Here is a 56,334-nt window from a genome sequence, read left to right on the forward strand (position 1 = left end):
TCGACCTCGTCGACGCCGTAGGCGTCACCGATCACGCCGACCTGCGGTTCGTACTCGAAAAACCGCTCGACGTATCGATCGAGGTCGGGATTTCGAAAGTCGTTATCGAGCATCCCGACCGGTAGGTCCAGGTCTGTGTACTGCTTTTGTTGGTAGGTACAGTCCTCGCGAAAGCCCGTGAGAAAGCCGAGACGGAATGCGTCAAGTGCGAAGGGAACGCGGTGAAGAAACGCTACGTGGTCGGCCTGCCGAGCGGCTGTAATTTCGGTGGCGATGCTGCTGGTCGGAGGTGTTGAAAGCGCCATCTCGAATCACCCAGAAGACGCGGGAATGATCGCCCGCGCCCGCTCTCGGGGCGAGAAAAAACCCAGCAGCGGACGCCACTATTAACCAACAACAGCAGGTAGGCGCTCCTGTTGTTGGTTAATTCATCGGTGGTACCGAGCCTCTCGTGGCTCGATCTCTCCGGCGTGGACGAGACTCGTCTGTGAATGTGCCTCCTCGTGAAGTAGATCGACGAGTGCGAACTGCGCGCAGGCAGTGAATGAGCACGCCTCGTCGAGACACCACACATCGGCGTAGGCGATGTCGGTCTGCTCGCCCGCATAGACAGGTTTCCCGATACCAAGCTGCGAGTCGCAGTCGTCGCGAGGGCAGATCGGTTCGATACGCGTGAACGTGGGGGTATCTTCCATTGAATTCATCAGTACGGGTCGTAGCTCGGCGTTATCTCGCCGGTCAGGACGCTGCTCTCGATGGCGTTGCTCTCGCCGCCTTCGAGGTCGATGATGCGATAGACGGCGTCACCGCTCCACTCGCAGTTCTCGTCGGGACATTTCGCGCTCGCGTATGCACCGTTCTCGTTGTCCAGGTGGACGCTCAAGAGGTCGAGTCGCTCGCCGCAGAGCGGACACTCCGCCGGGACCTGCACGTAGCGGTAGCCCGTCGCGACGGTGACGTCGTCCTGGTTCACCTCGACACCGTGGTTCTCCACGAGCAGGTCACGGAGCTCTGTGCGGAGATCTTTGAGGAATGTATGGCGTACGTCCTCGTTGACGGGGAGGTCGATGCTGTCGACGGTGATTGTGAGCCGATGCGCTGCCGTTTCTTCTGTATTTTCCATCGTGGTCACCTCTAGGGGGCACGTTCGTTCGCGCCCGCGCCCCTCTCGGGCGCTCAAAAAACGACCGTCGCTCGACGGCTCTCGAATCACGCTGTTACGCGTCACCCCCAACGACTTATCTGGCCGCTCGGACCAGCCTACAGATGTGACTGACACGAACGTCGACGGCTTCGACCATGACTCACATCTGCGCAGAACCTTCGAACTCGCTCGTGAGGCCGCCGATCGCGGCGACAAGCCGTTCGGCAGCGTGCTCGTCCGCGGCGATACGGTCGTCATGACCGACTCGAACCGTGAGGTCACGGAGAACGACATCCGCCGGCATCCCGAACTGCATCTCGCCTACCGTGCGTGTCGAGAACTTGACCCGGGCGAACGTGCCGAGACGGTGATGTACACGAGCACGGAGCCGTGCCCGATGTGTGCCGGGGGAATGGCCAAGGCCGGATTCGATCGGGTCGTCTACAGCGTCGGCAGCGACGAGATCGCGGAATTCACGGGTAACGAGCCGTCGGTTCAATCGGCAGAAATCCTCGACGGCATCAGCGACGTCGTCGGGCCTGTTCTGAACGACGAGGGGCGGCAGATCCACGAGGAATTCGACTGGTGACCCAGCGACGACCTGAGCCGCTATGGGGGAACATCTCTAGTTCATCACCAGTGCGGTCGAAGACGAGTTAGCAGGTGTCGTCAGCCTCACCGTCCTCGAAGAGACACTGTCCAGTAGCCTGCTCGCCCGCGAGCGTCTGTTGATCCTCGTCAGTATCGGCGAAGAGGTTAGATTGATCACTCTCGGCCGATTGCTCTACTTCGGGCCGGTCGTCGATGCCGAACTCACTCGCCGCTGGCCGATCGAGCCGTGAATCGTGGTCGTGGTGATCCACGTCCGCGCCGAAGTCCTCGAGGGAGGTTTCGACGCTCGTTTCGGTTACTTCTAGCTGGCCATCCTCGCCGAACGCGGTCTGCTGTTGAATCTCGATCTCCGGTCGGTCGCTCATGTGAATCGAGCCTCCACCCATTGGAGGCTCCGAAAAACTGCCCTACGAGTGTCGTCTCAATCCTCCTCAGCGCGGATTTCGTTGGCCCGGTGTTCGAGCCGCCGAAGGATCTGGACTCGCTCCTGATTCGCGTTCTCGTAGGCAACGCAAGCCCGTAGTGTCTCCATGTCGTTGATCGTCACGATACCGGCGTTGAGAAGCCCCGTATTTGGTGGCTCAAGCCGCTGCTCTGGTGATAGGCCACTCGATACCGGGGATTGCTCTGACGAGTTACTCACTGAGTGTCGCCTCCGCTCCTGCTGAGGCGACGAAAAACAGCGCCGAGTTACTCGTCTTCTTCCTCGGGTTGAATTTGGCGGGCGTCCTTGGCGAGGTCGTGGATGTACGCTCGAAGCGTCTCCATGTCCTCGCGGGCATCTTCTAGCGTTTTCGCCTTCACCTTGGCCTTGATCTGGTCTTCATCCCGTGTCCCGGTTCCACGTTTGAGCTTTACGGTCAGCGAGACACCGACGTCAGTGCGTTCGACGTACTCCGTTGGCGACGATCGCTCATCGTTCGCTGTCGATTCGACATCCGCACGAGACGGCTGCTTGTGTTCCGACATGTGTGGCTCTCGGTGATCGTTGTTCAGATAGACGGTGCGACTGCTTCGTCGGACGTCTCGCGAAGGACCGCGTCGATGTCACTGCCGGTGAGTCGCCAGCGCCCGTCGCGACCAGTGCAGTCCAGTTTGCTCACAACCTCGTTTTTGAACTCAGTGTATTGCGCTAGCGCAACCTCCTCATCGTCGGTGAAATCGAGCAGGAGTGCGAGCGCGAGTTGCGCCGGGCCACTCCCACCATATCCCCACTCGAACCCCGAGGGACTGTGGTTCGCCACCTCGAGACTCCGCTCCGGAGTGAGCTGTTCTTGTCCAGGTAGCTTCTCCACGATGGCATGTCCTCGCTGTCGGTAGCCGACGTAGACGATGTCGCGGTCATTCCTCGGGCGTGTCTGTTCGACTGATTGTGAGTTGATGGTTCCACTCATGGGTCTGTTCGAAGGTACTCGTTTGAGTACCCCCGCAACCCTCAGGGGGCGATAAACTCACTGCGGTCGTCGAGGTACAGAGAGGATGTTGCACGCGTTAACCAACGCGGATACGACACCGACGACTATTGTTGGCTAATAGAAGGGCGACTACTCAGTTAGTCGGTTCACGGCTTAGTAGTGGGCATCTGCCGGTAGGATACACAACTACTCGTCGGATTCGAAGACGTAGTTGAGGTGTTCGCGATGCCAAAGATACCACTGAACCCGGTATATAGAGAGGACCGGCCTACGATACATGTCGGGATTGATACTGGTTACTACGAGTCCTCGTCGATTGACGGTACTCGCCAGATGGATGCAAGCCGTTCCGCTAGGTCCTGATTCCGTTCTCGAATTGTCTCCTCGATCCACTCATCAAGATCTTCGAAGTATCCATTTAGCTCGACGTGACTTTCCATCAAGAGTTCTTGCTTTTCATCAAACGGTCGGTTCGAGAGCTCCGGATTGTAGCCACTGAGCGTTAGATTACCGAGAGAGTGGAGCCACTGGTCGTGGATACGTTCCCACTCGTCGCCAAGCATCGCCTTCCACTCCTCACCCCATTCGTTATCGTCGATTGTCTGCGGCATGACGTGCTCGATCGTGAGTTCATCATACTGAACTGGCTCTCGGTGTCCGAATTGCTCCTCGAGTGTTCGGAGAACGAGCCACGTTTTCTTCTTGTCGCGGTTGTACATATCGAATCGGTGAATACTATCGAGAAGCTCAGCGTCATCCGGCCACCCTTGACTTTCCAGATAGGTAAATAGAGATTCCTTCGCATCGTCGGCTTCGATAGAGCGCGCAGCTATCGGGAATGTCCGGTAGTAGCCTCGGGTACTCCGACCGCAAATAAACCGGCGGAGAACGAAGCTTTCCAGCCCATGTAGAATCTCGAGTAGCTCCTCCATCGAGAGATCGTCCGAATCCCATCTATGCAGTAAATTCAGAACTAGCTGATGTGCGGTCCCAATCTCGAGGTATTGGAGACGGCGTAGGGCATTCGTCAGTTCTTCATGTGGTGCCGTTTCAGGTCGTTGAATCCAGAGATAGAGATCCCCATAGTCAGTCGATCACATCGGGTTAGAGGAAGTGTCTGCTTTGGGAGGATGTGCAACAACCCGAAGCAGACAGCGAGATAGAGGAAGAGCACCTGCTTAATTTTGTCGTCAACAGCCTTGACGAAGAACTTGCGATAGGTCTCGGCGAGAACGTCGAAGTCACCACAGAGAAACTGTATGAGGTCCTCGCCGGCGCCAGCGCCGGCGGGACCTCAATCAACCACGTCTGCGAAACGACAGACGACTCACCGCACGCCAACACCGTCCGGGGACATCTCACCGATCAGTTCGACCTTGACACTGTTGAGGCGGTTGGAGACACGCTCCTCCAACGAGATGCGGTTGAGACACTCCCGGATCGGCCGGTGGAGGTCGTCGCCGACCTCCACCTCGATCCCTACTACGGCGACGAAGACGAGACAGAAGCGCTGTACTTCTCGGAAGCGAAACGCGGAACAACGGCGTTCCACGCGTATGCGACTCTCTACGCGCGGGTACGCAACAAGCGGTACACGCTGGCGGTGCGCCAGCTTGTCGCTGGCGACACCACCAGCGATGTCCTCGCTGAGTTTCTTGAACTCCTCGACGGCCTTGACCTCGGCGTCAAGGCCGTCTACCTTGATCGCGGATTCTACAACAGCACCTGTCTCGGACTGCTGTACGCGCACAACTACGCCTACGTGATGCCGATCGTCAAGTGGGGCGAGACGATTCAGGAAGAACTGAGCAGAGGCTGGAGCCGCGAGATCGAACACGATCTCGCCGGCGAGGTGACGTTTCCTGTGTTCATCGATTGCGTCTACCAGCAAGGACGATACGACGAACACGGGGTGGCGCGTCACGGCTACGCCGTTGACGCGCCGTTTATCGACACGCCGCGGGATGCACGGGAACACTACAGCAAGCGCTTCGGCATCGAGTCAAGCTACCGCTTAGCCAAGCAGAGCCTCGCGTTCACCAGTTCTCAGGACGCTGGGCTGCGGCTGGTGATGTTTGTCGTGAGCCTGCTGCTGCAGAACAGCTGGCGGTATCTTCACTGGCGGTACGTGGCGGCGCCCCGCCGCGGGGGGCGCCGCCTCTGGCAATGGTCGTTCACTGAGTTCTGTGAGATGGTGCTGCGGGCCGCTTGGACAGCGCTTGGTGTGCGCAGGGCTGTTCCAGCGAATCAGCCACTCAACGACCGGTTCTTCCGGTAGGGTAGCTGTCCACCGGTCCGGACAGCTGTCGTGAGTGGCGACGCTGTCGCGTCGGCGGCAGTCCGCCGCCGACAGCGACGTTCCATCCCGAAGATTACACTCACCAGCGCTTCGAAGACGCTCCACAACCAGTTCGATCTGATTCACCGCCACCAGACAAGATTACGCGGCCGCCGATGTGATCGACTGATACTGCACTAACGAAGTACATCCGTGGCGACAGCAAAGAGGACATCATCGCCATCTATGATAACTATACAGAGGAGAAGCGAGATACGATCCTTGATGCCATGCCAACGTTCCTCGAACCCTACGTTGAAGACTGATGCTATTGGTCGCTCCCAGTAATCATATCTGACTGTTCTTCAGCTCGCGACATGACTCAGCTCTTGTACGCGTAGATTCGCTGCTCGCTCTTTGGTGGCAAGCTATCTTACGATTTTGCCAAATTAGGATTGCTCGAACTACCCTTCCAGAACGGCCCTATACCCGTCTGAATCGTGGCTTCGTGGAACTACCCTGAACGAGCGAGTTTTCACCAACAATCTGCTTCACGAGCGATTTGTCTAATAGTGTTCTTCGCATCACCACCGGTTAGATACTCGAAACGCGGCGGAGGTGTAGCCGATTAGCGCGATAATCACGACCACAGCATGACTGCGGAACAACCAACTGTCACGACCTCAACATCGTTATTATGACGGACGAGAGAACAGAAGGAGTCGTAGTCCATCTCGTGAGTAAGCATGACGACGGTGAGATCGAGAGACAATACGACGACTGGGAGATTGTTGACGAGGGATGGATAAGATGCATCGGACCTTCTCACGGCGGTGAGCTCGACAGCGGCCATGTTCCGGTCGCCTACTACCCACCCGAGCGTGTAGTCTCGGTCAACGCCTATGAACAGCCTTCACGGAAGTCAGTTTGAATTCGGTTAGTCGTCGGTAACTACTTCTCCACATTCCTCCTCTTCAAGAAAATCGTCTAGAGAGGCGGAGTCACTATCGTCCAGGCCACGCCCGTACTCGGCATGATACTCTTTGAGAAATTCAACCTCATCAGTATCGAGATCGTACAGATCACCAACTAATTCGTCGATCTGGTTAATCAGAGGCTTGAATTCTACTGCATGAATTACGCCTTCTTCCTCAAACATCCGTTTCATTCCTGCCCATAACGATTCCGAGAGATTTTGTATTTTATCTCGGTGTTTTTTCATATCTTCTTCATCCGGCATCGGGAACGCCTCTATCTGTCCCCGAGGAAAAACACACGTTCTTTTGATTACTTGACCGCGGTGCTGTCGGGCGGTTTTAGTTCTGGGGGTTGCTGGCTTGGTTGGACTGTGCTAGTACCACCACACGAGGGCGTCGGGGCGTCCGCCGAATTTTCCTTGGGTTTTCCACAATGAAAATCACTACCCGTCGGAGGGTTTTGTGTCTTCAATGAGTTCCACCACCACTAAACTTTTGTAATATATCTTATTATAGTCGGGCAAATATGTCGGACCGAAAGTGGACCTCGGGGTACGTTCGACGGCGATTTCGGGCGGAGGTCCGTGAAATCCTCAAAGTGGAGGATAAACCTCCGGATGTCAAACCGACTCATAGTTGGCTCGTAGACCACGGCTTCAGTGGCATCAGAAACTACGCGGAGCGTGAAGGCAAGACCGTTGATGAGGTTCTCCTTGAGGAGTGTGGGTTCGAATCGAGGGGACGTAAGCCACTCCCAGGTTCACACGCCGAGACAAATGAATTGGTTCGAGACTTCCTTGAGAAGGAAGAGGAAGTATTCAGCAGGTTAGATAATCCTGATTCGATGTCAAATACCTGGACGTACATGCGGAAGCTTCAGGAAGTCTGTCGTGATGCTCTTGGCTCGAGCAATCTCTTGCGACCGGCGCGTGCTCCGAAGGGCAAAAACGTCCGTCTCACTCTGAAAATTTTCCAAGAGCTGAATCGACAGTACCCGTCGGAAGGTAGCCGGAGCAACCTCGCCTATGCACTCATCGCATTCTATGACTACTGGAAGATGATGGGGGAGGTTGATTCAAATCCTGCAAAGCAGCTTCTTCCACGGATGGGATGGGAATATAATCGTGAGTCACCAGAATTGAAACTCACGCCGGCCCAGGTACGGGAGTGCTGGGAAGTGACTGAAACGCTTGAGGAAAAGATTCTGGTCTTGTCGCTGGCTGGTTCGGGACTGCGCACCAAGGGGCCGCTCATTATCAACGCTCAGGAGGACATCATCCTCGACGAAACTGACCCTCGGATTTGCCTCGATGACGACCGGAAGAACGGGCCGGGAGTCGTCCCGATCATGGCTGGCGTGGACTACTTCGACCTCTATATCGAGGAGCTGGCCGAAGACGGGTACGAGATGCTGTTCCCTAGCGACCAGTCTGAGGATGGAACTCGCTCGACTACCTGGGTCCGAAATCAGATCGAGAATATCGTTGACCGGGCCGATGTCCAGTTGCCAGATGGCTCGAAACCGACGCCGAAGAATTTCCGGCAGTTCTGGTACAACGAGTTCTATGACGCCCAGGAGGCGTATCTCGCGAAGGTTGAGTTCGTCGCGGACGCTCAGGCAAGCGCGTCGCCGGATATCGTGGACAAACACTATTTGACAGAGCACCGTAAACGCGACCACTTCCGGAAGTTTGCTCACGAGCACTTTGCGACAGCGTTCCCGAGCGATGTCGTCCTCTCGCCGGAGGAGATCGAGGAAGCGCGCGCCGCCGAGCGTGATGACGAGGATGAAGACGACCAGACCTCACTCGGGGAGTTCGTCGGCGTATGGCTTCCGGGCACGGGGCCAGCGCGGATTTCAGCCCTGCTCGCAAAAGCCCGCATCGAACGCGAGAAAGACGGCCTCGCATACGACGACCGGGCGGCATTCCCATCTTGGCGGGAAGCGCTCGTCCTTGTCGGTGGCATCCTGATGGCAGCAACCATGATCGGCGTGTCGACGGCACTCCATGGGATCAATCCACTCGCAAACCCAGGGTCGGTACCACCAGAGATGCCGATCGCTCTCGTGCTATGGCTGGTCTACGCGATCTACAACCTGCCGGATCTCGAGGAGCCACCGAATGCAACGCCCGCTCATCCGATGGTCAGAACCATCAAGAAGAGACTCGCCAGTATGCGTGGTGTCTTCCGGTAGTCTCTCGACGCTCGTTTTACGAAGATACAGGCGCAGACCGGAGCCATGATGGCGGTCAGGTTCGTCATCACGGTCCTCATGTCGACGGTCGGACTGAGTCGGGCTGGCGTCTACATCGACCCCTACCGACAGCTCGTCCACGTCTCTCGTACGGGCGGTTTCGCGCTGCTCGTTGCAGGCTGGGTGTTCTCCTCGACGGTGGGCGACACCGTCGAGCGCGTGCTCGCGGACATCCTTGACGCCAACGACCTCGCCGACCGACTCACCCTCGATATCTAACTGCCCGGTCGGCGTCGGCCTCGTTCTTAGATGCTCTTTCGTCGTGACGACGGCTCTCCGGAGAGAAACAGTACTCACGAGGAGGTGTGAGGTCCGGCGAGAAGTCTTTCGTATCTATCCGTTGTCGCCAGAATAACTTAAACGACTCCTGGCATCTGGATGCCTGCGGTCTCCGTCTCTAGTTCGAGTATGAGCTGGCCGGAGAAGTCCTTCCACCTCCGGCAGTGGCGCGAGACATGACGGGCTCGCCATCGAGCGAGAGCGCGGGACGGGTGACCGCCAGCGGCGACAGTTCTCCGACCCCGCTCTTGGAACCGGGAGTGGTCCGAATCCTCGTCATGACTAAATGGGACGACCGCCAGCACTCGACGAGCGTCGACCGCGTCGTGTGCGTCGCCGACCACCAGACTGGCGGTCTGCAGGCCGGCCGCGTCCCCGAACGGCTAGTCCGGCTGATCCTCGCCTCCCACGGCAACGCCGACGTCGACGACGTGGTTGAGGCTCACGAGGCCACCGTCTCCGAGAGACGACTCCACACTGACAACGGCCACTACTGGATTCCAGGGGGCTTGTCTCGGTGAGTAACACGATACCAGTTTCAGATACCTGTCCGTGTGTGACTCGTCCGACACGGAGACGTTTCGGCCGAGAGTCCCAACGAACTCTTGTGGTGAGCGGTTTCGCTAGGTGTGGCGAATACAGAGGTTGTAGCACGGTAGTAGACCCGAAAACCATGCTTACGTGGTATTCGCTCTAATCCCACATCCTAAACGAAAGCAAGTAGTTTCATATAAATTCAAATATAAGACAAATCCACTATGGCTGATTTTCGTGAGAAGATCTACCAGCTTCAGAATGAGCACACGAAAACTGAACTAATCGACACCCTGGCAGATAGGCTTGGTAAACGGGCAACGAGCGTGAACCCGCTCACAATGGCGATGTTTGCCGAACTTAGACCAGAGACACGACCGGTTGCGTACGCTCGGAGGAGTGAGGATTATTCTGACGACACCTCTCGCGTTGCAACGAGAGCCATCGCACTGAAGCTACTGCTACATGAGCAGGTCGGACGTCCGTTGTACGAGCCGGTTGAGAGACTAGTGAAACAGGACTTCGCGGAGTGTATCGTTGCTGTGGACGCCTTTCGTGAAGAGTTCGACCAGGGAGTAGGACTTCATACACCAACGACCCTCCCTTTGGATGTAGATGAATTCGTCGAACGTCCCCCAGACCGATCTCAAACGCCCGGAACTCCGTTCGACATTGTTGCTGATCTCGAGTCTCCCTCTGCGATACATCAAGTCGAAGCGGAGTTCGACACCACGAAGCCGTCATACTTCGTGTATGTGTTAGATTGCACGCCGCCTATTGACGGTGAAAACAGCAAGATCCGGGGTCGTCGTAGAGCAGTTCGAACCAAAATTGAGGCGGGAAGTTCGGTCTCAGATCTGGAGCCAAAGGAGCAGGCAATACACGCACTGAATCAGAACAAACGCGTCTATTACGTTGGTTCAACCGACAACGTCGCTAACCGTATTCGGGAGCATCTAAGTGGAACAGACAAGAGTGGTGTGAACTTCACGAATACACTCCCACCACGAGCTTTAGTCAAAGTACAGACCTGTGACTCGCGAGAGTATGCAGAATCATTAGAGGGTACGTTGGCAAACGAGCTAAGCGGAAAAGAGAGACTATTCGCATATTCCGACGAGATGTAGTGAGACACACTCCTTGGATTGTAGGTCACTCAGCCCTTGGGATACTACTGGATCTTCTGAATACGCTCACTCAACTTAGCGTATCACAACGCTGGTAGGTCGGCACCCCACCCTGTTGTTCCTTTGTTCGCACTGCAGTTGTTTGTTATAGAATCACGAAAACGAAAGCCGGTTAGCGAAAGCTATCGCGAGTAGAGTGAGTCTGGCGCTTGCGCTATGGTGGTGTTGAAAAGGGGGATTGAATGGCCGGACACACGGGGTGAGTGCCCGATTTTGTGATGGGCAGAACGGACCGTCTCATCATGACCACTGCATGAGCGGACTGGTGTTCTGCCGCCACCAGTATCCTAACAGGCTTTATACATAAAGTTTGTATCTAGTATGCGGGGCGTCCGTTCATCATCCGGCGATCGGCTGCCGTTTCAGGCAGCATTGATGGCTCTCACGATTGCTATCATCTATTACATACTTGACCCGAATAGTCGAGTTGAGTAGGAGTCATCACGGGAGCGCTGGGGCACGCATCCCCTGACTGAAGGATAAGTCTGTCCTCTGTACTAATTAGTTTGAAGGGTACTGGAGGAGCGTGTCATAGAATCGTTCGCAGTTGCTCAGTAGACAGTTTTGATTCTTGCTCTGGGCTCGGTCAGCGGTAGTTGCTGGCTCTGAAATTGTAGAAAAAGTATATGGATTATGCAGCTGAACGATTGAACGTGTCAGAACAGCCCTCCACAAGGTCGAATAGCCTGGTCAGCACAGAAACCAAGATTACAGCAGTCTTCGTCATAATCGCTCTCGTATCGGTGTACGGCACAACAGCTGTAACTGATAACAGTTGTTGTGAATACGATTTCTTTATTCAACCAGCTAGCTGAAAACCGGTCAGTGGGCGTGCTTACTGATCGGTGCGTTTCTGACCTGCGTCACGTACCTATTTCTCGTCTGTCAGACGCTGGACCGTCTCGTTTATTTCCCGCACTTTCGCTGCCTGCTGTTCATTGGCGGCGGCAACTGCCTCCGTCTCGTCGGCCATCTGCTCGGCCTGTTCAACGAGTTCGTCAACCATGCTGGCAACTTCTTCGGTCGAAGCCGCCTGGTCGTCGGTCGCTTCCGATACCTCTTGGATCCCCGTTGAGGTTTTCTTGATGGCATCGACAATCTCTTGGAGTGTTTCCATCGCCACTTCGACTTTCTCGGTACCGCGTGTGACCTGTTCGGTCGCTCTGTCGAGGTTCTTGACTGTCTTATCGGTGTCCTCCTGAATCTGCTCGACCATGATTTCGATCTCGCTGGCGTGCTCCTGTGACTCCTCAGCCAACGATTTCACCTCGTTTGCGACCACCGCGAATCCCTCACCAGCCTCCCCCACACGAGCGGCCTCGATGGAAGCGTTCAATGCCAGCATGTTCGTCTGCTCTGCGATGTCATTTATTACCTCGACGATCTCGTCGATTTCCTCGATGCGGTCTTGGAGTGCCCCCACGTCGTCAGTAACTGCCTGAGACGAGTCGGTGACTCGGTCCATCATATCGATAGCTTCGTCAGCGGCCTCCTGCCCCTGTTCAGCCATAGTCTCTGCCCGTTCGCTGGTGGACGCCACCTTGTCGGCCGTCGACGCGATTTCCTCGATAGTCGCGCTCATGTTCGACACCTCGCCGGCTACGTCGCTCATTGCTCCGACTTGTCTGTCAGCCATCTCGTTCATCGATTCGGCGCTGTCGGCCACGCTGTCGGCTGTCTGCTGGGCCTCTTCGACATGTTGTTCGACATCGCGGGTGACTTCGGCTTGCCGGTCCAGTTCCTGTTTGAGGTCTTGGCTGTACGAGTGAATGTAGGTGTCCATCGCCACCTGCTGGTCGAGGTTCAGCAGTTTCAGTGCCGCTTGCGACCGCTCGACGACTTCGTCGATTGCTTCCTCCGGATTAAGTGTCCCGGCCGCATGACCCGCTTGCTGACTCTCGCCGGATCGGGCCGTAGTTCCCCCATCGGCGGCAACCAGATGCTCCTTCACATCCTCGGCGATTGCCTCCATGATGCCCTCATAGTAGATGGTATAGGCGCCAAGGTAGATTTTCGGCCCCAAATCGAGCATGTCGTGAATCTTTCCGATACGGGCCCGCCGCTCGAAGTGCTGGGGGCCGTACTCCCCGCTGCCAAGGTCTTGGAGATACTGGCGCTGAGTCTGCTTGAGTTGCTCGACGCCCTTTGTCGAGGACCCGATAATCTCCATCGTCTTGTCAGACTGCTGAAGGTGGTCGTAAAAGTCGTCGACCAGGCCCTCCTTGATTCGGTCGAAAGTATCGGACATCTCCGCGAGGGTCTGTTCGTCTTCGTGGTCGAGACCAGTGAAGTCCTTGCGCCACTGTATCTCGCGCCGGTCGATGCCAATTTCGCTGGTCAGCTGTGTTCCGTCGACCTGTCGTCTGTTTTCATCGGTTATTTTCTTATCAGAATCCATTATAGTAGCCTTATGTGAAATTACTTCTTCGTAGATACTTATAATCCACTGGCTTTTATTTCAAAACTGTATTGGCCAACTGCTTGCTACAAATCCCGTGAATAGAATTACCGTATTCATGACGACTGATAAGGAATGGGTTCACTTCGCCGTGCTCCTCGGCGTTGGCGTCATCGCCCCGACATTCATCAACGAATGGCGTAACTAATCGGATTACGAACCCGACACACACTATTGTAGCACCGTGAGACGTTTTCTATGACACGCTCTACTGGAGTGAAGGGCATCAGCCCGGTATCTTATTGAAGTCACATACCTGAGAACGGGTATGGTCGGTACAGGCACGCTTATTATCGCAACTGCGTTCGTCGTCGCAATGGTGCTGACTCTAGGTATGCTGCTGCGGTTGTTGAAAAACGCTGATGGCCTGTGAACAGTGCCACCCCTGTCTCCAGCGAACCATCCCCCCAGCGGTTGAGTCCCTCACTAGTGCCGCTTCAATCATGATTTGCTGGATATAGCTGGCGGAGTTTGATGCGTGCATCGTCGGTCGTGAACTGCCAGTCGATAGCAGAGTCATCGTCGTTGCGAGTTCGTTCCCACGCAGCGACCTCCGCTCGGAGTGTCGCTGCGTCAGGAATGCGTCGGTCGAGGCATTCTGTCGTGAGTGCGCTGAATTCGATTTCGGCCATGTTGAGCCAGCTGCCGTGCTCTGGCGTGAAGTGAAACTCCAGCTTTGACAGCACTCGATTCGCTTCGGCTGCTGGCAGAAACTCGTAGAGGGCGTACCGCTGGTGCGACGAAAGATTGTCCAGCACCACCCGGATGCAGTCCGCATCCGGGTAGTGCTCATCAACCAGTGACCGCATCTGCTCAGCGAACTCCTGCTTGCGGCGGCGTTTTGTGACATCAACGTGTCGCCACCCGGTCAGTGGCTCGCTCATCATGAACAGATTCCGTGTACCGTTGCGTTCGTAGGTGTAATCGTACCGAGCGACCGCTCCCGGTCGCGCCGGGAGCGGGTCGCGGACATGCTTGTGGAGATCCTTGTTGGACTCGTCAAAACAGACGACTGGACGCTTTTCGTCGTAGGGTTCGTGGTAGAGATCGAGAACGTCCTCCATCTTGCAGACGAAGGCGGCGCTGTTCTCGGGCGTAATTACCCAAGATTTGGATCGGTGAGGGTGCAGTCGTGTTTTTTTAGGATCTGTCGCACGGTTTCGTGAGAGATCGACTCGACGTTGATCTCGTCAAGAGTCACGAGTTCGTCGGCAAGGAGATGCAGTGACCAGCGAGAGTGTCCTTCTGGTGGGTCGCTGCACGCCAAGGCGATGAGGTGTGCTTCTTCGCGTCCGTCGAGTTTGCGCTCGTAGATGCGGTCGGCCTTGCGGCGAGTGATCGCCGCGAGGCCGTCCTCGGTGTAGCGTTTGCGGATGCGTCCGACCGTTCCGGGATGACAGCCGACGGCTTCACTGACCTGCTGGTCAGTCAAGCCGTCATCGGCGTGTAAGAGACACCGTGCACGTGTGAGAACGCGCGTCTTGTACGTTCCAGAGGAAAGCATCGCGTTCAGTTCGGCGCGTTCGTCAGCGGACAGATCGACAGCGTACTTCTGATTTCGTGGCATGGTGAGGTTCAGAACATTTCTGAATACTACTAAAACGCGCTCTGAGTAGATAAATCTAGCAGTTCAGGTCTGATGCTAGTAGCATCAGAAGTAGTGATTGCCTGTGACCAACCGTCTACGGCCCAGTCCCGTCCGCGGGTGGACTATATGCCTCCACGCCGATCTCCGTGAGCACCAGCCGCGTCGACTGCGAGGCTGCCAGCTGGAGGACACCGAGTACGGCGGTCGCGACGACCTCCCCCGCGCCGAGCGTGGGCGTCCTGATCTCGTCGCGGCCGTAGTCCTGACAGGATACTCGTGCGGGGTTCCATTCATCGTGGCCGGCGGTCCGGTAGGCATAGACGGTGACGGGCTGGTCGTTGATACTGTCGGCTGAATATCCTTTAGGCTAGAGTGTAATTATAGGGTATGGCCACGCTTGACGCTGCCACCCTCGACGACCTCCGCGACGCTCTCGCGGAGGTCGAGGACAAGAAGCCGACACAGCGGCTGATGGCGGTGGTCAACTACCTCGAAGAAGACGACGCGACGATGGCAGAGATAGCTGAACGGTACGGATACACCGATCCATGGCTGTCTCGTTGGGTTGGCCGGCTCGACCGGCTCGCTGATGAGCCGGTCGAGCAAGTCGTCTACGACGATCCGCGTGAAGACAGACCAACTGAACTCGCTGATGAACAGCACGACCAGTTCGTTGAGGTACTTCACGCCTCACCCGAAGAAGTTGGACTAAACGCGCCCGCGTGGTCTGTTCCACTAGCTCGTCACTATCTCTCCGATGAATTTGACGTTGAGTACTGTGAGCGACACGTCCGACGATTGATGTCTGAGGCCGGGCTGTCCTGGAAGACAGCCCGGCCGGAGTTCTACAAATCCGACGAGAGAGCCCAAGAAGCCTGGCAAGAAGGCTTCAAAAAAAGCGCAACGACCTGGACGACGAATACACAATCCTGACCATCGATCAGACGCGCCAGGTACTCTCGACGTTAATCTATGCGTGGTTTCCGGAAGGAGAGCGCCCGTCACTCTCGGTGACGGGCGCGTGGGATAGCATCAAGCTGCTCGGTGCAGTCAGCGATTCCGGCGAGACGTTCTTTCTGCCGTGTGCAGAGAACTTTAACAGCGACACGACGATCCGCTTGCTAGACGCACTCCAGACAGAGTTCGGTGAGAAAATCTGCGTCGTCTTGGACAACGCCTCGTATTTCACGGCGAACGCAGTCCAGGAATTCGTCGAAGACACACCGATCGAACTATGCTACCTTCCGCGGGGTTCAGCTCTGGTGAACCCCGCGGAAGAGTGCTGGCGACAACTCGATCAAGAACTTGGGAACCGTCTGTTCGAGACGCTTGGCGACCTTCGTGATGATGCTCTCTCTACACTCAACCGAATCAAAGTTCCAGATGTCTTTACGCATTTATGTCCGTGAGTATCAGTGAGATGCCCGCTCCCCCGATTCGTCATAAACACCGAATACTGCCGGTGATCGTCGTGCTCTGAGTTCTCTTTTCGACGGTAGATCAGCGTTGTCTCGTGCCACTCGTCTTTTCCGAGGTGGAGCTTCCTGTCGGCCTCGTACCGGCCTTGATCACGTCGAAGCAACCGCTTTGCTTGGGCTTTCTCGCTGGTCTGCATCCGCTTCGGAACGACATACGACAGTCCCCGCTGGCCGATCATCTCCAGAACGTGCTGACTGTCGAACTCCCGGTCCATCAGGACGTTGTCAACATGAACGGCCGCTTCAGCAGAGTCCAAGAGATTCTCAACGAACTCCTTCCGTGACTCACCCCGCCGCACAGGTCGCGCATCGAGTACAATCGGGACAGCATTCCCGACTAACTGAACCGTCGCCCACTGGTACGCGTATTTGTCGGTCTTCTCTTTCGTGCCGATGATCTCGTCTTCGTGGCCTGTCCTATCGCCAGTAAACGGGTCAGCTTCGGTGATGTCTATGGCGACAATACCCGCCCGAAAGAACTCCTCTGTTCGGCCGACCTCATCCAGTAGCCGGGTGACGGCCTGTCGGTACATCTCGCGAATCCCCTCAATGGAGAGGTCACGAATCTGGTCGCGGTGGGCGTGGCCAAGCGGCGTCCGATCACATGTCGACTCGTGGATGAAGCTACGAGCGCCCTCGTTAGCAGCGAGGTTCTTACGCAGCCCGAGATAGGTCTGTAACCCTCAGTAGGCATTCTCGTGAATCTCACAACCCTCACCACGATCTAACGAGAACACCGGAAAGACGATCCGGCTGACGTGGTCGATGATCTGTTCCGCTCGTTCCAAGACGGTCTGATCGTCGGAATCGGATCCCCTGCCGTCGTCCTCTCGCTGTGGGGATCTCCGCTCCGGATGACGTGGAATAGTGGCACTTTCGTTCTGGGCGGTAATGAGAATCGTTTGTGCGGCAGTCTCGATTGTTTCCCGCAACTCTGCGGTGAAGCGCTCGTGCCAACTTCGCCACAGTGTTGACTGGTTCGGAACGGCCTCAAATTCGAACTGCTTACAAAGTTCAGGGTGGCTATCGAGGTATTCAACGAGTGCCGTCTCGTGATTCCATCCGTGGATCTCTTTCAGCACGAAGATGCGAAAGAGCGTGTTCATCTCATACCGGGTCGACTTCGCGTAGCGGTCATGGGGCTCGAATCTGAAGTAGGCCAGCGGTAGCGAACAGACGAACTGCTCGATTGAGTCGTGGCTCTCGTGGGCGAACCACGCGCCCGAAACCGTTCGGATATCCGATTCCAATCCCGCAAGCGATGTTCGGTCGTACAGCGGTGTCGAATGATACGCCGGCCACTCGACGTACGATCGTTGAGCGATGCTTCGAAAGACCGTTCGACGAGAGACAGGGGTCGAAGCCACTACGGGAGAGTCAGTAGGACACGCACAAGAATTCGTCCAGATCAATAGAGGGCTGGACGACTACTACAACAGGTGGCCGTACCCTTTGCGTTCGAGTTCGGCTTCCAGTTCGACGTGCATCGCGTCGACAGTCTCCTCGCCGAAGTGCTGTCCCGTCATCGCTCCCGACATTTCCGCGATCTCAGCGTGCCACTCGCGAACTGCGTCCGCAAGCGCGGCGAGAAGTTCTTCCTCGGTCTTGTTTGCGCCGTCGATCTCCTCGACGATCTGCCATCCTGGCTGGAAATTTTCGAGGACGTATCCTGTCTCCTCGAACTGAATCGCGAACCGCTCACAGACTGCTCCGAACCCGGTTTCAACGCTGAGTAACAGAAGGACGTGAACGATCCCTTTACCCTCCTCCAGTGCACGAAGATCCGCGACGGGCACAGCAGTCTCTGGAAGCACTGAATAGAGTGGATCCGGGAGCGTCGGGTCGCCCTCATCGGTTCTCGGTGGATCGTACTGGTCGTTGATCGGATCGCCCTTCTCGTTCACGACTGCTGGCTCTGTGTCACTCGGCTCATCGCTGAGAATCTCTTTCAGGATACCGTAGAAGCGCCACTCGTCGCCGTAGTCATAGAGATAGCAGATGCGGTCGTACTGTTCGAGTCCGAGCTGGCGGGTCATCTCACCGACCGTCACGTCGCCTGCGTTCTCGATCCGCTCGGTACGCAATACCGGATCGCCACCAGGCGACTCCTCGTACTCCTGCGGACACTGGTATTTGACAGCGCTGTCCCAGTAGTCCTCGTCGTCGCCGACGAACCAGAGGTGGCCCTGATCGAGCCCGACCGCAGGGTTGATCGCCGACTGGAACTCGGCGATCGTTCTGTCCGCGCCGACGACGATATCCCGCCACAGTGATGTCGGGTCGGGATCGAACTTGACGCGAAAGCGGTAGGCAGTCATCCTTGCATCTCCGTACCTGTGCGGAAACTGGTGAGGTCGTCGATACGCTGTTCGAGTTCCTCGATCTCCGCTCGAAGCTGGTTCGCCTCATCGTCCTCACTGGCAGCGAGGCGGTCTTTTAACCCCTGCAATCGGGACTCTTTGACGTCTTCATCGACCTCTGCTTTGCGAACGTATTCGCTTTCTTCGACCTCGTACACATCGGATTCGGAGAGCGTGGTGACCTCAAGTGCTTCATCGACTTTCGAGCGGTCGACGCTCAGCACACGTTCGCGATCGATGCCAGCGTTCTCAAGCCGTTCCAGTACCTCCTCGTCGTCTTTGAGCGAACGGTTGCGGCGACTCGTCCGCTGGACGGAGCCGTACTGCCCGGAAACCGGACGGTCGTGATGAAGCCGAGTGAGGAGGACATCCGCGATCTCCTTGCGGAATTCGTTAGCATCTCGCTGGACATCCGAAAGCAGGGTGTAGAGATTCACCAACGCGTCCGTCTCCAGTTCAGAGAGAGTAGTCACATCGTGGCGTTCGAGTGCGTCGATGAGGAGGAGTGCATCCGAGTAGACATCAAGTCCCTCGGGTTCAGTTCGTTCCTCGTCCGTAGATTCCTGTTCCGCGGCCACCACCTGCGTTGCCGTCGAAACCTCCGATTGTGTGATGATGCCAGCGTCCTCATCAACCTCCAACCGTGGATGGACACTCCACACCGCCGGGTATGGGTCGGCATCCGGCGGGAGACGGTCAAGATCAAACCCGTTGGGAGAGTCCTCGATTCGTCGATAGAGCGTTTCGAACTGGTCGCGCTGGAGCGGTCGCGTCTCGTCCCTGTCTTCGAACTGAATGATGACGCGAGCGTCCTGCACGTCAGTAATACGAAATCGCTGATGGGAGAGCGGCGTGATGAGCGTCGCGCTCTCGGGAAGGTCGTCGAGTTCGTCGAGAAGCGTGTGCCAGCTGGCGGTGAAAGACATATACAGAGGTTGCGAGCCATTCCGACTAAATCTTGTTCACGACGCGGCTACTGGCGGGTCGTCTCTTCAATAGACAGTCTGATACGTGGCTCGTCGAAACCACTGATATGGCTGAAACGTACGCACTCCGTGTTCAGGTCGGGTCACACGAGTACGACGACGAGTTCTATCTCGTCGGCGACGGATACGGAACCCCAGCAGACGTGTTAGACAACGTCGCTGCCGACCATCTCTTGCGGATCGCGAATGCGCCACGTATCGAAGAGTACCTGCTCGACGTGCTGAAGCACGGAGAGAATACAGGTGAAGCCGAGTATGAGGCGACAGACAGCGATGTCGAATGCTGGATTCACGTCGACGTCTCCTACCAGAGATACGCCTTCGGTGTCGGGGACAGAATGTTCGAGTTCTCCGGCGAACCGACCAAAAGCGAAATCGCATCGACTGTCACGCAACTCCAGTCGTAGCTGTGGACTCTCGGTCAGGGATGGCACTCTCTAGTTAAGCGAAACCGGCAGACTGCACGACGATGACCGTAGCTCGATTGGTGCGAAGTCAGTGTTTGCATGGTGAAACGTACTTCCGGGAACCGCTGAACCACGCGGATTCGACCGACTCAGCAAACACCTCAGTAGCGGTGCATGAACGTTGCTGCTTCATCAACGGCTGTAGAGGCGCTCTACACCCCGTATATCTGAGAACTGCTTAACTAGACAGTGCCTCAAGGATCGGTCATTCACTCAGTTCAGAAACCCTCAACAGTTGGCCACTCCGCGCCAACGTGTGGCTGCAGGATTGGCGAACGACAGAGCCAGCTATTTCTCGGTACTGGGTTTGATACCCGTGATTTCGAAGCGCGCACCGCCTGTCCTGCTCTCGCTGACGTCAATCTCCCAGCCGTGCGCATCAACGACTTCTCGCACAATAGAGAGTCCGAGGCCGGTCCCGGTCTCGGTGCTTGTATGGCCCGCTTCAAACACCTGCTCTCGTTCAGCTGGTGGAATCCCGGGACCATCGTCTGCAACGTAGAACCCACTTTCGAGGTCGCCGACGGTGATCGTGACGTCGTCGCCACCGTGTTCGACAGCGTTCCGGATGAGATTCCCGAACAACTGTTGGAGGCGGCTCTCGTCCGCATCAACGGTGCTTATGGTCTCGACGTTGAGTGTGGCGTTCGCTGTTTCGACCGTCGCCCAACTCTCCCTGACACAGTCGCCGAGAGCGACCGGCTCGGTGTCGTCGATAGTCTTCCCTTGGCAAGCGAGCATGAGGATATTCTCGATGAGTTCCTGCATACGCTCGTGGGCGTTCCGAATTGCGTCGATGTGTGAACTCTCGTACTTCTCGGCGAGCAGGCCGAGATGACCGCTGGCGACATTAAGCGGGTTTCGGAGGTCGTGACTGACGACATTCGCAAAGTCCTCAAGTTCTTGAGTTCGCTGCTTGAGCTCTTCTTCGGCTTGTTTCCGGTCAGTAATGTCGAGGTATGTTGCAAGCGATTCCTCGTGGGGCTCGCTCCCGAACGCAGTTGCAGTGAGGAGGAACGTTCGCTCGTTACCGTCGGCAGTGCGCCGCGTAACTTCCCTGCGGACACGCTCGCCGCGCCGTACCTGCTCGTTTATCTCCCGTGCCTGCTTCGACCGATTCTCCGCAACGATGAGGTTGTCGATCGACGCCCCACTGAGTTGGCTGTCGGTGAAGCCGAACGTGTCTTTGAATGCCTGGTTGGCTTGCTCTACTTTGAGGGTGTCGTCGTCGAAGGCCGTGATGACAAGCGGAACAGGGACGGCATCAAGGAGGCTGGCGAATCGGTTGCGTTCCTGCTGAAGTCGTTCTTGGGACTCTCGGAGATCGGTGATGTCCTCGTTAACGGCAACGAACCGCAGGATTCCCCCGTCATCGTGGGTGACCGGGGAGATGGTTTGTTTGACGACATACCGCTCACCGCTTTTCCGCTCGTTGGTGATTTGACCTTTCCAGATGTCGCCATTGAGGATTGTCTCCCAGAGGCGCTCGTAGAACTGTGCAGAATGGATGCCGGACTGAAGGAGGTTAGCATTGTTCCCGATTGCTTCGTCGGCAGTGTATCCGGTTTGCTCTTCGAACGCCGGGTTGACGTACTCGATCCGGCCGGTTGTATCGGTCCAGTAGATCGCGTGGCCCGTGCTTTCGACGGCCTCCTGGAAGGCGCGTGCATCCGTCGGCAGATCGGGTGAATCTGGCGGTGAGTCCATGTTATAGTGCAAAAACGTGTTTCGTGTTTGGTTGAGGGAGTTATTGATCGATGGATGAGGCGGAGAACTGGTCAAATTCTCGGCCGGTGATCGTGGTCGGTGCCAACTGGTAGTAGTTCATAGTGGTGTCTTCGAGTGTCGTTTCGGGGTAGACGTTCAGGGTGGGGATGGACGCGTTTTGTGTGATTGTGGTGGCGGCCTGCGGCTGCTTGTCTTCGGGAACGTGCTCAACTGGCCCTTGTACAAGCACGCTCTTTACTGCCTGTTCGTCATAGACTGTGAGCGTCGCTGTCTCCGTCGTCTCAAGAAACTCCATCTTTTTGCTCTCTGACGTGTGAACGAGCTGGAAGTACACGGTCTCACCGTCGTAGCCGAACGACTCCGGAATAGAGTAGGCTTCGTCGCCGTCGGTAAGCGCTAACACGCCGACTCCCGACTCACGGAGTACAGTATCACACTCCGCACTTGTCAACTCAGTCGCCATATAAAAAGCAATTCTATACGGCTTTGAACATGTTTCGGTTGAGGAACGAAGCTTGGCGATTCGAGTACTATACTCAGAGACAGAGATATTGATACACTCCCGGTGGATCAATTGTTTCGAGTGCCGACCAGATTTCTGAGCGGATCTCGCCGAGTGTCCCGAAGTAGCGGTTTCCAAGAGCTTGTTTGAGTTGCTTCCAGTACTCTTCTGTCGGGTTCAAATCAGGCGATCCCGTCGGGAAATACACTAACTCGATTGGCTCTTCGGCGGCGAAGTTCTTCACCGCCTCGGCGGTGAAGTACGACGCTTGATCCAACAGTACGACCAGTTTTTCACCGTACTCTGCTTGGAGATGCTTCAGAAAGCGGATCGTCACCTCACTGGTGAACGATCCGCCACACTCCAAGACTGTCGTGTTTCCGTACTCGGTGACTGCCCCAAGGAGATTCACACCCTTGCGAGAGGCCGACACGCCAACTGTCGGCCTCTCGCCAACCGGATACCACGCCCTGTAGAGGTCTGTTCCAACTGCTTTCCGTGTTTGATCAATCGTGACGACTGTTGCATCCTCGTCACGCTGTCCTACTTTTTTTCGACTGTCTTCTCGAACTCTTCCCGTTCGGCTTCGTCAGCAGAAGCTGGCTCTGGCCGGGGTCTCTTCGGCGAGACCCCGGCCTTGTGCATGAGTCTTCGGACGTGCCGGCGAGAGAATGCAACGTCGAAGGCTTCGATAAGGTACTGTTGAGCGAGAGCTGTACTCCACGCTGGCGCATCGTAGCCAGCCTCTTCGGGCGGGTTGTGGAGAGCAGCGGAGAATTGATCGAGCCGGTCGTCACTAAGTTCAGAGGGACGTCCGGGTCGAGAATCATCGTAGAGCGCGGCCTCGAAGCCGCGCTCTTCGAACCGATTCAACCAATTGTAGACGGTCTGGCGATCCCATCCGTACTTGTCTTCAATATCAGCTGGCGAGAGCCCTTCGAGATACTCGCGTGCGGCTGTGAGGCGTTTGATCGCTTTCGGATCGGTCTCGTCCGCGAGTTGCTCGCGGACTCGACCTTTCGTCAGGTCGGGGATCTTGCTCCCTTCCTTCGTCACACCGGTACTTGTTGCTCCAGAGTATCAAGAGTTCCGACCGACAGTATAAACCCCTGATGCGACCAAAGCTTACAGTTCGGGTTGAAGCCGCCGGCGGCGTTCCCTTCGTACTCGTACTGCGAGAGCCGGTCGGCGATCGCGGCATCGAACCCACCGACCTCTGTATGCTTCGTCGAGCCGTCGAAGACACTTGCTGGGACGGCCTCGACGGCTTCCCGAATCGACGCCAACGAATCATCCGGAAATACCTCGGACGAGGTTTGGGTACGGCGCTCGCTCAGTTTTGTGACCTCCTCGACGACGACCATACTCGCTCTCGACGAACAGTGGCCCGATAAAACCCGTCGCGACGGCCGTTCGAGCCCACCGGTCGCCAGGATACACTCACTCGAGGAGTCGGGCGGTGGGTGGGGCAAGGGAGTGGATCTAACCCCTGCGTTAACCAACACTGTGCCGGTATTAGCCGGTGGTGTTGGTTAAGGATAGTCGCTCTTATGTAGAACTGCGGAAAGCCCCGATAACGAGACAGTCAATGGTTGTCTCAACGGATTCACCAGAGAGGGTGAGTGAGCGAACAATCCCGAAGGTGTGAGCGGCCTGCTCCAAGCTCTGCTTGGACAGGCCGCGGAACTTCCGCAACCACGGCTGGACGAGCGAAAACAGGCACTCAGCCTGGTTAATATGGACGCCGTCGGGCGATACGTACCTTTCCTTGTGCACGACCGTTCGGTGGTCAAAATCCATCTCTCGGTAGGCTTGGAGACCATCGGTCCAGACCTCTCCCAGCCGCTGGGAGAGGTCTTCAGCCTCCTGAATCACTGGTTCAAGATCACCACTGAAGTCGATGCCGAGTTGGCTACGGATCACGCGTAGCGAGTCGCGGCACGCCGCGACGAGCGTCAGCTGATCACCGTGGCGTCCCCGCCAGCGTGATCGGCCTGTCTGGGACGAGCCGCCGCGCGACCGGCTGTTCCGCGGCGGCTCTTGTCCTTTGTAGCCCGAACAGACTGTGCCAGATTCGTCGACTTGCGTCGGTCCCTCGATGGTCTGGTTAAGTAGTTCCCAGACGACGGGGAAGCCGCGCTGAACCGCGGCTTCCACCTCCCGAATCGCCGTGTGAACGGTTTTGTAGGCCCGGCCGAGCAACGGTGCGATCTGGTTGATACTGAGCAACGTGTCAGCGTAGAGCGTGAATGCGAGAAGCACCTCACCGCAAGAGAGGTGCTTCTCGTGAAGTGGAGTTCCGTAGGTGTAGACCGGCTTGAAGTTGCAGTCACGGCACCACACACGGTCGAGATGCGGCCACGTTTGAACGGCGTTGTGACCGCACCGTGGACAGGATGTATTCTCCCAGAATTCCTTGAGTCGCCGCTCGATGCGGGCATCGAGCGGCTCCGTGTCGATCTCAACGACGCCCAGCTCAATCAGCTCTCGAAACATCGCTCCGAACGCCGGCTGAGCAGAAGACATACTCCTAGATTATGGCTGGTTCAGTGTAACTGCGGGGTCTTTCCGCAGCTCTACACAAGAGCGAGGATAGTTGCTACGGCGTTCAAAGGCGTCGAACTGCCTTTTAAAGAAATTTTGCGAGCCTTTATCCGATGATGGGGCTCAGTATTGAACAAGTAAGCTCTGGTAGCATGGAGAAGCCATCTGTCGTATGCGGCAGGTGGAAGATATCAAAGGTTGCAACCCATGTAGGTCGCCTAACAAGCGATCAGGCCGTCATCGCGGTTCGGGCTGTCCGCTCTAATTAGGGGGCGGACACCCGAATTCCGATCGGCTGCCAAAGGAATCTGGAGTACATGGTTCACTCGGAACCACCAACTACGAGGCTCCGAGGCGGATGCCGGCGGAGAAATTCCGTCGATAGTGAGCAACACTGTAGCTACCATCCCAGCCGTGAGGCCGCCGATTCCCCATTTTGCTGGCGACGGAAGAAATTCACAATAGGTGTTTAGTCGAGGGTGTCATAGAACTCTTGTCACACCCTGATGATCGTACTTCCCGGATTGTCTCCACGTTCGTAGTTGGTAATTGCGACGACGAGGCGAAGGCACAGAGCAAGAAACACCTGCGCTCGTGCGTGGACGCGGCCTCGGGCGTGCGTTCGCCCGAGGCCGCAGTCCTTCACTGATTCGTTGGTTCGTTCGACTCCCGTACGGCGGTTGTACGTCTCGTCCAGCGTCGATTGCTTCAGCTGTACGTCCTCGCTGTGTTCGTCGATGCGATCTTCGACCCTGTACTCGATATCGAGCGGGTCGTCGGTGTTTCGTGCGTTGTACGGAGCGACTGGCACGACCCCTGCGGCCAGCAGGTGGTCGTGCCAGTCGAGCGTGTCGTAGGCGCTGTCACCGACCATCCAGATCGGCTTGGCGACGGCGAGCGCGTCACGCGTGACGCGCATCGCCGTCTCCTCTGGCGCTTGTTTACTCTCTGTGAACTCCGCCGCGATCGGGATCTTTTGCCCGGTCGAGACGATGGTACAGCCGTAGCCGTAGTAGTACTCGTCGTCGGTTGGATCGTAGCACTTCGACGCGTCTTGATCGGCAGGCATCGCCCTCACGTCGGTTGAATCGATGGAGTAGGTCAAGTCGAGCAGGCCGCGGACGGCGGCCTGCTCGACGAGTCGGTCAAAGACTTCGTCGACGACGTGTTCGAGGTCAGTGAGGAAACGATCGACCGCGTCTCTCGACGGCGGTCGATCGAAGCCACAGCTCAGCCAGACAACCGTGTTTTGAAGCTCTCGTTCGACGGGGCGAATGCCGTATATGTCCTTGTAGTAGCAGTGGAGAAAGCCACGCATCAGCTCTGGTGGTTCGTGCTCTCGTGTTCGCCCCGTCTGCGCCGGGGCGAACACATCGAACTCTTCGAGAAACTCGAAGGAAAGGTGTTCAAACAACGCTAGCGTCTCGGTCTCCGCGACATTGAAGAACGACTCTACCGAAGGATCATCTTGCAGGGTCGCTGAACTCATCCACCTCAGCGTTCACCCTGCTCTTTGGTGTGCTACTCGTTCTATGACACCCTCGGATCCGTGAGTAAGCCGTGCTATAGTGATGGTGCTTCGCTGCCTGATATACTGAGAAGAGGGATCTGAGGCCTCTGCGGAGATAGAACAGTTGCATTTTGTGTTCATCGCCGATGATATCTCCGTACACGTGCCGTAGGGCGGTGTCAGTATCGTGAAGGTTCTGCGTGGCCGTAAGAAGTACTCGAGCGTGCTCGCCGTGCGGATGGTTCGGGTCGGAGTAGTCTTCAGCGACTTCTTCGTGAAGGGCTTCGATGGCCTCAAAATCATATTGACTCCACATACCGGATGTGTTCGTGGTATGTCGTGTCTCGGTATAAGGGTGAGTATGTCCCTTCTCAGCGGATATTACATACTGTTGTTTTTGCGCCGGTGAGGGGTGCCGGCGCACACGCGCCGGCGGTGATCGATGTCGACACGAAGCCAGCTCCGATTCGTACAACGGAGTGAGACCACAGATGAACAGTCCGAAGCCGACCATGTCGCACAGATCTACCGTCATTCCGATGGCTATCCCGACAGCGTGCTTCGAGATCTCGTTCAGCTGAAACAGCTGCTCGATGAGACGCGAACAGAGCGCGGGCCGGCGTACGCCGCAGCCCAGTTTCTGTTTCTTGACACGGTCTCGACGATGACCCTGTACGTCGACGAGGGGCGGGACCGAAGCATCCACGCCGACGAATCCTCAGATCTCCTCGAGCCGGCCAACATGGAGCATCTGGACCAGCCGCTGTTCCTGCTGGGTCACGGCGTCGAGAACCCGGCGGACGGCATCCACGGCGACGAGGAGTACCTTTACGTCGTCGAACTCCCGGGGCGGAGCCTGTTCGACGAGCCGGCAGAGTGGACGGTCAAGGTGAGCGGTCACTCCACGTTCCCGCGGTGGGACGGGCCGACCGACGAAGCCTTCGAGCGGGCCAGTTGGCAGTTCAACGGCCCGCTAGAACACGCACTCGAAGAGCTGGTGGCTGAACCGGCCTGAGTAGCGAGGCCACTCAGAGGATACCGCCGATAACGAGGAAACCGATGAGGACCAGCAGCGTCGTGACCGCGCTGCCGCCGGCCAGCCACTTGTTCTCCATCGCCTTCTCGTGAAGCGGCATCGCGGCGTATTCCTCGCGGAACGCCTCGAGATTTCCCTCGTCGTAGAAGTACTTCGTCTTCAGCGCAAACCGTTCGGTCACCGCACAGCCCGTACAGACCGGCTCACCTTCGAGCCGTTCGGTCTTGCTGTGGCTGTCGCAGGCAATCGCCCCGCAGTTCGGACAGTAGGTGTACGTCTCGTCGCCGCCGCTCGTGTCACAGTGGACGCACTGATGGATGCCGTCCTCGGCGGTCACTCGTGACGGGCCTGCCGCGTAGTACTCGTAGGGGTAGGTGTACTCCTGGACGTCGGTAGTGTGCCGAACTTCCGGGAGGTACACTGGTTCGATCGACTGGACAGAGATGTCCGAGCGGTTCGGCTCACAGGTCTTGTTGTACGTGACGTTGTTGTCGCCGGTGTAGGTGACCGTCGTCGTGTGATGCTGCTGGAGTCGCTCGACGGCCCACTCCTTGTACTCCGTTTGCGTCTGCCCGAACCGCCGCTCCTCGACGTCGTCGAACACCTCTCCGAACTGCTCGGCATCGAGGTCGACCGTCGCGTGGAGATTCTCGGTGACCAGCGTCCCGACGTCCTCATCGACGATCTGCGGCTGCCCGCGTTCGGCGTGGGCGACGAATCGGGTCCGGTCGTTGATCTGGTGGATGACGCCCACCGACGTCTCGAAGACGGCGTTCGTGTCCGCGGTGACCGCGACCACCGGCCGGAACGTCACCGATGAGTGTGGGTCTAGGAGGTCGGCGGCCTCGATGTTCTCGATGTCGCGGAACGCCTCCTGGACAGGTGCGTCGACATCCGCCGCCGGATCGTACGGTCGGAGCGTCTCGTCACAGAGGATCTCGATGCGCCCGTTGTAGAGATCGAGACCGATTTCGTCGGCGATCTCCCGAAGGTCCTCGCCGTCGAGCAACTCGATGGGATAGGGATCGTCGTTCCGCTGGAGCCGGTCAGCGTACTCCTCGGCAGGGTTCGTAAATCGACCTGTGGTGGCAACCATCCCTCGCTTCGGGCCGTCGAAGTCGAACGTCGCGATGGCCGAGTGCAGCTTCTGGACAACCGGCCGGCCGACCGAACCAGTGTGCTTACACTCGACGATGATCGCCCGTCGCGTGCCATCGACGACCTCCTCCATGATGACGTCGCGCCCCTCGTCGGCCGTCCGCTCGGCCTGGCGGACGTTTTCGTAGCCGAGGTTCCGGAAGACGTCCTCCATCAAGTCCTCGAACTCGAATCCCGAGAGGTCGTCCAGTACAGCCATCCGAATGTAATTGGACAGTATCTTGCTATGACTATATACGTTGCCGACGGTGGGGACGAAGTCGCGACGACATGAGCGTTGTTGTTGTTCGTCCCGCAAGGGGTGCGGGACGACACATCCGTCCCGGGTAACCGATGAGTTCTGAGAGCAACAGCGAGAGCGCCCCTGACCACTGGTGGTTGCATCGCCGAACAGACGATACCATTTCGTGTTCGCCTACGAGTTCTCGAAATCCGTCCTCTGCCACGTCCAGCAATCCTCGGACTGGCTGGTCCGGGTCGATCGAGCCGTCGCCAGCGCGGGCGCGACCGCCCGCATCGAGAGGTTGAAGGGGGAGTTCCACGGCGAGATGACCCCGACGATGCCCCCGGGGACGCGCTCGACCTCGTTCTCCTTGCCAGGGATCATCGAGTCCGAGGTTTCCGACCCGAGCTCTCCGGCGAGGTCGGCGGCGTGGTAGCACATCCGTTGGGCGGTCTGCCACTCGGCGAACGCCTTCGGGTTGGCGCTGCCCGACTCGACCGCGAGCGATTCTAGAATCTCGTCGCGGCGCTCGTCGAGCAGGTCGACGGCGTCCTGTACGACTGCGGCGCGCTCGTCGGCCGGGGTGTCGGCCCACTCGGACTGGGCGGCGGCGGCCTCGTACGCGCGGTCGACGTCGGCCTCGGTGCCCGCCGGGACCGTGGCGACCTGCTCGCGCGTCGCGGGGTTCTCGACCGCTATCTCGTCGCGGTCGCCTCGCTCGACCCACTCACCGTCGAGGTACAGGGCGTTCCAGTCGGCGTCCGTCGTGAACTCGCTGGAGCCATACGCGTGTCAGTTGGTGCTGGACGGAGAAAAAGCCCAATCACTTCGGTAGCCGCGACCGCTTTCGGCGAGACGTTGTCCGGCGTCAGCGCCACGCCAGTACCGAGGCGAACCCGAGCGCTGCGACCAGCCACGTGATGAGCGCGACCCCGCCGAGAATCGCGGAGTGGCCCTCTGGGACGGTCACGCCGGTCGGCGCGACGCTGAGTTCGAAGACGAGGCTCCGGTACGCGGTGTTCGGGCTGAGTCCGAGCAGGGCCGTCGCGGCGTCCGGCGGGACCACGCCGGCGGTGAGCGAGCCGAGCAGCGCCCCGTCGAGACCGGCGACGAGCGCGACCACCGCACCGGTCGCCAGCGCGAGTCCGGCGCGGGACGAACGTGCCGTCGCGGAGACGAGCAGAGCCAACGAGAGCGCGACCAGCGCGAACAGCGCGGTCACCAGAACGTAGCGCAGATACAGCGCGGGCGAGTCGACTGTAGCGTGAGAGGCGACGACCGAGAGCGTCGACTCGCCAGCCATCGGAACAGCCGCGCCGGCGACGGCGTGACCGACCACGACCACGCCGACGACGACTACCGCACGGCCGAGATACACGCCGAAGACGTACCAGTGGCCCGAGACCGGACACGTTCGAATTGTCTGCAATTCGCCGCTCTCGCGGTCGGCAAGCAGCGCGCGATAGCCCACGGCGAACGCCAGCACCGGGACCAGTAGCTCCACCGGCGTGAGCAGGTCCAACACGAGCGCCAGGTACGACCCGGTGCCGGCGAGCCACGCGGCTCCGCCGACCAGTAGGACGTAGCCGACCGCGACCGCCAACAGCGCGCGGGTCCGAAGGACGGTCAGAAACTCCCGCTGGGCGACGTCCAACACGTATCGGCTCCCGGTCACGGCTGCTCACCGCCACGGAGTCCGGACGCGACGCTGGCTGCCCCCGCGTCGGGGCCGAGCGTCTCGACAGCCGTTTCGAGTCTCTGGGCGTCGGCCTCGGCCAGCAACTCCTCGGGCCGGCCAGCCGCGACCAACTCCCCGTGGTCGAGCAACAGTACGGTGTCGGCCGCGCGCTCGACCGTGCGCAAGTCGTGCGTCGAGAGGAGCACTGTACCACCGGCCGCAGTGAGATCGTCCATCACGTTCCGTATGTGTCGTCGCATCGTCGGGGCGAGACCGCTCGACGGTTCGTCGAGGACGAACACCGACGGGTCACCGACCATCGTCTGGGCGATGCCGAGCAGGCGGCGCATCCCGCCCGAGAGCGCGTCGACCCGGCGGTCGGCGACCGCCGACAGTCCCACGCGTTCGAGGATGGCGTCCACGTCCGGCGACGTCTCAACGAGCGCCCCGTAGAAATCGACCGTCTCCCGAACCGTAAACTGTCTCCGGAACGCGGGTTGTTGGGCGAGATAACCCACGCGGCGGTCGGTCCCCCCGGCGACCGAGACGGTTCCGTCGTCGGGGTCGAGCAGGCCGGCGACGAGTCGGAGCAGCGTGGTCTTCCCGCTTCCGTTCGGCCCGACGATGCAGACGACGGTGCCGGCCTCGATGCTGAAAGTGACGTCGCCGAGCACGTCGAGGCCGTCGAACGAGTGGCTCACCTGCTCGACCTCGACGACGGTACGGTCGTCGGTCGGTCCGTCGGTTCGAGTAGTGTGGTGTAGTTTCATGGTGTAGTCACGTTGTTCGCCGCTAACCGTTCGGGTCGAACCGGATCGGCGAGCGGGTCAGGGTCGACGATACTCGGTCCGCGCAGTCCGGGAACGGACCCTCGGAACCGCCCGAGCGCCTGCGAGATAGGCGACCGAGAGAGGGCGTAGGCCGGTCGGGAGTTCTGGGCGCTCCGGTCGACGACGTCCGTGGGCCGGTACCGCCGGTCGACGACGCCGTCGCCGTCGCGGTCCGTGCCGGGAATCACGCCCCAGTAGTTGCCTCGCCCGTCGACAGCCCACGATTCGAGGGTCGCCAGACCGGGCGAGACGGGCCGGTCGTTGGCCACGATGTCGTTGCGAGAGACGTCGTTGGTGGGAAGCAGCGTCGTCGAGCGGACCCCGACGTCGTTGTCGACGACTGTGTTGTGGCGATAGACGGAGCGAGTGGTCCCGACCGACAGTCCGACCTCGTTGTTCGCGAGGACGTTGTCGGTCACGTAGGAGGCTGAGCCAGCGACGCTGATGCCGACGGTGCTGTTCTGGACGTCGTTGCCGGTCAGGAGGTTCGCGGTCGGGCGAGTCATCACGAAGACGCCGGTGTTCGTGGCGCGAATCGTGTTGTTGGCCACGAGCGCTTCGCTCGTGTGCATATCGTGAAACCCGTACCGGACGTTCTCGATGCGGTTGTCGCGGACGACCGTCCCGTCGGCGTAGTGGGTGTAGACGGCGTCGCGTCCCCCGTCGAACCGGGAGTCCTCGACGACCGTCCGCGAGTACATCGGCAGGACGCTCATGAACCCCTCCCGGCCAGCGGTGCCGTTCACCTCGACCGACCGGACGACGGTGTCGTCGCTGTCGAGCGCCACGATGCCGTTCGAGGGCGTGTCGATGCTGACGTTCTCGACGAGCGACCGAGGAGACGAACGGAGCCGGACGGCCGCGTCGCCGTACCCGTAGGTGAGCCTGATGCGGCGGTCCCACGTCGACCCGTCGCCGGACTCGGGGGTCCCGCCGTTGCTCGCCCCGACGCCGACGATTCGGAGGTCCGCGAGCGCGACCTCGGGCGACCGGACGGCGACCACCGAACCGTTTCCGCCGCCGTCGAGGACGGTCTCGGCTCCCGCGCCGCGTATCGTGACCGGCTTCTCGACCGTGAGGTTCGCGTCGTACCGGCCCGGAAGCAGTTCGACGGTGGTGTTGGCCCGTGCGCGGTCGACCGCTGCGGCGAGCGTCGGGACGTCCTTGCCCACCACCACCGTCGAGGCCGATTGCGAGCGGGCGAGACGATCGGCAGCCGCCGCGATCGCCTGCCGATCGGTCCCGACGACCATCGAGACCGGTCGGTCGCCCAGCACCCGCGCCCGGTCGACGGTCTCGTCGGCCCACCGGTGACGCTCGGCAGCCGGCGGCTCGGGGTCGCCCGAAGACCTGTCGTCGCCGTGACGAGCGGTGAGCTCGCCCCAGTCGAGGACCGTACCGCCGTGTTCGTCGGCGAACGCCCGCGCAGTCGACCGGTTACCGAACGGGAGCGTGGCCGGGCCAGCGGGCGTTCGCGCGGGCGTCCCGACGACGAACCACGCCTGCCGGGCGCGCGTCCAGCCGGGCGACCGCCCGTCCGGGAGCGTCACGTACCTCTCGTCGGTCAGTCGCGGGTCGGTCCCGGAGAGGTCGGTGACGAACGCGGCGAGTGGGCGGCCGAACTGGGCCGTGGGGCGGGACCCGGACGCACCCGTGACGAGCGAGTCGGTCCCGTAGAAGCCGACGACGTACTCGTACTGGGAGTAGAAGACCTGTCCTCGCGGGACGACGTGGCCCGCCGCCTCGGCGCGCTCGACGTCAACGCCGGTGAGACCGGTCGCGAGCGTCTGATCGAACGGGACGGGCGAGAGCTCACCGCCGTCGGCCGGGTCGACCGCGAGACCGCTGGCCGCGAGGAGCACCGCGAGCAGGACCGCCGCGCCGGCGTACGTCACGGCCCTCATCGACCCGCCCTCCGTGGCGGCAGCGCTGGTGTCGCCGCCGGGTCCGGGCGTCCGTCTCGCGGAACGGACGCCGACGCCTCGCGCGAGGCCACCACGCCACGCGCCCGGTGGGGTCGACGGCGCGTCTCGAACGCGTCGGCTGTGGACTGACGTCGAGTCATATTGGGAGCGAGGGCACGGCGTTCGGTGCGACCGCGACCACGATTTGTCCCACGCCCGCGAGGGCAACGACCGCGCCGCCAGCTCGTTCGAGTCGGCCGCCGAGGTCGGCGAGTCGCCCCGCCGCGACATCGAGCCCGAAGCCCACCGCGAGGGTCACCGCCAGCAGCGGCAGCGCAACGGCGGCGGCGTACGCCGCAACCACGGCGACCGCCGCCGGGGCCGAGAGCGCGACCGCCTCGACGACGACCGCCAGAAACACCGGTAGGACACAGCCCGCCGACGCGCCCGCGTAGCCGGCTCCGAACAGCACGAATCCGGGCGTGTCTGCCCGGCGAGCAGGCAACTGGACGGTCAGCGACGGGCCGCGCGCCGTCAGCAGCCCGACGCCCAACACCACCAACGCAACCCCGACGAGCGGTTCGACGACCGGGGGGAGCCGGGAGACCGGACGACCGACGAGCACCGCCAGCCCCGCGAGCGCGCCCAGCGTCACGACGACGCCGGCCCCGGCCGCGAGACCGCGTGCGACGACGCCGGCAGCCCGCCGGTCGTCACCGACTACGCCGACGTAGTAGCCGACGTATCCCGGAACCAGCGGGAGCGCACAGGGCGACAGGAACGTCACCACGCCGGCGCCCGCCGCGAACGCGAGGTGGCCCCAGACGGGACCGCTCACGCCGACTCACCGCCGCTCGCGGCCCGTATCTCCTCGACGATGGTCGAGGCGGTCGTCCGCCCCGCGTGTGACCACGTTTCGGTGCCGTCGGGCGCGACGACGACGGCGGTCGGGACGCTCGTCGCGTCGTACGCTCGGGCCAGTGCCGTCCCGTCGTCGGTGGCGACGGTCCACGCCCCGCCGTGGTCGTCCCACCACGCGGCCACCTCGTCGGTCGAGACGGTCAGCCCGACCGGCTCGCTCGTGACCGAGAGGAACTGAACGTCGTCGGCGACTCGCTCGTGGGCCTCGCCGACGACCGACATCTGGGACGCGCAGATGTCACAGGTCGTGGCGAAGAACTCGACGAACGTCACGCCGCCCGGTTGCGGGACGGTTGTCCGGCCCGCCTCGCTGCCGGGGGCGTCGACGGTCTCGATGGTCACCGGCCCCGGCCCGTCGGCCACCGGCTCCGTTTCGCCCTCGTCGTCTCGCGCGAGCGATTCGCCGAGGCGGTTGCAGCCAGCGACCGTCATCGTCGTCGCGGTGGCGGCCGACGCGAGCAGTTCACGTCGGCGCACGTGGGTCACCTCCGGCGGTCGCCCGTCGAGGCGGGCCGTTCACCACGGCTGGAAGCTGGGCAGCGGGACGGCCGGGAGCCCGACGCCCAGCGCCGCCAACCCGTGCTGAATCGGGACGTACCCGAGCGCGACGAACGCGAGTCCGAGCCCGCGATGGAGTCGTCGGCGCTCGCCGACGCCGAGCCCGTCGAACAGCGTCCCCGTCAGGAAGACGGCGGGGACGGTCCCGGCCCCGAGCGCCGCGAGCGCGGTCGCACCCCCGAGCGCGGAACCCTGAGCGAAGGCGTACAGATACGCCGGGTACAGGAGCGGACACGGCAGGAGGCCGTGGACCGCGCCCAGTCCGGCGATGCGGTGGTCGCCGACCCACGCGTCGACGCGCGGGAGCAGGACGCCCCGGACCGTGGCCGCGACCCGCTCGACGCCCGGTATCGGGACGTGGCGCGCGCCCTCGCCGGTGAGGTAGGTGACCCCGACGGCGGCGACGGCGACCCCCGCGCCGACGCCGGTCACGGCGTGAATCTCGGTCGCTACGAGGGTCACGTCCCGGAGGCCGACGAAGACGAGTTCGCCCGCGAGACCGAACAGCCCGCCGAGCAGAGTGTAACTGGCCGTCCGTCCGAGGTTGAACAGCGCGTGCTGGCGGACCGCCCGGGGCGTGAGCGCGTCGTCGCGGGCCCCTTGGTCCATTCTGGCGGCGTAGGTCGCGACCAGCGGCCCACACATCCCGATGCAGTGTGCGCCCCCGAGCAGTCCCACGAGCGCCAGTATCGGGAGGCCGAGCGTCTCGGTTCCGAGGAGAGGGTTGGCTGGTGTGCATGAGGTCATCGGTCAACTGGTCGCTTCGACGACCGTCTCGACGTCCGAGAGGACGCGTTCGTGGTCCGGTTGGTCGGTCCGATACGCGCGTTCGACGACGCCGTCCGAGTTCCGGAGGAACGTCAGCGAGAGGTGGCGGAAGTCGTACCCCGGGAGCCGCTCGGACTCGCCGGCGCCGATGCGGTCGAAGTTGATGCCGAGTTTGTCGGCGACGACCTCCTTCGCGCGGTCCGCCGACTCCGGGCGCAAGAATCGCCAGTTCCCTGCCTCCATGTCGATGTTCATCCGCTGGCCGTAGTTCCGGAGCGTCTCGGCATCGTCGCGTTCGGGGTCGAACGTGATCGCCAGAAACGTCACCTCGTCGTCGATGTTCCGGTCGACGGTCCCGTGCTGGACGCCCGCCAACTGCCCGATGAGGCGCACGCACTCGACGGGACAGGTGGCGAAGAAGGCGGTCACGACCAGCGTCGTCTCGACGGCGTCGCTGTCGACCACCTCGCCGGCCAGCGGGTCCGGCACGCTGAACGCCGGCAGCGGCTCCCCGTGGGCGGGGTACGGGAGCTCGCCGCTGTCGTACTGCCGGTCGTCCGGCGGGTCGAGGACCGTCTCGCTCGCGCTCCCGTCGTCTCCGAAGACCGTGGTGAGACAGCCGGCGCTCGCCGTGACAGCGGCGAGTCCAGCCGCGAGGTAGGTTCGTCGATCCATCGGTCGATGCTTGTGAACTCGGGAAAGTAAGCAATCTGGTGCACCTCTCGAAAACTTCCGACAGCTGCACCAGACTGCCTATTATCGCCGCCCGACGACGGCTCAACATGGACCTTCGAAACGCCACCGTGAATCGACGACGACTGCTCACGCTGCTCGGAGCCAGTTCCGCCACCGCCGTGGCGGGCTGTCTCGGCGGCGACGGCGACGGCGAGGAACCGACCACGACGGCGAGCGACGCCGTCCCCGACCAGTACCGAACCGCGACGGGTCTGAACGGCGAGCAGCGTGACCCCGACGCGCTCTCGGCCAAGAGTGACGTGAACTACCAGTCCGAACCGAAAGCCGGGCAGACGTGTTCGCGCTGTGCGTTCTACGTCCCGGACAAGAACGGCGACGGGGTCGGTGCCTGTACTATCGTCGAGGGAACCGTCGAGCCGAACGGCTACTGCGTGAGTTACCTCCCACACGAGGCCGACGACGACAGCGACGCGAGGTCGCCCGTCGACGTCCCCGAGGACGCCGAGTGTGCGGTCTGTGGGATGACAGTCGCCAACTTCCCCGAGTGGAACGCCCAAGCGGTCCACGAAGACGACACTCGAGCGTTCTTCTGTACGGCGGGCTGTGCGGTGACCTACGACGCAGTCACCGAGCAGTTCGCGGATACGGACGCGGACGTCGAGGGGCTCTGGGTCAGGGACTTCGACAGCCGCGAGCTGGTCCACGGAACGAGCGCACACTACGCGCTCGAAACCGACTCCGACCGCGTCGACGATCCGATGAAGCTGAACCCGGCACCGTTCGCCGCCCGCGAAGACGCCGTCGCTTACGTCGAAGAAGTCGAGCACCTCTCGGAGGAAGACATAGTCGAATGGTCCGCGTTCGACCGCGACGTGGCCGAGCAGTACCGGGGACAGCTGTTGGAGTGACGGGAGTCCACCGACAAGCCCACCGCTAAAGCGCTGTCTCTTACCCACAAATCCTATCGCTGTAGCTCGTCGACAAAGAGACCAAGGTGCAGAGCGGTTCACGAAGCTGCCGGACTGATCTAGACGGGGCGGAATTGTGTCAGGCCGATGTTTCTGGTAAGGTTCGAAAGGAGATCCAGTCTGCTGAGTTCGGTGACGAGCGGCTCACTGAGCGATTAATGCAGGTCGGAGATCGGCTCGGCAGGGCACCTGCCGAGTCGATCCCAAACGCGTGCGAAGACTGGGCTTCCGCAAAGGCTACGTATCGATTTTGCGATAACGAGCGTGTGGATCCCAACGAGATTCTCGGTGCACACAAACGAGCTCAGCGATCACGAGTCCAGGACAAAACGAACTCTTGATCATCTCTGACACCACTGAACTCGTCTTTCCGCGACATCCATCCAAGGAGGGACTCGGTGATATTGGCAACTCCAAGACGGATTTGGAAGGTGTCAAAGTTCACACAACGATTGGGCTTGATCCACAGACCCACCACATGACCGGGGTCATCGATCAGCAGTCGCTGATCGAGGACCAACAAGCTAGCACCAAGCACGATGCAAATGGCAAGAGCAAGCCAATCGAATTAGAGAGTGAACAGGAAAAGTGGATTCGAGGAGATCGGCAAGCCAGCCGGTGGCTTGCCGAAGAGGTTCGTCCGATATTCATCCATGACCGAGGAGCTGACGCATTTGACTTCTACCGCGAAGTTACAGACAACTTGGACGCTGGATTCGTCGTCCGTGCGAATCAGAATCGCTGTATTCAGACGCCGTCCGGAACGGACGGGCGTCTGATTGACTGGAGTGAAGAGCTCCCCGAACAAGGTCGCACGTCGATAGAGATCGAACGAGGAAGTGGAAGAGAAGCTAGAGAGGCTGAGCTCATCGTCACAGCCGGCTCGTGTGAGCTGCTTCCACCGCAGAACGATCCAACTCACACCGAGCCCGTCGAGGTAAACGTCGTACGGATCGACGAACGTGGAGAACAAGACGACCCGATTCAGTGGGTGTTACTCACCACTGAATCGGTCGCTGAGTTCAGTGATTCGCTGAGTGTGATAGAGTCTTACCGCGCTCGATGGACGATCGAAGACTGGCACAAGGTGCTGAAGACTGGATGCCGGATTGAGGAACGGCGGCTGGAAACGTGGGAGCGTATGGAGGTCTTGTTGAGTGTCTACTCGGTGATTGCGTGGAAGGTGCTGGAGTTGCGGGAACTTGCTCGGGGAGACGCACACTACTCACCTGATGTCCTTCTGAGTGAGACTGAACGGTCAATTCTGGAAACAAAATTTCCAAAATTGACCGACAACGGGGCTCAAGCGTACGCAATTGCGGTTGCGAAGATCGGTGGCTACCTTGACCGAAGTTCCGATCCACCGCCCGGCTGGGAGACGATGTGGAAAGGCCTCAAGAAACTTCAGACCTCATTCGTCTTTAGCTAAGCCGGAAGAGTCAAGTGAACTCTGTTCTGGTAAATCGCAGACCCAGAGAAAGAGCGATCAAGACGTCGAAATCGCCCTCGGGGTTCGGTAAATCGACTGTTAACTGTACCCCGTCGCATTCTTGCGATCTGCTTCTTAGCTAAAGACGGATGCTTTAGACCTGGGCGGAGGGATACGAAATGCACTCCTGAGACTTATGGGTAAGAGACAGGGCTTCAGCGGCGGGTTGCTGACTCGCCGAACGTGTCGTCGATGAGGCGCGTGAAGCGGTCGACGAGGCGGTCCGAGAGCGAGGGCGCGACCTCGTCGAGCAGGCATCGGGTCTCCTCGGGTCGCGTCAGTTTGACGTGGCTCCGGCCGTGTCGGTCGTAACACTTCTCCGCGACGTCGGCCTCAGCGAGCGTCGAAACGTGCCACGATATCGTGCTCCGCGCCACGTCGAGTTCCCCCGCCAGTTCGGCGGCCGAGGGTTCCGGGTCTTCGAGCGCGACGATGATGATTCCCCGAGCGGTTTCGCGCCGGAGAAGGGCGATAGTTCGTTGCTCCCACGAGTCGTACCCCTGCGGGAAGTAGTGAGTTCGGTCGCGAAGCTCAACGACGTCGAGACATCCCGCTCGACGGAGGCGACGGAGGTGGTACTGCGCTTGCCCGGTGGCGATGTCGAGGTCGCGGACGAGTTCGTTGAAGTGGACGCCCGGATGGGATTCGATGTGTCCCTGGACCGTCCGTCTCACGTCGCTCATGATATCGTGGGTTGACCGTCGTCGGGGTAAAGACGCTCGCCGGTTCCCAGTCGCTGAGAACTGCGTTCTCACCCCGGCCGCGAGGGCGGTCCGCTGCGATACAGCGCGTACAGGACCAGCGTGGCGACCGTGAAGTCCGATCCGTGTTCGACGAGATGATGGACCGGCATCGGAACGAATCCCAGAAGCGTTCCGAACCCGACGAGCGACCGACAGACGAGTACGCCGAGCGCAATCGTCACCAGCAGATAGACTCTCGTCCGCCGCCGACGGTAGCCGACCAGTCCGGTCAGGAACAGCGTCGCGGTCCCGAGCGTTGCGAGAACGAGAACGGCGACCAGCATCGACGCTTGGGTCCCACTTACCCAGTCGGCGACGATCGGGAACATGACTGGTTGGACGGACACACTCGAACAGTGAGTATGTTACGGGTTCCAGCGCTCTCCGGACCCCGAAACTCTACCAGACGACCGAATCCGACGATAACCGGGCTTTCTACCGAGAAAGCGGCGTCGAACGGGCCGTGGAGCGAAGCGAACGGACACGGACGGTTCGAGACCGCGCAGAGAAGATTTGTAATATATCTTTCGTAATAACAATTTAAATGACTGGGGAGAGTATTAGAACCGCGCCCGTCTCGGGAGGCGACCGAGGTGGCGCGTTGGCCTACTTCCGGTCCCACCTACGGACGCTCAAGAGCGAGGGCTGTAACCTCCTCCTCGCCGGCGACCCGCCCCGAGAAGTGTTCACGCGAGCGAGCGAGGCCATGTTGAGTGACACGATATCCGGCGGTGGCGGGTGTTCGCGCTCACCGACGCCGACCCCGAGAGCATCTACGACCGACTTCCAGCCGCCTCGGTCGCGCCCCGTCCGCCGGCCGAGACCACGCGCGTCCTCAACCACGCGGTCCCGCCTCAACCGATAGCCGACGCCACGGACGGCTCGGAGGCGACGCTCCCGGAGGTGACGGTCGGCGACGCGAACCTCGCCGGGCTTCGGACGCAACTCTGCGAGGCCGTCGCCGACTTCGGCGCGCGGAGCCGCCACCCATTGGAGCTTCGGGTCGCGGTCGACTCGCTCGCGCCGCTGCTCGCCCATTACGAGTTCGACGTGGTCCGGCGATTCCTCCGTCTGGTCTGCGACAGGGTCTGCGAACACGACGGGATGGCCCACTACGTCCTTCCGGACGCGTACGACAGCGACCGGTGTCAGCGACTCGCCGACGAGTTCGATGCGGTGGTGGAACTCCGGACGGTCGCGGGCGGCCACGCCGAGGAGCGGTGGCACCTCCGCGAGCCGGATGTGACGACGCCGTGGGTGCCGCTCTGAGATAGCAGGACAGCAGTTACAGCCTCGAACGCCCTCGGCGCACTCTGCGACAACAGCAAAACCGCAAACGTCGCCTCGAAAGCCCTCGGCGCGCCTCGCCCTTTCAGTCCGCCAGCGGACAACCCGCGTCCGCTGAGCCTGCGCGAGCGATGCTCGCGCAGACACTGAGGGCGTGGATTGTGCCAACGAGCGCGAGTAGCCGTCGCTCGCTCGTCTCTGAACACTTCCCCTCCAGAAGCCGGACGTTTATCAGCGGTCCGGACACACGCGAACGCATGGCAGACCTCGTCTCCTCCGAGCAGCGCCGCGAAATCGAGACCGCCGTGAGCGAGTGGGTCCGCGAGGACGGCGTCCCCGGCGCGAGCGTCGCCGTGGTCGACGCCGACGGCCTCGCGTACGCCGAGGGGTTCGGGGCGCGCGACCGCGCGGCGAACGCGCCCGCGACCCCCGACACCCTCTACGGCATCGGCTCCTGCACCAAGTCGGTGACCGCCGTCGCCCTGCTACAACTCGCGGAGGCGGGCGACGTGTCGGTCGAAGACCCGGTCGCCGACTACCTGCCCCACCTCGCGGACGCGCCGGGCGACCCCGTGACGCTCCACGACCTGCTGTGTCACTCCTCGGGGATGCCAAGCGACGGCAACCTCTCGGCGCTCATCACCCGACTCACCGACCGTGGCGACCGCGATCCGGACCTCCCGATGACCGGCGACGGCGACTTCCGGCGACACGTCGAGTCGTCGGTCGACGAGCGACTGGTCGGTGAGGACCACTTCTTCTACTACAACACCGGCTACACGCTGCTCGGGAAGGTAATCGAGGAGGTCACCGGCCAGTCGTACGCCGAGTACGTCCGACGCGAGATTCACGACCCGCTCGGGATGGATCGGTCGTGTTTCTCGCGGGAGGCCTTCGAGTCCGCCGCCGACCGCATGACGGCGTACAACCGCGAGGCCGTCGACAACGCCGACGAAAGCGACGACGCAGTCGACGCGGTCGAGGCCGAGCTGGCGTTCGACGAGCGCCTCTACGCGCCCGGCGGGATGGTGAGTTCGGTCGCGGAGATGGCGAACTACCTCCGACTCTACCTCGACGGCGCGGGCGAGAGCGACGCGAGCGAGCGCGGCGCGTTCGAGGGCGAACGCCTCCTCGCGCCCGAGTCGGTCGCGCGGATGACCGAGCGCCACGCGACCCGCAACGACTACCTCGACGGTCGCCCACAGGGGTACGGCTACGGCCTCTCGTCGGTCGACTTTCTGGACGACACGCTGGTGGGCCACGGCGGCATGATGGGCACGACGACCGCGTGGTTCGGCTACCTCGAAGACGCGAACGTCGGGGTCGTGACCGCGTGCAACACTGCACCCGACAGACACCCCTCCGCAGTCGGCAAGGCCGTCCTCGCGCTCGTGCAGGGTGCAGCGCCCCACGAGGTCGTGCCCACCTACGCCTTCGAGCGGAAGGCCGACCCGCTGGTCGGCGAGTACGCCTCCCACCGCGAGGTCCGGACCGCCACGGTCGAGCGCGACAGCGCAGGCCTGCGAATCGAGTTCGACGACCCCGGCTGGTCGGGCGAGTACCGGGTCGTCCCAGAGACGCTGGACCCCGACGACCACCGCTACTACGTGGTCACCGAGACCGGCAAGCGCGTGCCCGCCGAGTTCCGCGTCGGCGAGGACGGCGTGAGCCTCCTGCTCCAGCGGTGGCGACTCCACAAGCAGTAGCCGAAGCGAGAACTGCGACGGCCCGGCGGTGTTCAGAGACGGGCGACCACCGGAACGTACGCTCAATGACGTAATCCACGCCCTCGGCGGACTGAAACTATGAGATGGATTCTATGACAGGCTCCAGTAGGCAACTCCGAGAACTGCCGCCGGGTCGATCCCCGAGGTATGTGTCTAGCTTTTCTATCGAGGAGGAGTTTCAGTTTGATTATGACCCGTAGGATTCATCGACAACGGGCCCGCTGAAGACACCATAGAGGAACTTGAAGTACCAGAGCACGAGCAGTAACACCGGTAGTCCCATAACGGTGACAAGATTGAGCGCGAGGGGTGAGACGACAGTCTCTCGGACGGTCAGTCCGGTCGCAGGGTAGATGATCGGGTACAGCAGGAACGCAACGAGGAGACTCAACAACGTGGGAAGGCAAAGTGCACTCGCGAGCCATCGCTGATACTGCTCGCGGCGGGCGAAGCCAATTCCGGCCAGTCCCGCGAACACGGAGAGGACGACCACCGCGGCAACCGGTACGGAGACAACGGCGTCAGCTGTGCCGCCAGCGTTTGTCAGGACGACAGTCGTCAGGAGGACGACCACACCACCGAGATAGAACAACGTTCCCACGATACCGTACTTCCGCAAATCGGCAGCGAGGGAGGGACCAGCTTTTGCCGAGACGAAGGCCGCGCCTGTGACGACCGACACTGCAACCAGTCCGACGCCCGTCAGGAGCGCCGGCGCCGACACCGTCGGAACGTCAAAGACCCAGCGTCCGGCGAGAACGCCGAACAGCAGTGGTGCGAGCGTGCTGCCACCGACGAACGAAGCGTCACACGCCCGTTGCCACTGGTCGTTCTCGCGTTGCTCGCGCAGTTCCGGTCCGATGCCCCGGAACAGTAACGCGAGAACGAACCCAATAACGAGCAAGTAGTTGTCAGCAAGCAACCGGGAGTACACACGCGGGAACGCGGCCAACAACGTTGTCCCGAAGGCGACCAGCCACACCTCGTTGGCGTCCCAGACTGGCCCGAACGCCGATAGGAGTGTCTCCCGGTCGGCTTCGTCGCTCCGAGTAGCGTACAACATACCGATACCGAAGTCAAATCCATCCAGGACGACGTACATCGCCAAGGTGAACATAACGACACCAAACCACACCTCCGGGAGCGTGTCAAGGAGGTACCGCTCCGCAGAGAGCAACTCAGCCATCGCCACCCACCCACGGAATGCGTCCGTGTCCGGTTTCCTTCGATGGGTCAAGTCTTTCGAGATCCCGCAACTCCTCTCTCACGAGCCACCGTAAAACGAGAAGGGCGACGGCGATTAGCCCGACGTACACGACAATAAACGCTGCCAGCGTCGCCAGCGCTTCCGTAGCGGTCAGCGACTGCGAGACTGCGTCCTTGGTCTTTAGGACGCTCTGGATGACCCACGGTTGGCGACCGATTTCTGTGACGTACCAACCGGTGAGCAAGGCGGCATATCCCAGTGGCGTCGCGGCCATCATCGCCTTCAGGAATCGGTCGCTGTCGGCGAGCTTGTCTCTGTACGTGAGGTATCCACCCCACAGTGCGAGGCCGATGAAGAGGAAGCCGAGTCCGATCATAAAGCGGAACGACCAGAACACTATTGCCACCGGTGGGTTGTGCTCGTACTCGTTCAATCCGAGTACCTCTGCATCGGGGTCACCGCCGGTGGCGAGGTAGGAGCCGAGGCCAGGGAGACTGACGGTATAGAGATTCTCTGCGTGCGGGTCAGTCAGCGCACTGGGGTCTTTCGGGAACGCGATCAAGTGGAGGTCAGCCTGTCCGGTCTCGTAGTGGGCCTCCATAGCGGCGAACTTCTGGGGCTGGGTGTCTGCAACGTGGCGACCGTAGGCGTCACCGTGGACGGCCTGTAGTGGTGCTGTCACTAACAGTAGGAGGACGGCGATCTTCAGAGATGCCTGCCAGGCCGGCGAGTCGTGGGTCTTCCAGACCAGGTACGCTGAGACGCCACCGACCAGTAACGCGACCGAGATGACAGAGGCGTTGACCATGTGGACGTACATCCACGGGAGTCGCGGCGTGAGAAAGGCAGCCACTGGGTCGGTCAGACTGGCAACTTCCATCCCGCCGCGGGTTACTAATTCGTAGCCTTGGGGCATCTGCATCCAGGCGTTGACTACCAGAATCCAAAATGCTGACAGCCATGCACCGACTCCAACCAGCACCGACGAGAGGACGTACGTGCGATCGCTGACCCGCTCACGCCCGAAGAGCAAGACGCCGAGAAAGACGGCTTCGAGGAAAAACGCCATCTTCGCCTCGAAGACCAGTGGCCCGCCAATTAATTCGCCTGCGACCTCCGCGAACCGTGGGAAGTTCGTCCCGAACTGGAAGCTCATCGGGATGCCCGTCACCGTACCCATTACGAAGCCGACCGCGAAAACCGTCACCCAGAAAGAGCGCAGCCGACTGAACCGCTCGTCGTCGGTCCTGGCGTCTTTCCAAGTGAAATAGATAATGAACGGTGCCAGCCCGACCGACAGCGCGGCGAAGAGGATGTGAACAGTAATCGTCCAGCCAAACTGTGCGCGACTCGCAAGTTCTGGAGAGAGGAACACCAGCCATCCCGCGTCGACGGCACTGAACGTTTCGATTAAAGGCACACCATAACCTCGTCTCCCAACAGTGATAGGGTGAAGGCATGATTTTTACTTTCGAGTACCGTACTACGGTGTTTGATGCTGTTGGAGCCGTAGTTCTTTAGAGGCTGCAACGGCAGGATATCGGCGCGCGTCGAAATATCGGCAGGAACAGGAGTGGAACCTGCCGTACTGTGCACCAGTTACTGTCGCGCCGCCCCTTCTCAACGAAATAACCGTTCGCTCTTGCGTAGGAGATTGTTGATACTGCTGAGCGGTCGCTGTGGAGTCGAAGAGGACAAGGGCACCGCGTCAGCGGTGCCCGACACGAATGATTCCGCTAGATGTGTTTGGGTCGGAATCGGTTGCAGCGGACCTGCTGGAACAGGTTCGCTGGCGTGACGGTGTTACCTGTCCTCGCTGCCGTTCTGACCGAACGGTCAGAAACGGTAGCTACAGAGAGTTTCAGCGGTATCTCTGTAAGAATTGCGACCGAACATTCAACGACAAGACTGGCACGATCTTCGCTCACTCGAAGATTGCGCTCCGTCGGTGGCTGTTCTCGATTTACGCGTTCCTTCGGTTTAACACGAGTCTCCGCCAACTACAGTGCGAAATCGAGGTCACACACAAGACGATGCACCGGCGCATCGAGCGCTTCGCCAGAGCGCTCGATGCGCCTTCCCTCGATCTCGTCGGACCGGTCGAAATCGACGAAGTCTACGTCAACGCCGGGAAGAAAGGCCGCGAGCGCGACCAGGAGTCGCGCTCGCGTGGCCTGTCAACGCGCGCGGGCGAGGTTCGTACGATGGCGACAAGCCACCCGTGTTCATAATCGATGATCGCGGGACTGGACAGCGGTACGTGATTCCAGCGAAAGCCGCCGACGAATCGACGATTCGACTCCTGCTTGCTGACCGCAAAGAGGAGTCGCTCACGGTCTATACCGACGGCTTTCGAGCGTACGAACCGCTCGAAGCGGACGACGCATTCGACCGCGAATACGTCGTCCACGGCGACGGCGAATACGCCGATGGGGAAGTTCACGTCAACACCTGCGAGAGCCATGCGTCGCAGGTTCGACGCTGGCTCTCGCCCCATTGAGGCGTCTCGAAAGACAAATTAACGCAGTATCTCAGAGCGTTCCAACTACGTCGGGAACTGTTTCGGAAACCCGGTCGAGATGCTCTCAAACACGCTGTTCGAGCGACGCTGTGAAATCAACAATGTGCTACGGATGAGTGAAACCAGTATTTCACGATCGAGGGCAACGTCCGGAACCACTATGTGGACTTCCCGAACCATCTCGTCAACGCGTTCTTCTCGAAGATACTGCACGAAGTGCCCGATGCCTATCCGAACGATCCCGAGAACCAGTACAAGACGGCGCTCGAAGTCACAGAGCGATATAATGAGGCACTTGATGAGATGGGGCTGGACTTCCTCCAGCTCCGGGTTGTCGACCGGTCCTCATCACGCCCCCACCCGTATTATGGGCTCCAAATCCATGGATTGGATAGCTCCAAGTTCGATGCCTTTCTCGACTCGTTCGCAGAGACAGACGAAACGACGCTAGAGGAGAAATACCACTATCTCCACGGCTCAAAATACCCGGTCTCGGAAGTGGCCAGCAAATCGCAATCCGATTCAATTGCGTCGAGAAAGCAGGTGCAGGAGGCTGTCAAAGCGCGAGTTGAATCGGAGAAGGACTCGATCACAAAGACGACGGAGACGTTGCTCTCCAGGATCGACGAATGGCGTGACGAACTCCAAACGTACTGGCGGCGGACGACGTGGCAACGGTTCAATACCTTCCCCGCAGTACATCTCTACCTGTTGGAGATGGAAAGCATCATCACCAATATCGATGTGCTTGCAGACCGCGGCTCGATCCCGCCGTGCTACCGAGAACTACGGAAGCTCTTGGAGAATTTGAGTTGGTCGGTGTTCGACGATCTTCTGTTCATCAACGCCGAGTACGCTACCATCTACGATGACTCCTCAGTACCGCCGCATACCCCGCCACGCCCATTCTCAGTACCTCACAAAGCATCGCCAGTTAGCCTGACCTGAGACACCTGTTCTGTTGGGATGAGTCGTCGCTACTGGTCAAGCAACGCTGATCGAAGAGGGAGTTGTCGCTGTCGGCGGCGGTCAGCCGCCGACGCGACAGCGTTGCCACTCGTGAAGGGAGCTTGCTCAATCAGTGACTACCGGTCGAACCGGTCGTCAGGCGGCCGGTTCGCGGGGACGGCCCGACGCACCGCGAGGGCCGTCCACGCAGCCCGCCGAACCATATTCACGAACTCCTTGTACGGCCACCACCAGAGGCGACGCCCGCCTCGGCGAGGCGTCGCCACGCATTCGTAGTGCAGATACCGCCACGCGTTCTGCAAGAGGAGACTCACCACGACGTATAGCAGCCTCACCGTTGCGTCTCGCGTCGTTGTCGTCGCTATCGCTTGCTCGGATAAGCGATAGCTTGACTCGATACCGAAGCGTTTGCTGTAGTAGTATCGCGCATCGCGTGGTGTCTCGATGAACGGCGCGTCAGCGGCGTAGCCGTGACGCGCCACGCCGTGGTCGTCGTACTTCCCGTTCAGGTACGTACAGTCGATGTAGACGGGAAACTCGACGGTCCAGCTGTGACCGTCGAGTTTCCCTGTCAGATCGTGTTCGATGACGCGACTCCACTCTTCCGAGAGTTCCTGCTGAATCGCCTCACCCCACCGGATGATCGGGACCACGTAGGCGTAGTTATGCGCTTGAAGCAACGTGAGACACTTGCTGTCGTAGAACCCGCGATCGAGGTAGACGGCCTTGACTTCGGTGTCAAGGCCGTCGAGAACACCAAGGAACTCAGCGAGGACACTGCTGGCGGTGTCGCCGTCTTCGAGACGGCGCACCGCCAGCGTGTAGCGTTTGTTCCTCACGCGTGCGTAGAGTGTCGCATACGCGTGGAACGCGGTGGTACCCCGCTTCGCTTCCGAGTGGTAGAGAGAGTCTGTGTCGTCTTCGTCACCGTAGTAGACCCGTTGGAACCGCCCTCTTACCATAACAAAGTATCTGTAATGGCTTAAGTCTTACCTTTCCAAACTAGCTGTAAAGGCTAAGTGACTAGAACCATTACGTTTGACTGTAATGGATACCAATATCGCGACCATGCCCGACGCCGACCGAGACGACGAAAACGGCCAATACGTCGAAACCTATCCACCGCAAGACTTCGCCGACGCCATTGAAGCCGAGGACGGCATGGCGGGCACACAGGAGATCGCCGACGCTGTGGGATGCTCCTACGAGACCGCCTACAAGAAGCTCCGAGAGATGGAGGATGCGGGCACTATCGAGAGCAAGCGCGTAGGGAACGCCCGTCTCTGGTTGCTCGCGGGGAACTAGTCATGCCCGAATGTGCCAACTGTGGCGCGTTCGTTACAAGCAACTTCCAACGTGTCTTCGCAGGACGCGACGGTGAAGTTCACGGCTGTTTCGAGTGCCGAGACAAGTCCGAGATAACGAACGGAGCCGCCGCCCAACCATGACTGACGAGCTCCTCCCTGCTGAAGGTAGTATCATTCTCGGCCCAACCGACAACGATGGAATCTGGGAACTCACGTTCCGTGATGAAAAATCTGGAGAAGATGTTCGAATTGTTCTCCCGCTTGAGCAACTTGAGGAAATTGACGCGGAATTCACGGGACTCGACCATCTCTTCTAGGAAAACTTCCTCAAGTTCCTCGTGCGGAAAACCTATGAAGCTACCAACTGAACTGGGAACTATGGGAGTTCAATCTCGCAACCCCGACGGTGATACCATCGTTGTCACCAAGAGCGACGACTGGTACGTCGCCAAAGACGAGGACACTGGGGTTGCGAGTCAGGGAAAAACGAAGTCTGAGGCTCTTGTGAACCTGGCGGAAGCGCTTGAGCTAGCGGAGCGTCCCGTTCCCGAGGAGGATGACGTCGAGGAAGAGTCTACAGCTCCTTGGCTCTGAATCTAGACAGTTTTTGGCCCGGTAGGTGAGGGTTTATTTGGTATCGGTGAGTAGAAGCTTTCAGTGGCACGTGGTACCTACTCGGGTCGAGAGATCGTCCGAGCGCTTGGTAACTGGAATTTCCGTAAGGTCGATCAGACCGGTGACCACGTGAAACTCCGGTATATCGACCCGAATACGGGTGAGAAGCGGACGGTCATTGTTCCTCTTCACGACGAGCTCGCTACTGGTACTCTCAAGAGTATCGCGGAGCAGGCTGGAGCTGATGACTTCCAGAAGTTCCTCGACGAGATGGACAAAATGGTCTGATTCCCAAAGATCTCTAAAGATTACTGACTCGGATTAACTTTCTCAACATAGAGTGTGACAACAGACGCAATACTCTCATCAGAACAAACCATGTATGAATATGACTTATTCACAACTCGCCATCCAACATCATCTAGATCTGCGGTGTCTCCTTCCAGAAACCCAAATTCCACAACGCTCTCTTTTTCGGGTATTGGAATGTTATCTCCCTCCAGAATTGATATCGTTTCCTCTTGTTCGACAGAATAAATTTTGATTGCAACTCCGTCCTCAAAACGCTCTTCCGCTTTTTTCGGCTTTGACATAATAACGAAGCGATTGTCAGGGCATACAATCTTTTCTTTTTACTAGTCGGTATATATGTCGCTGTATGCTATAGGGAAGAGAAGGCTGTGTTGAATCACTAGACGGCGTCGGGATAGGTCGCTAAATCGAAGGAGTTGAAGCGGGAGACTTCAGTTGATCATGACCCAAATCTCCCGCTTCACTAGCGAAATCGTCCCGATTTCTCAAAGAGTTACTGGCGACAGAGACGAATCCGCCGCCCCGGAAGGCGGCGGCGGATTCGCCGACTATGCCATCGTTTCCCTGCATTGTCTCCGGATCCATCCGTCTTTAGTTAAGCGAGAAACCGCGTGATAGCGGCGGCTTATCGTGCTGTGTTGAATAGATGCTGAGTCACGGTTAGAGTGGCTCACAGAGCGGTTCTATGTTCGAGATGGCGAACATCAGGACGATTTCACGGAACTGTCGATACCAGCCGAGCGCTCGCACGGCATCGCCGAGCGAGCGCTTCGTTGTCGAATACGAAGTTTCGGCCATCCAGCGCTGAGAGTAGCCGTTTGCTCGGTTGAGCGCGTTATTCAGGGCTGCTTTCGGTGATGATCCACGGTAGTGAACGAGATACTCCACGTCATATGCGGCGATCTCGTGCTCGGTGTGCCAGTCTTGGAAGTCGTTGTCGGCAGCGACGGACTGCAGGTCGTCCGCGTTTCGGCGGACGACCTGCGGTCCGGTCTTCGTATCGTGCTTCCACCGTGCTGTGATGTGAACGTCAAGAACCGCAAGTGATTCCACATCAGTTAATGTCGTCACTTTCAGCGTCTGTACGGTGCTTCCCGATCGCTGGCGGAAGTACGAGGAAGCACAACGACGGTCGAAGAACGTGCTGTCGAGAGCGGCGTGGCCAGACGGCGGGTGCTGCTGCGCAGAAACGCGCAGCAGCGCCCGCCACACCCACATTTTCAGCCGGTCAAAGGATTTGTAGATCGTGCTGTAATCCGGCAGATCGTCCCGATCTAGGCCGAGGGCGTCACGAACCTCGGTCAAGTACTTCAACCGATTCGGCGTTTCACGGTAGCTGTGGCCTTCTTCGAGCCGAAAGCAGTGCAGAACAACGTGGACCCAGCGGGCGAACCCGCCGCTGGCGGGCTCGCCCGCGTGCTTCCCCAACGCTTGTTTAGCTAGGTCACGACACTGCTCAACGAAGTCGAGGAGATCGACTTCCATAGGCAAGAATCGAATTCCTCGGCTTCATCCTTCTAAACCTGTGATATCGGCTGATTAGATCGCTATTCAACAGAGCAGCTTCTAATAGGGTGAACTATACTTCAAAACCCGGACTATCACTAGCTGACGCTAGTATCTCGGGTAGGGCATGATACCGTTAGAGATCGGTAGGGAAGAGTACGTATTGTTCACAGAAAGAATCAGAGTGGAAAAAGCGAATCGGCTGTCTAAGTATGGTTAATGTCTATTGAGTTGACTTAGACTCGAAATAAACCCGTCTAAGTCAATCTAGAGAGCTGGATTTGAATAGTCAATCTAAACACGAACTCTGATCAGATTTGCTACACCTACGGAAGATCGTAACCACAGTTCGGACAGAAGTTCTCATCGCCGTCCAAGAGGTGTAGACATTCGACACAGATACGGTTACTCGGCGATGTAGTGATGTCTTCGAGAAAGTCCATTGCTGTCTGTGATTCGGCTCCTGGTCCGTACCCGTCCGCATATCCTGGAAGAGTCGAGGCCCACTGGACGGTTCCCTCCTCATCAACGACGGCGACATTCCCAGCGATGTCGAGTGTTCCGTAGCGTTTGAACGCGTCTGACGGCGTCTGTTCGATGGCCGCGTTCAGGGCACGATTGCGTTTGAGATCGCTCTCGTAGACCTCTTCAGGTGTGAGACGCCGTACTTCACCGGGGAAGTCAGTAATCGGATCGTGCTGTTCGTCGATCCGATCGATCTCGACGGTAGTGTCGTGGTCGTCATAGAGCTGCGCTAGCAGACGTATCGCGTGGTTGTGCATCTCTCGTATCTCCGCGTCTGCGTAGTAGCGTACCTTCATGGTCCAGAGTCGTCATCTTCTGCACTCGCAATACGGTCGGCAAGACTCAGTCGATCACATCGGGTTAGAGGAAGTGTCTGCTTTGGGAGGATGTGCAACAACCCGAAGCAGACAGCGAGATAGAGGAAGAGCACCTGCTTAATTTTGTCGTCAACAGCCTTGACGAAGAACTTGCGATAGGTCTCGGCGAGAACGTCGAAGTCACCACAGAGAAACTGTATGAGGTCCTCGCCGGCGCCAGCGCCGGCGGGACCTCAATCAACCACGTCTGCGAAACGACAGACGACTCACCGCACGCCAACACCGTCCGGGGACATCTCACCGATCAGTTCGACCTTGACACTGTTGAGGCGGTTGGAGACACGCTCCTCCAACGAGATGCGGTTGAGACACTCCCGGATCGGCCGGTGGAGGTCGTCGCCGACCTCCACCTCGATCCCTACTACGGCGACGAAGACGAGACAGAAGCGCTGTACTTCTCGGAAGCGAAACGCGGAACAACGGCGTTCCACGCGTATGCGACTCTCTACGCGCGGGTACGCAACAAGCGGTACACGCTGGCGGTGCGCCAGCTTGTCGCTGGCGACACCACCAGCGATGTCCTCGCTGAGTTTCTTGAACTCCTCGACGGCCTTGACCTCGGCGTCAAGGCCGTCTACCTTGATCGCGGATTCTACAACAGCACCTGTCTCGGACTGCTGTACGCGCACAACTACGCCTACGTGATGCCGATCGTCAAGTGGGGCGAGACGATTCAGGAAGAACTGAGCAGAGGCTGGAGCCGCGAGATCGAACACGATCTCGCCGGCGAGGTGACGTTTCCTGTGTTCATCGATTGCGTCTACCAGCAAGGACGATACGACGAACACGGGGTGGCGCGTCACGGCTACGCCGTTGACGCGCCGTTTATCGACACGCCGCGGGATGCACGGGAACACTACAGCAAGCGCTTCGGCATCGAGTCAAGCTACCGCTTAGCCAAGCAGAGCCTCGCGTTCACCAGTTCTCAGGACGCTGGGCTGCGGCTGGTGATGTTTGTCGTGAGCCTGCTGCTGCAGAACAGCTGGCGGTATCTTCACTGGCGGTACGTGGCGGCGCCCCGCCGCGGGGGGCGCCGCCTCTGGCAATGGTCGTTCACTGAGTTCTGTGAGATGGTGCTGCGGGCCGCTTGGACAGCGCTTGGTGTGCGCAGGGCTGTTCCAGCGAATCAGCCACTCAACGACCGGTTCTTCCGGTAGGGTAGCTGTCCACCGGTCCGGACAGCTGTCGTGAGTGGCGACGCTGTCGCGTCGGCGGCAGTCCGCCGCCGACAGCGACGTTCCATCCCGAAGATTACACTCACCAGCGCTTCGAAGACGCTCCACAACCAGTTCGATCTGATTCACCGCCACCAGACAAGATTACGCGGCCGCCGATGTGATCGACTGATCTTCTTTCACCTCATCCAGCGGGTCCTCTGACGACGCAGTCAGAGTTTCGAAGGACATCACACACAATCGAACTGTCTCTGCGTCGTCCGGGACTTCATGCGGGGATTCCCTCCCATAGAGCGTCTCAAGGGTTCCACCACCAAGCGCGCCCTCGACCGCACGCTGTAATCGAGTACTAACGACACCGTCCTCTAGTTGCTTCTCTTCGTTATATCGGACTCGGGAAAGCTTGGCTTCACCCTTAAATCGAAGTACGCCAGTCTCTGTCTCGTGTAGGAAGAACGCTTCCGTTTCCGGATTCGACCCCGGTTCTTGGAGATGCTGAAGTGCATCTCGATGGTGGTCGAAATTTATCGTCGGTGAACCGATGAGTTCGAACAGTTTCTGGCGACGGACGCCGCGCATGTTATTACCGCCTGAGACAATACTCTTCCAGAGAATCGTCGTTCCAAGGTGGGTAGCAACCGGTGGTTTTCCCCCTCTTGTCCAGTTAGCATCTTCACGTTCACAGGCTGCTAAGGAGCCCTGTTTATAGATGTCTGACTTTACAGCTGCTCGAAGAGTTCCTCGACCAGCGTCGTCAAAGAGATCAAGGAGAGTCGACCAAACTGAATCGTCAGAGGGATGCATGTCGTGAATCCGCAAGAAGTGGCGGTCCGTATTCTGTGTATCTCGGTTTTTCCAAGCATAGTGGACTGCACGCGCAACTAATTTGAGGGCTCCCCGGGTTCGCTGGAAGTTCGGAAGCGAGTCGATTTCATCTGAAAGTAGCCTGAGCATCGAGGGATGCATGGGGTAAGACTGTTCCAAGTCCCCTCGATATTCCGCAGTTGAAACGGAATCAGGAAGAATATCCTTGTTATCTCGATAGAACGACATATATGCGTCTAAGACTTCAGGAACGCACTTATCGTCGATATTTTCGAACAATCGCTTGCGGATGATTGCCGCCACTTCGTCGTCTTCCGCAGGTGTAATCTCCTGTTCCGTTCGTTCGGAGATGTTATCCAATTCCTCGACGCGGGCAAGAACCTCTCGTTCGATCTCCTCGGCTCTGTCTTCGAAAGCAGTCTTTGCGACGCTCAGAATAACCGTGATGTCGTCAGTGTTCTGGGTTGCACGAACCAGCGACCAGAGGAATGAATTGTTCTGCTTTACGAGCGTCGAGCCTTCGACCGAAACTGAAGCTGCCTGCTCGTAATACTGTGCGACTTCGTCAATTAGCACCAAAGCTGGGTCGTCAATCAGATCAAGAAGTTCATTGATCTCATTTTTGCCGGGAGCCATCCGGGTTTCGTCATTTTCCCGGAAGAGTTCGTATCCCTCCTGACCGGCAAGTTGGTAGGCAAGCTCGCCCCACATGGTTTGAGTATTGGGAGCATCCGGGTTTTGAGTACATTTGGTGCTCGTCGAACTCACGTACCCGCCTTCGAAGACACCAACACGGACATTCAGATCGTCTGCGATCTCCTCAAATTTGCGCACTAGTTCGTCATCATCGAGAAAATCGCCCAGATTTTCGATGGAACCAGGATGTTGAGAGAAATGATATGAGGCGATTTGCGAGTGAGTTTTTCCACCTCCAAACACAGTGTCGAGGGAGAGAAAACCGGGGGATTGGCTGAATTCCCCAGTGGCTGCACCTACGTAGCGCTTTGCTAGCAACTGAAGTAGCTGCTGCAGCCCGTCGGTTGGGTGTGTCTTCTGGAAAAAGGCAGAGGGATCGCTGTAAATCTCCGGCGCTTGCTCATGATCAAATGCGACTTCTGAGAGCGCCGCTGCAAACTGGTCCTCTTGCAGCTTACCCTCTATGACCTCCTTATGTGGCGTGCAGAGGTCGAAGATTGCGGGTATTTGTGTATTTGTTGACATCCCTGAATCAGTCACTATAGGGTGATGAGTATTTAGCTACTATATAACTTGTCCATCCCGGTGTGGGAATCCGTATACTATAGGCGGCTTTTCACCACCAATTATGAATACGGGGCAGGAATGATGAACTCAGAATGAAGTCCGTCATTTTCACTGAGGGGTCATCAACAACGTCGGAGACAACCGAAGATCAGCTGGTTAGAGGATTCTTTCAAGGAGGGTTTCTCTCCGTAGCCGCCTTGGAGGAAAGCCTGGCTGAATACGGTGAGACAGAGATACAGATTCTGTCGGAAGAGTACGGCCATATCCAAGGTAGTCAAAAACTCAATGAACTCTCTGAACAATCGGTCGATAGCGCAGAGTCCTTCGAAAGTTCTCTTCACTCAGCTGCCAGCGAGGCTGATGTCATAGTCATCCTCTTGACTACGTCCACATTCGATTCTATAGTCAAAGATACGTGGGACACGTTAATGAACGAGGCGGAAAGCGGGAGCATTTGGTGTATTGGGGCTTCAAAGAGCGCGCTCTCCTCAATAGATTTCAGCAAATTGGAGCAGAAAGACTGTGATATTTTAACCTATGAAAGAGTAGGAGTAGCTCGTATCGGTTCAGAAACGCGTGAGAGGCTTCTCGCAAAAGTGGAATCACGAACACCCCAGAAACAGTAATCCCTCACCCACCTGAACACTACATATTGTCGGCACTGTCTAGCTAAAGACCGAACAGTTCTTAGAGACGGATGCTATGGCCGCCCAAGAACCGTTCACCGTCTCTCTGGAATTGAATCCGCTAGAGCACTGGGACGACGAGTGCACCGCGAGCGCTCTGAGGGCGCTCGCTGTGCAACTTCACTCGACGGGAATCTCGCTTCGTAAGACGGCCGCCGCGCTGAGCAGTTCGGCGTGACTCGGTCGCGCCAGGCGGTGTTCCAGTAGGTTCACTGCCCTGCGGAGACCGCACCAGACCCGCCGACGGCTACGCCGTCTCGGGTCGCGGTCGACGAAACAGCGGTGAAGATTGGCACTGAGCAGCACTGGCTATACGCCGCGATCGACGTCGAGACGAAACTGCTGCTCGGTGCGGTCGTTTCTGAGCGGCGTAGGACGGACCAAGCCGCCGTGTTTCTCGGCCATGCGGCCGAGAAACACGACTTCTCTGGACGACGGTTCTCGTCGACGGGATGGGCTATTTGACCGCACTTGCGCGGTGCGATCTGCGCGGTTACCTCGACTATGTTGATCGGAATCTGTTTTAAAAGTAGTTCCAGACGCTCGCCATGCGGATCGAACGATTTCATCAGACATAGATAGGCGGCAGCGCCAGCGCACAGCGCTGACTCACCGCCTTCGCCTACTTCTATAATTTCCAGTGACTGAATCAAGCACTCGACAACTGCAGGCCCGTCGAGGAGGTGCAGAACCGTTGACTAGACAGTTCCTTCCTACGCTCTTGTGGCGGAGATTGTTGGTTGCGAAGCCCCCCAT

55 protein-coding genes and 7 pseudogenes (1 of these 62 cut by a window edge) are annotated in these 56,334 nt (G+C 59.2%); 25 read left to right on the forward strand and 37 right to left on the reverse strand.

All coding sequences use genetic code 11. The annotated features are described in order from the left end of the window. On the reverse strand, positions 1–305 hold the 5' portion of the coding sequence (locus tag EPL04_RS16410; protein WP_134672264.1) for a DUF6610 family protein. The gene continues 697 nt to the left of window position 1, outside the view; only the first 305 of its 1,002 coding nucleotides appear in the window; the start codon lies at positions 303–305; its stop codon lies beyond the left edge, outside the window. 398 nt (positions 306–703) lie between these two features. Beyond that, a complete protein-coding gene (locus EPL04_RS16420; RefSeq protein ID WP_134672266.1) occupies positions 704–1,123 on the reverse strand; it encodes a hypothetical protein in 420 nt (139 codons plus the stop codon). 145 nt (positions 1,124–1,268) lie between these two features. Between EPL04_RS16420 and EPL04_RS16425 the strand changes: the two genes are divergently transcribed. Next, the gene (locus EPL04_RS16425; protein WP_134672267.1) at positions 1,269–1,733 is read left to right on the forward strand and encodes a nucleoside deaminase; all 465 of its coding nucleotides are present in this window, start codon (positions 1,269–1,271) and stop codon (positions 1,731–1,733) included. A 67-nt stretch (positions 1,734–1,800) separates the two neighbouring features. Here EPL04_RS16425 and EPL04_RS16430 read toward each other — a convergent pair whose 3' ends face one another. The 5 genes from EPL04_RS16430 to EPL04_RS16450 all read right to left on the reverse strand — a co-directional run bounded on the left by EPL04_RS16430 (position 1,801) and on the right by EPL04_RS16450 (position 4,103). Continuing rightward, on the reverse strand, positions 1,801–2,121 hold the full coding sequence (locus EPL04_RS16430; protein ID WP_134672268.1) for a hypothetical protein: 321 nt from the start codon (positions 2,119–2,121) through the stop codon (positions 1,801–1,803). A 56-nt stretch (positions 2,122–2,177) separates the two neighbouring features. Beyond that, on the reverse strand, positions 2,178–2,399 hold the full coding sequence (locus EPL04_RS19265; protein ID WP_134672269.1) for a hypothetical protein: 222 nt from the start codon (positions 2,397–2,399) through the stop codon (positions 2,178–2,180). 47 nt (positions 2,400–2,446) lie between these two features. Then, positions 2,447–2,725 (reverse strand): DUF7389 domain-containing protein, encoded by a 279-nt coding sequence (locus EPL04_RS16440; protein WP_134672270.1) that lies wholly within the window; start codon positions 2,723–2,725, stop codon positions 2,447–2,449. A gap of 23 nt (positions 2,726–2,748) precedes the next feature. Then, on the reverse strand, positions 2,749–3,150 hold the full coding sequence (locus EPL04_RS16445; RefSeq protein ID WP_134672271.1) for a DUF6166 domain-containing protein: 402 nt from the start codon (positions 3,148–3,150) through the stop codon (positions 2,749–2,751). Between the two features lie 320 nt (positions 3,151–3,470). Then, positions 3,471–4,103, reverse strand: coding sequence for an HNH endonuclease family protein (locus tag EPL04_RS16450; RefSeq protein WP_134672272.1), 633 nt, complete (start codon positions 4,101–4,103; stop codon positions 3,471–3,473). Between the two features lie 200 nt (positions 4,104–4,303). On the opposite strand from EPL04_RS16450, the gene EPL04_RS16455 reads away from it, so the two are divergent. After that, on the forward strand, positions 4,304–5,449 hold the full coding sequence (locus EPL04_RS16455) for an ISH3 family transposase (protein WP_134672273.1): 1,146 nt from the start codon (positions 4,304–4,306) through the stop codon (positions 5,447–5,449). A 697-nt stretch (positions 5,450–6,146) separates the two neighbouring features. Then, entirely contained in the window at positions 6,147–6,380 is a 234-nt protein-coding gene (locus EPL04_RS16460; RefSeq protein ID WP_134672274.1) for a hypothetical protein, read from the forward strand. Positions 6,381–6,386: 6 nt separating this feature from the next. Here EPL04_RS16460 and EPL04_RS16465 read toward each other — a convergent pair whose 3' ends face one another. Continuing rightward, positions 6,387–6,689 carry a hypothetical protein gene (locus EPL04_RS16465; RefSeq protein ID WP_134672275.1) on the reverse strand — a complete coding sequence of 101 codons (303 nt, stop codon included), beginning with the start codon at positions 6,687–6,689 and terminating at the stop codon, positions 6,387–6,389. Positions 6,690–6,952: 263 nt separating this feature from the next. On the opposite strand from EPL04_RS16465, the gene EPL04_RS16470 reads away from it, so the two are divergent. From EPL04_RS16470 to EPL04_RS16485, 4 genes are all read left to right on the forward strand, one after another. Beyond that, on the forward strand, positions 6,953–8,623 hold the full coding sequence (locus EPL04_RS16470) for a hypothetical protein (RefSeq protein WP_134672276.1): 1,671 nt from the start codon (positions 6,953–6,955) through the stop codon (positions 8,621–8,623). 45 nt (positions 8,624–8,668) lie between these two features. Further along, on the forward strand, positions 8,669–8,902 hold the full coding sequence (locus EPL04_RS16475) for a hypothetical protein (protein WP_134672277.1): 234 nt from the start codon (positions 8,669–8,671) through the stop codon (positions 8,900–8,902). Between the two features lie 320 nt (positions 8,903–9,222). After that, a complete protein-coding gene (locus EPL04_RS16480) occupies positions 9,223–9,483 on the forward strand; it encodes a hypothetical protein (protein ID WP_134672278.1) in 261 nt (86 codons plus the stop codon). Between the two features lie 237 nt (positions 9,484–9,720). Next, a complete protein-coding gene (locus tag EPL04_RS16485) occupies positions 9,721–10,623 on the forward strand; it encodes a GIY-YIG nuclease family protein (protein ID WP_134672279.1) in 903 nt (300 codons plus the stop codon). Between the two features lie 931 nt (positions 10,624–11,554). On the opposite strand, the gene EPL04_RS16495 is transcribed toward EPL04_RS16485, so the two are convergent. Then, the gene (locus EPL04_RS16495) at positions 11,555–13,081 is read right to left on the reverse strand and encodes a globin-coupled sensor protein (protein ID WP_134672281.1); all 1,527 of its coding nucleotides are present in this window, start codon (positions 13,079–13,081) and stop codon (positions 11,555–11,557) included. A 497-nt stretch (positions 13,082–13,578) separates the two neighbouring features. After that, positions 13,579–14,708 (reverse strand): IS630 family transposase gene (locus EPL04_RS16500; RefSeq protein ID WP_209019652.1). Its coding sequence is split into 2 segments (ribosomal slippage): positions 13,579–14,273 and positions 14,273–14,708, totalling 1,131 coding nucleotides; the frame shifts between segments, so codons are not numbered across the junction. A gap of 408 nt (positions 14,709–15,116) precedes the next feature. Here EPL04_RS16500 and EPL04_RS16505 point away from each other — a divergent pair. After that, positions 15,117–16,138 (forward strand): IS630 family transposase gene (locus tag EPL04_RS16505; RefSeq protein ID WP_134672282.1). Its coding sequence is split into 2 segments (ribosomal slippage): positions 15,117–15,620 and positions 15,623–16,138, totalling 1,020 coding nucleotides; the frame shifts between segments, so codons are not numbered across the junction. Here EPL04_RS16505 and EPL04_RS16510 read toward each other — a convergent pair. The 3 genes and pseudogenes from EPL04_RS16510 to EPL04_RS16520 form a co-directional block, all read right to left on the reverse strand. Next, positions 16,108–17,574 (reverse strand): annotated as a pseudogene (locus tag EPL04_RS16510) (transposase); the annotation flags it as partial. The gene EPL04_RS16505 and the pseudogene EPL04_RS16510 overlap by 31 nt on opposite strands. 63 nt (positions 17,575–17,637) lie before the next feature. Further along, on the reverse strand, positions 17,638–18,525 hold the full coding sequence (locus tag EPL04_RS16515) for an IS1096 element passenger TnpR family protein (protein WP_134672283.1): 888 nt from the start codon (positions 18,523–18,525) through the stop codon (positions 17,638–17,640). After that, complete coding sequence (locus EPL04_RS16520) at positions 18,522–19,493, reverse strand: hypothetical protein (RefSeq protein ID WP_134672284.1); 972 nt, start codon at positions 19,491–19,493, stop codon at positions 18,522–18,524. Before EPL04_RS16520 ends, EPL04_RS16515 begins: the two co-directional genes overlap by 4 nt. Before the next feature lie 107 nt (positions 19,494–19,600). Here EPL04_RS16520 and EPL04_RS16525 point away from each other — a divergent pair, with 107 nt between their 5' ends. Beyond that, on the forward strand, positions 19,601–19,960 hold the full coding sequence (locus EPL04_RS16525; protein ID WP_134672285.1) for a hypothetical protein: 360 nt from the start codon (positions 19,601–19,603) through the stop codon (positions 19,958–19,960). A gap of 348 nt (positions 19,961–20,308) precedes the next feature. On the opposite strand, the gene EPL04_RS16530 is transcribed toward EPL04_RS16525, so the two are convergent. From EPL04_RS16530 to EPL04_RS16555, 6 genes and pseudogenes are all read right to left on the reverse strand, one after another. Then, complete coding sequence (locus EPL04_RS16530) at positions 20,309–21,727, reverse strand: PAS domain-containing sensor histidine kinase (protein ID WP_134672286.1); 1,419 nt, start codon at positions 21,725–21,727, stop codon at positions 20,309–20,311. Positions 21,728–21,767: 40 nt separating this feature from the next. Continuing rightward, complete coding sequence (locus EPL04_RS16535; protein WP_134672287.1) at positions 21,768–22,211, reverse strand: pyridoxamine 5'-phosphate oxidase family protein; 444 nt, start codon at positions 22,209–22,211, stop codon at positions 21,768–21,770. A gap of 73 nt (positions 22,212–22,284) precedes the next feature. Continuing rightward, positions 22,285–23,306, reverse strand: a protein-coding gene (locus EPL04_RS16540) for an IS630 family transposase (protein WP_134672288.1) whose coding sequence is annotated in 2 segments (ribosomal slippage) — positions 22,285–22,818 and positions 22,821–23,306 — 1,020 coding nt in all. Because the reading frame shifts where the segments join, the coding sequence is not laid out codon by codon here. A gap of 23 nt (positions 23,307–23,329) precedes the next feature. Continuing rightward, positions 23,330–23,614: pseudogene (locus tag EPL04_RS16545) on the reverse strand (hypothetical protein); the annotation flags it as partial. A 184-nt stretch (positions 23,615–23,798) separates the two neighbouring features. After that, entirely contained in the window at positions 23,799–24,776 is a 978-nt protein-coding gene (locus tag EPL04_RS16550; RefSeq protein WP_134672289.1) for an IS1595 family transposase, read from the reverse strand. Positions 24,777–25,290: 514 nt separating this feature from the next. Then, positions 25,291–26,283 (reverse strand): transposase, encoded by a 993-nt coding sequence (locus tag EPL04_RS16555; RefSeq protein ID WP_134672290.1) that lies wholly within the window; start codon positions 26,281–26,283, stop codon positions 25,291–25,293. A 463-nt stretch (positions 26,284–26,746) separates the two neighbouring features. On the opposite strand from EPL04_RS16555, the gene EPL04_RS16560 reads away from it, so the two are divergent. After that, the gene (locus EPL04_RS16560; protein ID WP_134672291.1) at positions 26,747–27,319 is read left to right on the forward strand and encodes a hypothetical protein; all 573 of its coding nucleotides are present in this window, start codon (positions 26,747–26,749) and stop codon (positions 27,317–27,319) included. Positions 27,320–27,332: 13 nt separating this feature from the next. Here EPL04_RS16560 and EPL04_RS16565 read toward each other — a convergent pair whose 3' ends face one another. The 9 genes from EPL04_RS16565 to EPL04_RS16605 form a co-directional block, all read right to left on the reverse strand. Then, a complete protein-coding gene (locus EPL04_RS16565; RefSeq protein WP_134672292.1) occupies positions 27,333–28,697 on the reverse strand; it encodes a restriction endonuclease in 1,365 nt (454 codons plus the stop codon). Between the two features lie 216 nt (positions 28,698–28,913). After that, the gene (locus EPL04_RS16570) at positions 28,914–29,465 is read right to left on the reverse strand and encodes an aldehyde dehydrogenase family protein (protein WP_134672324.1); all 552 of its coding nucleotides are present in this window, start codon (positions 29,463–29,465) and stop codon (positions 28,914–28,916) included. A gap of 124 nt (positions 29,466–29,589) precedes the next feature. Beyond that, a complete protein-coding gene (locus EPL04_RS16575) occupies positions 29,590–30,396 on the reverse strand; it encodes an ABC transporter permease (protein WP_134672293.1) in 807 nt (268 codons plus the stop codon). Beyond that, positions 30,393–31,169: a heme ABC exporter ATP-binding protein CcmA gene (gene ccmA / locus EPL04_RS16580; RefSeq protein WP_134672294.1), complete on the reverse strand. Its 777-nt coding sequence runs from the start codon at positions 31,167–31,169 to the stop codon at positions 30,393–30,395. Before ccmA ends, EPL04_RS16575 begins: the two co-directional genes overlap by 4 nt. After that, positions 31,166–33,133 carry a NosD domain-containing protein gene (locus EPL04_RS16585; RefSeq protein WP_134672295.1) on the reverse strand — a complete coding sequence of 656 codons (1,968 nt, stop codon included), beginning with the start codon at positions 33,131–33,133 and terminating at the stop codon, positions 31,166–31,168. Before EPL04_RS16585 ends, ccmA begins: the two co-directional genes overlap by 4 nt. A 157-nt stretch (positions 33,134–33,290) precedes the next feature. Next, positions 33,291–33,971, reverse strand: a complete 681-nt coding sequence (locus EPL04_RS16590; protein WP_134672296.1) for a cytochrome c biogenesis protein CcdA — start codon at positions 33,969–33,971, stop codon at positions 33,291–33,293. Continuing rightward, a complete protein-coding gene (locus tag EPL04_RS16595) occupies positions 33,968–34,531 on the reverse strand; it encodes a TlpA family protein disulfide reductase (protein ID WP_134672297.1) in 564 nt (187 codons plus the stop codon). The genes EPL04_RS16590 and EPL04_RS16595 overlap by 4 nt, the downstream gene beginning before the upstream one ends. Positions 34,532–34,570: 39 nt before the next feature. Further along, positions 34,571–35,359 carry a sulfite exporter TauE/SafE family protein gene (locus EPL04_RS16600; protein WP_134672298.1) on the reverse strand — a complete coding sequence of 263 codons (789 nt, stop codon included), beginning with the start codon at positions 35,357–35,359 and terminating at the stop codon, positions 34,571–34,573. A gap of 3 nt (positions 35,360–35,362) precedes the next feature. Further along, complete coding sequence (locus EPL04_RS16605; protein ID WP_134672299.1) at positions 35,363–36,055, reverse strand: SCO family protein; 693 nt, start codon at positions 36,053–36,055, stop codon at positions 35,363–35,365. A gap of 107 nt (positions 36,056–36,162) precedes the next feature. On the opposite strand from EPL04_RS16605, the gene EPL04_RS18890 reads away from it, so the two are divergent. Together EPL04_RS18890 and EPL04_RS16615 are read left to right on the forward strand one after the other, a co-directional pair. Then, positions 36,163–36,984 (forward strand): nitrous oxide reductase accessory protein NosL, encoded by an 822-nt coding sequence (locus tag EPL04_RS18890; RefSeq protein ID WP_167599505.1) that lies wholly within the window; start codon positions 36,163–36,165, stop codon positions 36,982–36,984. An 86-nt stretch (positions 36,985–37,070) separates the two neighbouring features. Then, positions 37,071–38,473 (forward strand): annotated as a pseudogene (locus EPL04_RS16615) (IS4 family transposase). A gap of 215 nt (positions 38,474–38,688) precedes the next feature. Here the strand turns inward: EPL04_RS16615 and EPL04_RS16620 are convergent. Then, positions 38,689–39,216 (reverse strand): winged helix-turn-helix transcriptional regulator, encoded by a 528-nt coding sequence (locus EPL04_RS16620; RefSeq protein WP_134672300.1) that lies wholly within the window; start codon positions 39,214–39,216, stop codon positions 38,689–38,691. Positions 39,217–39,284: 68 nt separating this feature from the next. Beyond that, positions 39,285–39,605 carry a DUF7471 family protein gene (locus tag EPL04_RS16625; RefSeq protein WP_134672325.1) on the reverse strand — a complete coding sequence of 107 codons (321 nt, stop codon included), beginning with the start codon at positions 39,603–39,605 and terminating at the stop codon, positions 39,285–39,287. Positions 39,606–40,014: 409 nt separating this feature from the next. On the opposite strand from EPL04_RS16625, the gene EPL04_RS16630 reads away from it, so the two are divergent. Then, complete coding sequence (locus EPL04_RS16630; protein ID WP_134672301.1) at positions 40,015–40,545, forward strand: DUF7504 family protein; 531 nt, start codon at positions 40,015–40,017, stop codon at positions 40,543–40,545. Between the two features lie 275 nt (positions 40,546–40,820). Continuing rightward, positions 40,821–42,269: a serine hydrolase gene (locus tag EPL04_RS16635; RefSeq protein ID WP_134672302.1), complete on the forward strand. Its 1,449-nt coding sequence runs from the start codon at positions 40,821–40,823 to the stop codon at positions 42,267–42,269. Between the two features lie 208 nt (positions 42,270–42,477). Here EPL04_RS16635 and EPL04_RS16640 read toward each other — a convergent pair whose 3' ends face one another. Together EPL04_RS16640 and EPL04_RS16645 are read right to left on the reverse strand one after the other, a co-directional pair. Then, positions 42,478–43,476 (reverse strand): cytochrome d ubiquinol oxidase subunit II, encoded by a 999-nt coding sequence (locus EPL04_RS16640; RefSeq protein ID WP_134672303.1) that lies wholly within the window; start codon positions 43,474–43,476, stop codon positions 42,478–42,480. Next, on the reverse strand, positions 43,469–44,917 hold the full coding sequence (locus EPL04_RS16645; protein WP_134672304.1) for a cytochrome ubiquinol oxidase subunit I: 1,449 nt from the start codon (positions 44,915–44,917) through the stop codon (positions 43,469–43,471). The genes EPL04_RS16640 and EPL04_RS16645 overlap by 8 nt, the downstream gene beginning before the upstream one ends. A gap of 307 nt (positions 44,918–45,224) precedes the next feature. Between EPL04_RS16645 and EPL04_RS16650 the strand changes: the two are divergent. Further along, positions 45,225–46,111, forward strand: a pseudogene (locus EPL04_RS16650) (IS1595 family transposase). A gap of 69 nt (positions 46,112–46,180) precedes the next feature. Next, positions 46,181–46,966 carry a hypothetical protein gene (locus EPL04_RS19085; RefSeq protein ID WP_209019653.1) on the forward strand — a complete coding sequence of 262 codons (786 nt, stop codon included), beginning with the start codon at positions 46,181–46,183 and terminating at the stop codon, positions 46,964–46,966. A 137-nt stretch (positions 46,967–47,103) separates the two neighbouring features. On the opposite strand, the pseudogene EPL04_RS16665 reads toward EPL04_RS19085, so the two are convergent. Then, positions 47,104–47,928, reverse strand: a pseudogene (locus EPL04_RS16665) (ISH3 family transposase); the annotation flags it as partial. Between the two features lie 127 nt (positions 47,929–48,055). On the opposite strand from EPL04_RS16665, the gene EPL04_RS16670 reads away from it, so the two are divergent. From EPL04_RS16670 to EPL04_RS16685, 5 genes are all read left to right on the forward strand, one after another. Beyond that, the gene (locus EPL04_RS16670) at positions 48,056–48,292 is read left to right on the forward strand and encodes a helix-turn-helix domain-containing protein (protein ID WP_134672305.1); all 237 of its coding nucleotides are present in this window, start codon (positions 48,056–48,058) and stop codon (positions 48,290–48,292) included. A gap of 2 nt (positions 48,293–48,294) precedes the next feature. Then, on the forward strand, positions 48,295–48,435 hold the full coding sequence (locus tag EPL04_RS19545; RefSeq protein WP_449272294.1) for a DUF7563 family protein: 141 nt from the start codon (positions 48,295–48,297) through the stop codon (positions 48,433–48,435). Continuing rightward, positions 48,432–48,611, forward strand: a complete 180-nt coding sequence (locus EPL04_RS16675) for a hypothetical protein (RefSeq protein WP_134672306.1) — start codon at positions 48,432–48,434, stop codon at positions 48,609–48,611. Before EPL04_RS19545 ends, EPL04_RS16675 begins: the two co-directional genes overlap by 4 nt. 61 nt (positions 48,612–48,672) lie before the next feature. Continuing rightward, positions 48,673–48,888: a type II toxin-antitoxin system HicB family antitoxin gene (locus EPL04_RS16680; protein WP_134672307.1), complete on the forward strand. Its 216-nt coding sequence runs from the start codon at positions 48,673–48,675 to the stop codon at positions 48,886–48,888. A gap of 63 nt (positions 48,889–48,951) precedes the next feature. After that, positions 48,952–49,197 (forward strand): type II toxin-antitoxin system HicA family toxin, encoded by a 246-nt coding sequence (locus EPL04_RS16685; RefSeq protein WP_134672308.1) that lies wholly within the window; start codon positions 48,952–48,954, stop codon positions 49,195–49,197. Positions 49,198–49,217: 20 nt separating this feature from the next. Here the strand turns inward: EPL04_RS16685 and EPL04_RS16690 are convergent, their stop codons facing one another. Then, complete coding sequence (locus EPL04_RS16690; protein WP_134672309.1) at positions 49,218–49,502, reverse strand: hypothetical protein; 285 nt, start codon at positions 49,500–49,502, stop codon at positions 49,218–49,220. A gap of 160 nt (positions 49,503–49,662) precedes the next feature. Between EPL04_RS16690 and EPL04_RS16695 the strand changes: the two are divergent. Beyond that, positions 49,663–49,806, forward strand: a pseudogene (locus EPL04_RS16695) (IS5/IS1182 family transposase); the annotation flags it as partial. Positions 49,807–49,881: 75 nt separating this feature from the next. Here the strand turns inward: EPL04_RS16695 and EPL04_RS16700 are convergent. Both EPL04_RS16700 and EPL04_RS16705 read right to left on the reverse strand, forming a co-directional pair. Next, a complete protein-coding gene (locus EPL04_RS16700) occupies positions 49,882–50,706 on the reverse strand; it encodes an IS5 family transposase (RefSeq protein WP_134672310.1) in 825 nt (274 codons plus the stop codon). A gap of 347 nt (positions 50,707–51,053) precedes the next feature. Next, entirely contained in the window at positions 51,054–51,548 is a 495-nt protein-coding gene (locus EPL04_RS16705; RefSeq protein WP_134672311.1) for a zinc ribbon domain-containing protein, read from the reverse strand. A gap of 92 nt (positions 51,549–51,640) precedes the next feature. Here EPL04_RS16705 and EPL04_RS16710 point away from each other — a divergent pair, with 92 nt between their 5' ends. After that, positions 51,641–52,786, forward strand: a complete 1,146-nt coding sequence (locus EPL04_RS16710) for an ISH3 family transposase (RefSeq protein WP_134672273.1) — start codon at positions 51,641–51,643, stop codon at positions 52,784–52,786. A gap of 162 nt (positions 52,787–52,948) precedes the next feature. Here EPL04_RS16710 and EPL04_RS16715 read toward each other — a convergent pair whose 3' ends face one another. After that, positions 52,949–54,865: a DUF499 domain-containing protein gene (locus EPL04_RS16715; protein ID WP_209019655.1), complete on the reverse strand. Its 1,917-nt coding sequence runs from the start codon at positions 54,863–54,865 to the stop codon at positions 52,949–52,951. A gap of 119 nt (positions 54,866–54,984) precedes the next feature. Between EPL04_RS16715 and EPL04_RS16720 the strand changes: the two genes are divergently transcribed. Further along, the gene (locus EPL04_RS16720) at positions 54,985–55,518 is read left to right on the forward strand and encodes a hypothetical protein (protein WP_134672312.1); all 534 of its coding nucleotides are present in this window, start codon (positions 54,985–54,987) and stop codon (positions 55,516–55,518) included. Between the two features lie 76 nt (positions 55,519–55,594). Then, positions 55,595–56,222, forward strand: a pseudogene (locus EPL04_RS16725) (IS6 family transposase). The last annotated feature ends 112 nt before the right edge of the window (positions 56,223–56,334 follow it).

It is taken from the genome of Halorussus marinus (assembly GCF_004521895.1).
Lineage (GTDB): Archaea > Halobacteriota > Halobacteria > Halobacteriales > Haladaptataceae > Halorussus > Halorussus marinus.

Excerpts from the sequence above, each read along its gene's own strand:
- EPL04_RS16420 (WP_134672266.1), bottom strand. The coding sequence starts at position 1,123 with ATGGAAAATACAGAAGAAACGGCAGCGCATCGGCTCACAATCACCGTC.
- EPL04_RS16430 (WP_134672268.1), bottom strand. The coding sequence starts at position 2,121 with ATGAGCGACCGACCGGAGATCGAGATTCAACAGCAGACCGCGTTCGGC.
- EPL04_RS16440 (WP_134672270.1), bottom strand. The coding sequence starts at position 2,725 with ATGTCGGAACACAAGCAGCCGTCTCGTGCGGATGTCGAATCGACAGCG.
- EPL04_RS16445 (WP_134672271.1), bottom strand. The coding sequence starts at position 3,150 with ATGAGTGGAACCATCAACTCACAATCAGTCGAACAGACACGCCCGAGG.
- EPL04_RS16450 (WP_134672272.1), bottom strand. The coding sequence starts at position 4,103 with ATGGAGGAGCTACTCGAGATTCTACATGGGCTGGAAAGCTTCGTTCTC.
- EPL04_RS16460 (WP_134672274.1), top strand. The coding sequence starts at position 6,147 with ATGACGGACGAGAGAACAGAAGGAGTCGTAGTCCATCTCGTGAGTAAG.
- EPL04_RS16465 (WP_134672275.1), bottom strand. The coding sequence starts at position 6,689 with ATGCCGGATGAAGAAGATATGAAAAAACACCGAGATAAAATACAAAAT.
- EPL04_RS16470 (WP_134672276.1), top strand. The coding sequence starts at position 6,953 with ATGTCGGACCGAAAGTGGACCTCGGGGTACGTTCGACGGCGATTTCGG.
- EPL04_RS16475 (WP_134672277.1), top strand. The coding sequence starts at position 8,669 with ATGATGGCGGTCAGGTTCGTCATCACGGTCCTCATGTCGACGGTCGGA.
- EPL04_RS16485 (WP_134672279.1), top strand. The coding sequence starts at position 9,721 with ATGGCTGATTTTCGTGAGAAGATCTACCAGCTTCAGAATGAGCACACG.
- EPL04_RS16495 (WP_134672281.1), bottom strand. The coding sequence starts at position 13,081 with ATGGATTCTGATAAGAAAATAACCGATGAAAACAGACGACAGGTCGAC.
- EPL04_RS16515 (WP_134672283.1), bottom strand. The coding sequence starts at position 18,525 with ATGACTGCCTACCGCTTTCGCGTCAAGTTCGATCCCGACCCGACATCA.
- EPL04_RS16520 (WP_134672284.1), bottom strand. The coding sequence starts at position 19,493 with ATGTCTTTCACCGCCAGCTGGCACACGCTTCTCGACGAACTCGACGAC.
- EPL04_RS16525 (WP_134672285.1), top strand. The coding sequence starts at position 19,601 with ATGGCTGAAACGTACGCACTCCGTGTTCAGGTCGGGTCACACGAGTAC.
- EPL04_RS16530 (WP_134672286.1), bottom strand. The coding sequence starts at position 21,727 with ATGGACTCACCGCCAGATTCACCCGATCTGCCGACGGATGCACGCGCC.
- EPL04_RS16535 (WP_134672287.1), bottom strand. The coding sequence starts at position 22,211 with ATGGCGACTGAGTTGACAAGTGCGGAGTGTGATACTGTACTCCGTGAG.
- EPL04_RS16550 (WP_134672289.1), bottom strand. The coding sequence starts at position 24,776 with ATGTCTTCTGCTCAGCCGGCGTTCGGAGCGATGTTTCGAGAGCTGATT.
- EPL04_RS16555 (WP_134672290.1), bottom strand. The coding sequence starts at position 26,283 with ATGAGTTCAGCGACCCTGCAAGATGATCCTTCGGTAGAGTCGTTCTTC.
- EPL04_RS16560 (WP_134672291.1), top strand. The coding sequence starts at position 26,747 with ATGTCGACACGAAGCCAGCTCCGATTCGTACAACGGAGTGAGACCACA.
- EPL04_RS16565 (WP_134672292.1), bottom strand. The coding sequence starts at position 28,697 with ATGGCTGTACTGGACGACCTCTCGGGATTCGAGTTCGAGGACTTGATG.
- ccmA (WP_134672294.1), bottom strand. The coding sequence starts at position 31,169 with ATGAAACTACACCACACTACTCGAACCGACGGACCGACCGACGACCGT.
- EPL04_RS16585 (WP_134672295.1), bottom strand. The coding sequence starts at position 33,133 with ATGAGGGCCGTGACGTACGCCGGCGCGGCGGTCCTGCTCGCGGTGCTC.
- EPL04_RS16600 (WP_134672298.1), bottom strand. The coding sequence starts at position 35,359 with ATGACCTCATGCACACCAGCCAACCCTCTCCTCGGAACCGAGACGCTC.
- EPL04_RS16605 (WP_134672299.1), bottom strand. The coding sequence starts at position 36,055 with ATGGATCGACGAACCTACCTCGCGGCTGGACTCGCCGCTGTCACGGCG.
- EPL04_RS18890 (WP_167599505.1), top strand. The coding sequence starts at position 36,163 with ATGGACCTTCGAAACGCCACCGTGAATCGACGACGACTGCTCACGCTG.
- EPL04_RS16620 (WP_134672300.1), bottom strand. The coding sequence starts at position 39,216 with ATGAGCGACGTGAGACGGACGGTCCAGGGACACATCGAATCCCATCCG.
- EPL04_RS16625 (WP_134672325.1), bottom strand. The coding sequence starts at position 39,605 with ATGTTCCCGATCGTCGCCGACTGGGTAAGTGGGACCCAAGCGTCGATG.
- EPL04_RS16635 (WP_134672302.1), top strand. The coding sequence starts at position 40,821 with ATGGCAGACCTCGTCTCCTCCGAGCAGCGCCGCGAAATCGAGACCGCC.
- EPL04_RS16640 (WP_134672303.1), bottom strand. The coding sequence starts at position 43,476 with ATGGCTGAGTTGCTCTCTGCGGAGCGGTACCTCCTTGACACGCTCCCG.
- EPL04_RS16670 (WP_134672305.1), top strand. The coding sequence starts at position 48,056 with ATGCCCGACGCCGACCGAGACGACGAAAACGGCCAATACGTCGAAACC.
- EPL04_RS19545 (WP_449272294.1), top strand. The coding sequence starts at position 48,295 with ATGCCCGAATGTGCCAACTGTGGCGCGTTCGTTACAAGCAACTTCCAA.
- EPL04_RS16675 (WP_134672306.1), top strand. The coding sequence starts at position 48,432 with ATGACTGACGAGCTCCTCCCTGCTGAAGGTAGTATCATTCTCGGCCCA.
- EPL04_RS16680 (WP_134672307.1), top strand. The coding sequence starts at position 48,673 with ATGGGAGTTCAATCTCGCAACCCCGACGGTGATACCATCGTTGTCACC.
- EPL04_RS16690 (WP_134672309.1), bottom strand. The coding sequence starts at position 49,502 with ATGTCAAAGCCGAAAAAAGCGGAAGAGCGTTTTGAGGACGGAGTTGCA.
- EPL04_RS16700 (WP_134672310.1), bottom strand. The coding sequence starts at position 50,706 with ATGGAAGTCGATCTCCTCGACTTCGTTGAGCAGTGTCGTGACCTAGCT.
- EPL04_RS16705 (WP_134672311.1), bottom strand. The coding sequence starts at position 51,548 with ATGAAGGTACGCTACTACGCAGACGCGGAGATACGAGAGATGCACAAC.
- EPL04_RS16720 (WP_134672312.1), top strand. The coding sequence starts at position 54,985 with ATGAAGTCCGTCATTTTCACTGAGGGGTCATCAACAACGTCGGAGACA.